The organism is Gelidibacter maritimus (assembly GCF_014062315.1).
GTDB classification, from domain to species: domain Bacteria; phylum Bacteroidota; class Bacteroidia; order Flavobacteriales; family Flavobacteriaceae; genus Gelidibacter; species Gelidibacter maritimus.
In genome coordinates this window covers 346,028-403,698 of sequence record NZ_JACGLT010000002.1, presented here as the reverse complement: position 1 = coordinate 403,698, position 57,671 = coordinate 346,028, and the positions used below count along the sequence as shown (strand labels likewise).

Annotated in this window: 48 protein-coding genes (1 of these 48 cut by a window edge); 27 read left to right on the top strand and 21 right to left on the bottom strand. The window is 38.1% G+C overall.

Annotation, left to right across the window (positions count from 1 at the left end; translation table 11 throughout):
• Nucleotides 1-407, top strand: the 3' portion of a protein-coding gene (locus H3Z82_RS03990) for a lysophospholipid acyltransferase family protein (protein WP_182202715.1). It extends 337 nt beyond the left edge of the window; only the last 407 of its 744 coding nucleotides appear in the window; its start codon lies beyond the left edge, outside the window; the stop codon is at nt 405-407.
• Nucleotides 408-484: 77 nt separating this feature from the next.
• Here H3Z82_RS03990 and H3Z82_RS03985 read toward each other — a convergent pair whose 3' ends face one another.
• The 4 genes from H3Z82_RS03985 to recA form a co-directional block, all read right to left on the bottom strand.
• Complete coding sequence (locus tag H3Z82_RS03985; protein ID WP_182202713.1) at nt 485-2,011, bottom strand: hypothetical protein; 1,527 nt, start codon at nt 2,009-2,011, stop codon at nt 485-487.
• On the bottom strand, nt 2,012-2,554 hold the full coding sequence (locus tag H3Z82_RS03980) for an RNA polymerase sigma factor (RefSeq protein ID WP_182202711.1): 543 nt from the start codon (nt 2,552-2,554) through the stop codon (nt 2,012-2,014). It abuts the gene before it with no gap.
• Between the two features lie 22 nt (nt 2,555-2,576).
• Complete coding sequence (locus H3Z82_RS03975; protein ID WP_182202708.1) at nt 2,577-2,993, bottom strand: hypothetical protein; 417 nt, start codon at nt 2,991-2,993, stop codon at nt 2,577-2,579.
• 140 nt (nt 2,994-3,133) lie between these two features.
• Nucleotides 3,134-4,150 (bottom strand): recombinase RecA, encoded by a 1,017-nt coding sequence (gene recA / locus H3Z82_RS03970; protein ID WP_182202706.1) that lies wholly within the window; start codon nt 4,148-4,150, stop codon nt 3,134-3,136.
• Nucleotides 4,151-4,836: 686 nt separating this feature from the next.
• On the opposite strand from recA, the gene H3Z82_RS03965 reads away from it, so the two are divergent.
• Together H3Z82_RS03965 and feoB are read left to right on the top strand one after the other, a co-directional pair.
• Nucleotides 4,837-5,064, top strand: a complete 228-nt coding sequence (locus H3Z82_RS03965) for a FeoA family protein (protein ID WP_182202704.1) — start codon at nt 4,837-4,839, stop codon at nt 5,062-5,064.
• Entirely contained in the window at nt 5,064-7,163 is a 2,100-nt protein-coding gene (gene feoB, locus H3Z82_RS03960) for a ferrous iron transport protein B (protein WP_182202701.1), read from the top strand. The genes H3Z82_RS03965 and feoB overlap by 1 nt, the downstream gene beginning before the upstream one ends.
• A gap of 329 nt (nt 7,164-7,492) precedes the next feature.
• Here feoB and H3Z82_RS03955 read toward each other — a convergent pair whose 3' ends face one another.
• The 4 genes from H3Z82_RS03955 to H3Z82_RS03940 all read right to left on the bottom strand — a co-directional run bounded on the left by H3Z82_RS03955 (nt 7,493) and on the right by H3Z82_RS03940 (nt 11,004).
• Nucleotides 7,493-7,804, bottom strand: a complete 312-nt coding sequence (locus H3Z82_RS03955; protein WP_182202699.1) for an addiction module antidote protein — start codon at nt 7,802-7,804, stop codon at nt 7,493-7,495.
• Between the two features lie 3 nt (nt 7,805-7,807).
• Nucleotides 7,808-8,107, bottom strand: coding sequence for a type II toxin-antitoxin system RelE/ParE family toxin (locus H3Z82_RS03950; protein ID WP_182202697.1), 300 nt, complete (start codon nt 8,105-8,107; stop codon nt 7,808-7,810).
• Between the two features lie 116 nt (nt 8,108-8,223).
• Nucleotides 8,224-10,248, bottom strand: a complete 2,025-nt coding sequence (locus H3Z82_RS03945; RefSeq protein ID WP_182202695.1) for a S9 family peptidase — start codon at nt 10,246-10,248, stop codon at nt 8,224-8,226.
• A 102-nt stretch (nt 10,249-10,350) separates the two neighbouring features.
• Nucleotides 10,351-11,004 carry a metal-dependent transcriptional regulator gene (locus H3Z82_RS03940; protein ID WP_182202693.1) on the bottom strand — a complete coding sequence of 218 codons (654 nt, stop codon included), beginning with the start codon at nt 11,002-11,004 and terminating at the stop codon, nt 10,351-10,353.
• A 405-nt stretch (nt 11,005-11,409) separates the two neighbouring features.
• On the opposite strand from H3Z82_RS03940, the gene H3Z82_RS03935 reads away from it, so the two are divergent.
• From H3Z82_RS03935 to H3Z82_RS03905, 7 genes are all read left to right on the top strand, one after another.
• A complete protein-coding gene (locus tag H3Z82_RS03935; protein WP_182202690.1) occupies nt 11,410-12,321 on the top strand; it encodes a metal ABC transporter solute-binding protein, Zn/Mn family in 912 nt (303 codons plus the stop codon).
• A gap of 186 nt (nt 12,322-12,507) precedes the next feature.
• The gene (locus H3Z82_RS03930; protein ID WP_235982366.1) at nt 12,508-13,302 is read left to right on the top strand and encodes a metal ABC transporter ATP-binding protein; all 795 of its coding nucleotides are present in this window, start codon (nt 12,508-12,510) and stop codon (nt 13,300-13,302) included.
• 129 nt (nt 13,303-13,431) lie between these two features.
• The gene (locus H3Z82_RS03925; protein WP_182202688.1) at nt 13,432-15,051 is read left to right on the top strand and encodes a DUF3843 family protein; all 1,620 of its coding nucleotides are present in this window, start codon (nt 13,432-13,434) and stop codon (nt 15,049-15,051) included.
• Between the two features lie 47 nt (nt 15,052-15,098).
• Nucleotides 15,099-16,226 (top strand): metal ABC transporter permease, encoded by a 1,128-nt coding sequence (locus H3Z82_RS03920; RefSeq protein WP_182202686.1) that lies wholly within the window; start codon nt 15,099-15,101, stop codon nt 16,224-16,226.
• Nucleotides 16,219-17,379: a metal ABC transporter permease gene (locus H3Z82_RS03915; protein WP_182202683.1), complete on the top strand. Its 1,161-nt coding sequence runs from the start codon at nt 16,219-16,221 to the stop codon at nt 17,377-17,379. The genes H3Z82_RS03920 and H3Z82_RS03915 overlap by 8 nt, the downstream gene beginning before the upstream one ends.
• Before the next feature lie 214 nt (nt 17,380-17,593).
• Entirely contained in the window at nt 17,594-18,274 is a 681-nt protein-coding gene (locus H3Z82_RS03910; protein WP_182202681.1) for an N-acetylmuramoyl-L-alanine amidase, read from the top strand.
• A 38-nt stretch (nt 18,275-18,312) separates the two neighbouring features.
• On the top strand, nt 18,313-19,779 hold the full coding sequence (locus tag H3Z82_RS03905) for a M14 family zinc carboxypeptidase (protein ID WP_182202678.1): 1,467 nt from the start codon (nt 18,313-18,315) through the stop codon (nt 19,777-19,779).
• A gap of 6 nt (nt 19,780-19,785) precedes the next feature.
• Here H3Z82_RS03905 and H3Z82_RS03900 read toward each other — a convergent pair whose 3' ends face one another.
• Nucleotides 19,786-21,099, bottom strand: a complete 1,314-nt coding sequence (locus tag H3Z82_RS03900; RefSeq protein ID WP_220459121.1) for a D-alanyl-D-alanine carboxypeptidase/D-alanyl-D-alanine-endopeptidase — start codon at nt 21,097-21,099, stop codon at nt 19,786-19,788.
• A gap of 198 nt (nt 21,100-21,297) precedes the next feature.
• Between H3Z82_RS03900 and H3Z82_RS03895 the strand changes: the two genes are divergently transcribed.
• Nucleotides 21,298-24,432 carry a SusC/RagA family TonB-linked outer membrane protein gene (locus H3Z82_RS03895; RefSeq protein ID WP_235982339.1) on the top strand — a complete coding sequence of 1,045 codons (3,135 nt, stop codon included), beginning with the start codon at nt 21,298-21,300 and terminating at the stop codon, nt 24,430-24,432.
• A gap of 11 nt (nt 24,433-24,443) precedes the next feature.
• The gene (locus H3Z82_RS03890; protein WP_182202676.1) at nt 24,444-25,928 is read left to right on the top strand and encodes a SusD/RagB family nutrient-binding outer membrane lipoprotein; all 1,485 of its coding nucleotides are present in this window, start codon (nt 24,444-24,446) and stop codon (nt 25,926-25,928) included.
• 58 nt (nt 25,929-25,986) lie between these two features.
• On the opposite strand, the gene H3Z82_RS03885 is transcribed toward H3Z82_RS03890, so the two are convergent.
• The 3 genes from H3Z82_RS03885 to H3Z82_RS03875 form a co-directional block, all read right to left on the bottom strand.
• Nucleotides 25,987-27,012: an aminotransferase class I/II-fold pyridoxal phosphate-dependent enzyme gene (locus H3Z82_RS03885; RefSeq protein ID WP_182202674.1), complete on the bottom strand. Its 1,026-nt coding sequence runs from the start codon at nt 27,010-27,012 to the stop codon at nt 25,987-25,989.
• A gap of 3 nt (nt 27,013-27,015) precedes the next feature.
• On the bottom strand, nt 27,016-28,029 hold the full coding sequence (locus H3Z82_RS03880) for a dipeptide epimerase (RefSeq protein ID WP_182202672.1): 1,014 nt from the start codon (nt 28,027-28,029) through the stop codon (nt 27,016-27,018).
• A gap of 207 nt (nt 28,030-28,236) precedes the next feature.
• Nucleotides 28,237-29,004: a TerB family tellurite resistance protein gene (locus H3Z82_RS03875; protein ID WP_182202670.1), complete on the bottom strand. Its 768-nt coding sequence runs from the start codon at nt 29,002-29,004 to the stop codon at nt 28,237-28,239.
• Nucleotides 29,005-29,204: 200 nt separating this feature from the next.
• Here H3Z82_RS03875 and H3Z82_RS03870 point away from each other — a divergent pair, with 200 nt between their 5' ends.
• The 6 genes from H3Z82_RS03870 to H3Z82_RS03845 all read left to right on the top strand — a co-directional run bounded on the left by H3Z82_RS03870 (nt 29,205) and on the right by H3Z82_RS03845 (nt 33,340).
• On the top strand, nt 29,205-29,615 hold the full coding sequence (locus H3Z82_RS03870) for a BrxA/BrxB family bacilliredoxin (protein ID WP_182202668.1): 411 nt from the start codon (nt 29,205-29,207) through the stop codon (nt 29,613-29,615).
• A gap of 129 nt (nt 29,616-29,744) precedes the next feature.
• The gene (locus H3Z82_RS03865) at nt 29,745-30,146 is read left to right on the top strand and encodes a hypothetical protein (RefSeq protein WP_182202666.1); all 402 of its coding nucleotides are present in this window, start codon (nt 29,745-29,747) and stop codon (nt 30,144-30,146) included.
• A 36-nt stretch (nt 30,147-30,182) separates the two neighbouring features.
• Nucleotides 30,183-30,920: a lysophospholipid acyltransferase family protein gene (locus H3Z82_RS03860; RefSeq protein ID WP_182202664.1), complete on the top strand. Its 738-nt coding sequence runs from the start codon at nt 30,183-30,185 to the stop codon at nt 30,918-30,920.
• Nucleotides 30,921-30,931: 11 nt separating this feature from the next.
• On the top strand, nt 30,932-31,921 hold the full coding sequence (locus H3Z82_RS03855) for an acyl-ACP desaturase (protein WP_182202662.1): 990 nt from the start codon (nt 30,932-30,934) through the stop codon (nt 31,919-31,921).
• Between the two features lie 213 nt (nt 31,922-32,134).
• Entirely contained in the window at nt 32,135-32,512 is a 378-nt protein-coding gene (locus H3Z82_RS03850) for a GxxExxY protein (RefSeq protein ID WP_182202659.1), read from the top strand.
• A gap of 171 nt (nt 32,513-32,683) precedes the next feature.
• Nucleotides 32,684-33,340 carry an HD domain-containing protein gene (locus tag H3Z82_RS03845; protein WP_182203019.1) on the top strand — a complete coding sequence of 219 codons (657 nt, stop codon included), beginning with the start codon at nt 32,684-32,686 and terminating at the stop codon, nt 33,338-33,340.
• 78 nt (nt 33,341-33,418) lie between these two features.
• Here H3Z82_RS03845 and H3Z82_RS03840 read toward each other — a convergent pair whose 3' ends face one another.
• Complete coding sequence (locus H3Z82_RS03840) at nt 33,419-34,285, bottom strand: TraB/GumN family protein (protein WP_182202656.1); 867 nt, start codon at nt 34,283-34,285, stop codon at nt 33,419-33,421.
• 91 nt (nt 34,286-34,376) lie between these two features.
• Nucleotides 34,377-35,450 carry a PA0069 family radical SAM protein gene (locus tag H3Z82_RS03835; protein WP_182202654.1) on the bottom strand — a complete coding sequence of 358 codons (1,074 nt, stop codon included), beginning with the start codon at nt 35,448-35,450 and terminating at the stop codon, nt 34,377-34,379.
• Nucleotides 35,451-35,686: 236 nt separating this feature from the next.
• On the opposite strand from H3Z82_RS03835, the gene H3Z82_RS03830 reads away from it, so the two are divergent.
• From H3Z82_RS03830 to H3Z82_RS03820, 3 genes are all read left to right on the top strand, one after another.
• Nucleotides 35,687-37,849 (top strand): S46 family peptidase, encoded by a 2,163-nt coding sequence (locus tag H3Z82_RS03830; protein ID WP_182202652.1) that lies wholly within the window; start codon nt 35,687-35,689, stop codon nt 37,847-37,849.
• A gap of 581 nt (nt 37,850-38,430) precedes the next feature.
• Nucleotides 38,431-39,756: a hypothetical protein gene (locus tag H3Z82_RS03825; RefSeq protein WP_182202650.1), complete on the top strand. Its 1,326-nt coding sequence runs from the start codon at nt 38,431-38,433 to the stop codon at nt 39,754-39,756.
• Nucleotides 39,747-40,370 carry a nuclear transport factor 2 family protein gene (locus H3Z82_RS03820; protein WP_182202648.1) on the top strand — a complete coding sequence of 208 codons (624 nt, stop codon included), beginning with the start codon at nt 39,747-39,749 and terminating at the stop codon, nt 40,368-40,370. The genes H3Z82_RS03825 and H3Z82_RS03820 overlap by 10 nt, the downstream gene beginning before the upstream one ends.
• Before the next feature lie 538 nt (nt 40,371-40,908).
• Here H3Z82_RS03820 and H3Z82_RS03815 read toward each other — a convergent pair.
• From H3Z82_RS03815 to H3Z82_RS03790, 6 genes are all read right to left on the bottom strand, one after another.
• Nucleotides 40,909-41,691: an enoyl-CoA hydratase/isomerase family protein gene (locus H3Z82_RS03815; RefSeq protein WP_182202646.1), complete on the bottom strand. Its 783-nt coding sequence runs from the start codon at nt 41,689-41,691 to the stop codon at nt 40,909-40,911.
• A gap of 155 nt (nt 41,692-41,846) precedes the next feature.
• Nucleotides 41,847-43,298: a sensor histidine kinase gene (locus H3Z82_RS03810; RefSeq protein ID WP_182202644.1), complete on the bottom strand. Its 1,452-nt coding sequence runs from the start codon at nt 43,296-43,298 to the stop codon at nt 41,847-41,849.
• A 138-nt stretch (nt 43,299-43,436) separates the two neighbouring features.
• Complete coding sequence (locus H3Z82_RS03805) at nt 43,437-43,985, bottom strand: CopD family protein (protein ID WP_182202642.1); 549 nt, start codon at nt 43,983-43,985, stop codon at nt 43,437-43,439.
• Nucleotides 43,986-44,000: 15 nt separating this feature from the next.
• Nucleotides 44,001-45,353, bottom strand: coding sequence for an MATE family efflux transporter (locus H3Z82_RS03800; protein WP_182202640.1), 1,353 nt, complete (start codon nt 45,351-45,353; stop codon nt 44,001-44,003).
• A complete protein-coding gene (gene hemH, locus H3Z82_RS03795) occupies nt 45,353-46,387 on the bottom strand; it encodes a ferrochelatase (RefSeq protein ID WP_182202638.1) in 1,035 nt (344 codons plus the stop codon). The genes H3Z82_RS03800 and hemH overlap by 1 nt, the downstream gene beginning before the upstream one ends.
• A 106-nt stretch (nt 46,388-46,493) precedes the next feature.
• On the bottom strand, nt 46,494-47,396 hold the full coding sequence (locus H3Z82_RS03790) for a helix-turn-helix transcriptional regulator (RefSeq protein WP_182202636.1): 903 nt from the start codon (nt 47,394-47,396) through the stop codon (nt 46,494-46,496).
• 217 nt (nt 47,397-47,613) lie between these two features.
• On the opposite strand from H3Z82_RS03790, the gene hemA reads away from it, so the two are divergent.
• The 6 genes from hemA (at nt 47,614) to hemF (ending at nt 54,802) form a co-directional block, all read left to right on the top strand.
• Nucleotides 47,614-48,861: a glutamyl-tRNA reductase gene (gene hemA / locus H3Z82_RS03785; protein ID WP_182203017.1), complete on the top strand. Its 1,248-nt coding sequence runs from the start codon at nt 47,614-47,616 to the stop codon at nt 48,859-48,861.
• The gene (hemC, locus tag H3Z82_RS03780) at nt 48,854-50,434 is read left to right on the top strand and encodes a hydroxymethylbilane synthase (RefSeq protein ID WP_182202634.1); all 1,581 of its coding nucleotides are present in this window, start codon (nt 48,854-48,856) and stop codon (nt 50,432-50,434) included. The genes hemA and hemC overlap by 8 nt, the downstream gene beginning before the upstream one ends.
• A gap of 157 nt (nt 50,435-50,591) precedes the next feature.
• Nucleotides 50,592-51,623: a uroporphyrinogen decarboxylase gene (hemE, locus tag H3Z82_RS03775; RefSeq protein ID WP_182202632.1), complete on the top strand. Its 1,032-nt coding sequence runs from the start codon at nt 50,592-50,594 to the stop codon at nt 51,621-51,623.
• A gap of 188 nt (nt 51,624-51,811) precedes the next feature.
• Complete coding sequence (locus tag H3Z82_RS03770) at nt 51,812-52,573, top strand: EI24 domain-containing protein (protein ID WP_182202630.1); 762 nt, start codon at nt 51,812-51,814, stop codon at nt 52,571-52,573.
• On the top strand, nt 52,563-53,102 hold the full coding sequence (locus tag H3Z82_RS03765; protein WP_182202628.1) for a GNAT family N-acetyltransferase: 540 nt from the start codon (nt 52,563-52,565) through the stop codon (nt 53,100-53,102). The genes H3Z82_RS03770 and H3Z82_RS03765 overlap by 11 nt, the downstream gene beginning before the upstream one ends.
• A 764-nt stretch (nt 53,103-53,866) precedes the next feature.
• Entirely contained in the window at nt 53,867-54,802 is a 936-nt protein-coding gene (hemF, locus tag H3Z82_RS19585) for an oxygen-dependent coproporphyrinogen oxidase (RefSeq protein WP_235982365.1), read from the top strand.
• Nucleotides 54,803-54,933: 131 nt separating this feature from the next.
• Here the strand turns inward: hemF and H3Z82_RS03755 are convergent, their stop codons facing one another.
• A complete protein-coding gene (locus tag H3Z82_RS03755; protein ID WP_182202623.1) occupies nt 54,934-57,570 on the bottom strand; it encodes a DEAD/DEAH box helicase family protein in 2,637 nt (878 codons plus the stop codon).
• Between the last annotated feature and the right edge of the window lie 101 nt (nt 57,571-57,671).

The following is a 57,671-nucleotide window of genomic DNA, read 5'->3' as shown; positions in this document are numbered from 1 at the left end:
TTTTCGGATTTTTTTATAGACGCACTTGCATTTTGGTGGATCGAAGTTCTGAAAAAAGTCGACGAGCTGTTTTTTTAAGGGCGCAAAAGCGATTGAAACAGGGCTTGAGTATCTGCATTTTTCCTGAAGGGGGTGTGCCTGACGATACATCCATGATATTGGATGCGTTTAAGGACGGTGCCTTCCGATTGGCCATCAATCACCAAATTCCCATTGTACCCATGACTTTTGCAGATAATAAAAAACGTTTTTCGTATGTCTTTTTTAGTGGAGGCCCGGGAAAAATGCGTGCCAAGGTCCATAAGTTTATAAGTACAGAGGGTCTCACCTCGAAAGATTCTAAAGCACTGAATGCCAAAGCACGAACAATTATCCTCACACAATTGTTGGACTATCATAAAAACTAAAAAAGCCACTCCTGGCACAGAGCAGCTTTTTCATCGTTATTGCACTTCTGCAATAACTACCTAACCAACTAAAAAATCTAAAACTTAAAACTAAAACCTGTATAAACACCAATAAAATAAGGTCTAAAATCGCCCGAAGTATTAGTGAATGTGTTAAATTGATACTTAAACATCGGTTCAAGATTTAATTTAAGGGTTTGTGATATATCATAATTCAATCCAAGTCCGAAATTGGCACTATAACTTGTACTATTGATATTATTTGCTTCGCCCAATAGCGATCTTTCGTTATTTAAAACAGAATAAACTTCATTGTCATTAAGGAAAAGCGTACTAAATCCTCCAATAACATTCAGACCAAATTTACGATTGATGAGGCTATATTCCACTTCCAAAGGGACTTCAATATATCCGAACTGCTGTTCTAAGGCCCCATTAACGTTAGCTACCATAAACTGTGGTGCCGAGGAAGAATTGATATTGGTAGTGCTCATATATGAATCCGCTGCTTTTTGGCTCCTGAAATTGATGTTTTGCAAATCGTTGTTTCCTGAGTTGCCATTAAATCCATTTATGGTGTTTAACGCCATGACCCCATCAGTACTATAGCCCAAGGCCACTTTGTTGATGCCAGCTCTAACTTTTATCTTATCGTTGATAGCGTAACTACCATTAATGCCATAACTCATATTAACTTCACCGCTTTTGCTATTGTTTACAAATTGATTGGAAATAGTAGAGCCTTTTCCTAAAGTGTTAAAATAAACAGGTGCCACATTTGGGGAAATGTTCCACCTGTTTGGTTGCTCTTCTTTTTCTTTTTCATTTGTCGAATTGGCTTTGGCAATAGCCTCTTCAATACTTTCTTGCTCTTTATTCAAAGCAATACGATCGTTATTTTCTTTATTGGTCTTTGATTCTTTCAAATGGTTCTGATCAGTGACCTTGGCCATTCGAGTTTGATCTTTCCTAGGGTCCAAGTTGACTTTATCCTTTGGCTGATCTGAATCGGTAGTTTTTTGAATACGATCAGATGACTCTCCAGTGTGGTTCGCTATGGTATTTTCATCGACATTTGATACCTTGCTTGTCTTGTTTTGAGCAGCATAACTGTTGTCTTGAGAATCCGTACGATTGATGTTGTTTGAACGGCTATTGGCTATTTGAGTAGCTGCTTTATCGGTATTGTTAATCCTCTTTTTATGCAAATCCTTCGGAGAATTTTCATCATGAATTTCAGGCTTTTCGGTATTTACTAAATCATTGGTGGTATCATTTTCAATATCTCCTGATTTGATTTCAGTATCATCCTTGACAAACTCTACAGAAGGTTCGCTTGAACTTCGTGTTTGCTCGGAACCAACGGTTTGAGTCTCAGGATTAATAAAATTTTCACCACCATTAAAAATGTCACCAACGGTCAACAAAACGACCAAAATAGCGGCAACCCCTGCGGTAAACCACCATAACGGCACCACGCGTCGTTTGCGCTTATCTTTATGCAGGCTATTGTGGATATTCTCCCATACAGCAGGATCTGGAGTGGCTTCAAAATTTTTGAATTTCTCCTGAAAAATGCGGTCTATATGTTTTTTATCATTCATTTATAAACTTTGCGAATGGTTATGCACTTTGTACTGTTCTATTTTCTCTTTTAAAATCATACGTGCCCTATAAAGGTTTGATTTTGTGGTCCCTGTTGAAATACCCAGCATATCGGCTATTTCCTGATGTGAATAATCGTCTAAAACGTAAAGATTGAAGACCAATCGGTACCTGTCGGGCAACTCTTGGATGATGCTCAATAAGTAATCAAGATCGATGTCCTCATCATCCAATTCAATGGCAACATCTTCAATTTGATCTTCGTTGACAATATCATAAACACCTACAGTCCTATACCGCTGAAGCGCCGTGTTAATCGTTATACGCTTCATCCACCCCTCCAAAGAACCTTTATGGCTAAACTGATCAATCTTGTTAAAAATGGTCACAAAAGAGTCTTGCAGATTATCTTGTGCTTCTGCATAGTTTTTTGAATACTTAAGACAAAGCGAAAACAATTTACCCGAAAAGAGCTTATATATCTGGCTTTGAGCTTTAGCATCGTTTTTTTTACAATTGATAATGAGTTGTTCTAAACCCACATTTATAGGATTAGTGTTCGATTTATGCTTCCGGTTCCACAACTGGTACTTCTACAATATAATATAAATCTGTTCCGGTGTCATCTTTACCTTGCCAAAACTTAAAAATATAAGTGCCATTATTGGTCACCTTAAAATTGAACGTGGCTTCAACTTCAGCATCTTCAGACATACCACAATTTTGATTTGGGAATACGGAATTGACAACCGCAACGGTTCGCTGATTTAAATCGCGTTCATAGTAAAAATCGTAAAAAACATAACAACCGGACGGCCTGATGTACTTAACGGTAATAGGATAAACTTCACCAATAACAAATTCTTCCGGAATTTCAACGCTTTCTATTGGAAGTATTTCGTTATAAAAATCATTGGAATCGTCAATGCTACAGGATGCCAGCGATAATAGAACTACACATAAAAAAACTAATTTTTTCATAAGAATTTTGATTTTAGGATATATTTTCTTTTTCATTAAGTAGATGCATTTTCGTCTTAAAGGTTGCGTCAGAAAATAAAAAAATCCCTCAAAAAAGGGATTTTTTTACTCAAGCTGCATAACAGCTTCAAATGATTTATTTAATCGTCGCCAGAAGTAGCAGCTTTTGCGATGGCTCTAACCTTAGCTTCCAATTCATCCATGAGTTCTGGATTATCTTTGATTAAGGTTTTTACGGCATCTCTACCTTGGCCCAGTTTGGTGTCTCCATAGCTAAACCATGAACCACTTTTCTTAACAACTTCATTATCAACGGCAATGTCCAATATCTCACCAACCTTAGAAATTCCTTCACCATACATAATATCAAACTCAGCCATTTTAAATGGTGGTGCCACTTTGTTTTTTACCACTTTTACACGTGTTTTATTACCAGACACGCCGCCATCAGTTTCTTTAATTTGTGTGGAGCGTCTGATATCCAATCTTACAGAAGCATAAAATTTTAAGGCGTTACCACCAGTGGTGGTTTCAGGATTACCAAACATGACCCCAATCTTTTCACGTAATTGGTTAATAAAGATAACGGTACAATTGGTTTTGCTTATGGATCCCGTCAGTTTTCTTAAAGCTTGCGACATTAATCGGGCATGCAGTCCCATTTTAGAATCACCCATTTCACCTTCAATCTCACTTTTTGGTGTTAATGCTGCAACAGAATCTATCACTACAATATCAATGGCGCCGGAACGGATTAAATTATCGGCAATTTCCAATGCTTGTTCTCCGTTATCAGGTTGGGAAATGATCAGGTTTTCTAAATCTACACCAAGTTTTTCAGCATAAGTTCTGTCAAAAGCGTGCTCAGCATCAATAAATGCTGCAATTCCGCCCGCTTTTTGAGCTTCAGCAATGGCGTGTAAGGTTAAGGTGGTCTTACCTGAAGATTCAGGTCCGTATATTTCAATTACCCGACCACGTGGATAGCCACCAACCCCTAAAGCAATATCCAAACCTAATGAACCTGAAGAAATAGCCTCAACATCCACCACAGCTTGGTCACTCATTTTCATAACAGTTCCTTTGCCATAGGCTTTATCCAACTTATCTAAAGTCAGTTTTAGGGCTTTTAATTTTGCGTCTTTTTCACTACTCATTTGTTGTTCTTTTTCTAGTTTTTTATTGAAGCTAAAATACGACTTTTTTTCATCTTAAGAATCTTTATGACGCAACCTTTTTATAGTTTAAGCATCTACCTTATAGGATTGGAAAATCTTGCTATGAAATGTGTCACTTTCTGTGAGTGGCAATTTTCATCTGACTTTTAATAACTTTTAAAATGTAACAGATGAAGTTTTTTAAGAAAATTATTTTTAACAGCACATTGTGCGTTTCAATTGCCATCTGTTTAATTGGTAATTGTAGAGCCGATGGAGGTTAGCACGTTCTCTATTTTACGAATGAAAATTTAAAAAATAGTATAAACGAGTTAGTCCTCGAAAAAGCACCAAACATAGAATCTTTGGTGCTTTTTTTGTTCTACGAAAACAGATGAGGTTATTAAGTATTGGTAGAGACCAACGCAAATAAATTTCAGGAATACCCGGATTTGCGCAGATGTCAAAATCAAGAATCCATACCGCACCAATCATGAATTTAGTGGGCCAATTACTTACAAACAGCAAGTCTCGGTAAAATTTGGTAATGAAGACAGCTCTTCCTAAAACTAAGCTCTAAGGTGAGCAAAACAGATTATTTTTAAAGCCAAACTTTTATCTTCAATCACCTTACAATAAAATTTTTTCGTTTACTTTTGCTTCTTTAAAATCAATCTAAATAAGCTTTGGAGGCAACGGTCGCACATCTAAAAAAAGGACAACGGGGTATTATCACTGATGTTTCATCCATTTACATCCCACTTAAACTGTTGGAAATGGGTTGTCTTCCTGGCAATTTTGTTGAGCTTGTTCAAGTGGCCTATTTTTCTGACCCGATGTACCTCAACATCAATGGCACTCATTTGGCCATCAGAAAGGAGACGGCAAGCCACATCTTAATCGATATTCTCTAATGAGTAAACAGATCAATGTTGCACTAATAGGAAATCCAAACACAGGTAAAACGTCAGTTTTTAACGCGCTTACCGGCTTGAACCAAAAGGTCGGCAACTATCCCGGTATTACCGTTGAAAAGAAAGAAGGCATCTGCAAGTTGTCCCGAGGCGTGAAAGCGCATATCATTGACTTGCCAGGAACTTATAGCTTGAATGCGTCTTCTTTGGATGAAAACGTGGTCATTGAATTACTTCTCAACAAAAACGATAAGGATTTTCCAGATGTTGCCGTAGTTGTTAGCGATGTTGAGAACCTGAAAAGAAACCTACTCCTTTTTACACAAATCAAAGACTTAGAAATCCCGAGCATTCTGGTCATCAATATGGCGGATAGAATGCGGTATAAAGGTATTTCTCTGGATATTCCCTATTTAGAAAAACAGTTGAACACTAAGATTGCCTTGGTAAGTACCAGAAAAAACTACGGCATTGACGAGTTAAAGGAATTGATTTCCAATTATAGAGAACTGTCAACTGTTCCGTGTATGAATGCTTCGGAAATTGACAAGGACTATTTTGATGGCTTGCGCAAGGCATTTCCTGACCAGTTATTATATAAGCTATGGCTGGTAATTACCCAAGACGTTAATTTTGGTAAGACGGACCGAAATGAAATCGAGGCTGTTGCTGATTTTAAAACCAAATCCAGAGCCGACCTCAAGCGCCTTCAGCAAAAGGAAACCATTAAGCGCTATCAGTTTATTAACGAAACGCTTAAAAAAGGCCAAATCATAGATTTAAGCACGGCCAAAGACCTCCGGATTAAATTGGACCTTATTTTAACCCATAAAGTCTGGGGCTATGTGATTTTCTTTTTCATCTTATTGACTATTTTTCAAGCCATTTATGATTGGTCTAGTGTACCTATGGATTTTATCGATTCCACATTTGCGTCATTGAGCGAATGGACAAAAAACGCACTGCCCGCAGGTACTTTTACTAATTTATTGGCAGAAGGCATCATTCCTGGATTGGGAGGAATTGTCATTTTCATTCCTCAGATTGCCTTTTTATTCCTGTTTATTTCAATACTTGAAGAAACGGGATATATGAGTCGCGTGGTTTTTTTAATGGATCGAGGCATGCGGCGCTTTGGATTGAGTGGAAAAAGTGTAGTCCCTCTAATTTCTGGGACGGCTTGTGCCATTCCCGCAATTATGGCGACCCGAAATATTGAAAGTTGGAAAGAACGACTCATCACCATTTTAGTGACGCCATTCACCACCTGTTCGGCAAGATTGCCAGTATATCTCATTATCATCTCTTTAGTTATTCCCGATAAACGATTCTTTGGATTAGGCTATCAAGCCATGACTTTAATGCTCTTATATCTTATCGGATTTGGTGCTGCCTTGGGATCAGCAATGATCTTAAACAAAATCCTTAAAATTAGAAGCAAGACCTTTTTTGTGGTTGAAATGCCAAATTACAAGTTGCCATTGTTAAAGAACGTTGCACTGACCGTTATTGAAAAAACCAAAGCCTTCGTTTTTGGTGCTGGAAAAATCATCTTGGCCATTTCAATCATTCTTTGGTTTTTGGCCTCTTATGGTCCAGGAGATGAGTTCAATAAGGCTGAAGAAATTGTCACCACGGAATTTGCGAATCAAAACCTTTCCGAGGATGAAATAGAGCAGCATGTGGCCTCCCAAAAACTGGAGCATTCGTTTCTTGGCATTACAGGGCATGCCATTGAACCTGCCATCAGACCTTTGGGATACGATTGGAAAATTGGTATCGCACTGGTGAGCTCGTTTGCCGCCCGCGAGGTTTTTGTAGGCACCTTGGCGACCATATATAGCGTTGGAAGTGATGACGAAGAAACCATCAAAAACAGAATGGCAGGAGAGGTGAATCCGATTTTGGGAGGTCCACTATTTAATTTTGCTTCAGGAATTTCGTTGTTACTGTTTTACGCCTTTGCCATGCAGTGCATGAGCACCTTAGCCATTGTGCAACGAGAAACCAATTCGTGGAAATGGCCAATCTTACAGCTTGTCATTATGAGCGCTTTTGCGTATATTATAGCATTGATTGCATTTCAGGTGTTGAAGTAATTAAAGGACGGGTGACAGAGGACCGATGACCGATGGATGCGACTGAATACTGAATAAAATGAACGATATCATTCAAAACATATTAGCTTTTTTAGCCCTCGGACTTGCACTAAGTTTCTTAGTTAAAAAGTTCTTTTGGAAAAAGTCAAAAAAGAAAAAAGCTTTTGGTGATGCCCATAATTGTAATAGTTGTCATTAATTTGACATCTTAATAAACAATCGGTTTTGTATATTGATTAGCGCCGTGTTTCAAGCACGAAATTTAGCAAATTAACACCAAATAGAAAATCTGCGAGGATTTTCGTAAGTAGGCGAGAACCAGTCATTAATTACGGTGTTGTGGTGTCGTAATTTTCATAAGTTGAGATTGGATTCACTTGTATTTGCCCTCCGATTGCTTTTAATACTTTCATAATTGTTGCAAATTGAGGTTTCGCTCCATCAGATAACGCTTTGTATAAACTTGGTCTGCTCAAACCAGTTTCCTCCGCAATTTTTGTCATTCCGATTGCTTTCGCAATATGTCCAATTGCATTAATCACATCCGCATTATTTCCTTCTTCTAAAACAGTATTAAGATATTCTGCAATCATTTCTTTACTGTCTAAATAATCGGCTATTTCAAATTTTGAAGTTCCCATTTTCTATTTATTTAATTTTTTCCAAATTTCTTTTGCTTTAGCAATGTCCTGTTGTTGAGTTGATTTGTCTCCGCCAACTAACAGAACGATTACTTTTCCGTTTTTTTCTTTAAAGTAAACACGATAGCCTTTGGCAAAATTTATTCGCATTTCCCGAATTCCATTTCCAACTGGTTTACAGTCGCCAAAATGTTCGTCAGTTTCCAATTTTTGAATTCTGAATATGATTTTAGCTTTTGCCTTAAAGTCTTTTAGCTTTCTTAACCATTTATCAAATTCAGATGTTTTCTCAATAAAAAACATAAATATTGTATCTACTTGGATACAAATTTAGGAAAAATAATTGAATAAATTCAGCTCGGATAGGTTTTTCAGTAGAGTGAGTTTTTATGCGCCACACCGTTGTGTAAGTCTACAAATTATTGATATTTCTCAAACCAAGCCAAAATATGTGCTACTTTGCTAATTAAATTGCTCGGACGTTGGGCAATATTATGATAGGTCTCGGGAATTTCGACTAAAACCGTCTCTACTTTTCTGAGTTTTAAAGCATGGTATAGCTGTTTTGATTCACTTGGTGGGGTTCTTAAATCGTTCATCCCGACCATAACCATCGTTGGGGTTTCTATATTACCCACCAATGAAATAGGTGAGAATTTCCAATAAGTTTCAAAATTCTCCCAAGGTTGCCCTTCATAACGCTTTTCGGCATAGCCATAATAATTGTCGGCCACCAAGGTTTTACTGATCCAATTGACCACAGGTTTTATTACTGCGGCAGCTTTAAAGCGATGGTTCTTTCCAATCATCCAAGTGGTCATGATTCCGCCGGCACTGCCACCTGTCACGTATAATTTATCATTATCTACAATACCCTTTTCCACCAGATAATCTACACCATCCATCACATCATTATAATCCTGCCCCGGATAATTATTCTTTAATAAATTCCCAAATTCCTCACCGTAGCTTGTACTGCCTCGTGGGTTTGGATAAAAAACCACATAGCCTGCAGCAGCAAACAATTGGATTTCAGCCGTAAATCGGTCGCCATAATTTAAAATCGGACCGCCGTGATTTTCCACTAACAGTGGATATTTTTTAGAGGCATCATAAAAGGGAGGCTTGACAATCCAACCTTGAATGTCCCTGCCATCAAAAGTTGATTTGTACCAAACTTCCTCTGTTTTGCCTAACTCACGGAATGCAAGCACATCGGCATTTAAATTGGTAATTAACCGCGACTCTTTTTTATTCTGGATGACCGCCAACTCCGCTGGATATTCTGGACGGGTTTGTGTGTATACCAAAGTCCCATTCTGCGATACTGAATAGGATCCAGAGGCATAAGGCCTTCCTATGGTTGTTCCGCCAACATTGTCGGCCAGTTTTGTGATTTTCCCTGAAGTTGTAATATGGCCTATTTTAGAATTGCCCTTTTCGTCATACATAAAATACAGGCCTTTGCCATTTGAACCCCAAGTAATATCAGAAACACTATTATCAAAATTTGAAGAAATGATGCGTTTATTGCTGCCGTCGCTATTCATCAAATGCAATAAGGTGTTTTGATGGTCCTGAACACGATCTTCAAACCCAAGATAAGCAACCGTTTTTCCGTCAGGCGATACCTGCGGCGAATGATCCGGTCCATCTTGAGAGGTCAATGCGGTTATTTGTTGGGTATCAACACTCACTTTATAAACTTCGCTATTCCTAAATCGGTATTCCCAGTCTTCAAACCGGTTCGAAGAAAAATAAATCTCTTTCCCATCTGGAGAAAAAGACAGATTTCCACGGTGATTGTAATTGTCCGAAGTTAATTGTCTAGCGGTGCCACCTTCGGAGGGAATTATAAATACATGGGTAAATCCTGGTTCCATGTAGCCACTGCCATCAGCTTCATGTTTGAGTCGGTCAGTAATTCGTGCCGATTCCGCCCATTTGGCACCTTTTGGTTTTTCTGGTAATTTGGCTACAACAGGTGGTTTTTCAGCAATGAACATCGTAAAAGCAATCCATTTCCCGTCAGGCGACCAGGTTAAGGAACTTGGCGATTTTTCCAATTGCGAAATTTTTGCAATTTGACCTGTTGCTGTCCAATACATATATATTTCTGAGCCTTCATCTGTAGTACTTGAAAACACTATACGATTTCCCGTCGGCGACCAACTTGCTTGTGATTCACTGACTTCCCTTGAGGTCAATTTACGATGCGAGGTGCCGTCAGTATTGAGAATCCATAGATTCCCCTTGGCATTATCCTTCATGATGTCAAACCCATTTCTTTTGTAAACAATCTGCGTACCATCAGGAGAAATCTGAGGATCAGTAGCCCACTCCAATGCGAAGACATCCATGGGCTGAAAAGGTATTTTCTGCGTTTGCGCAAGGGCAAATTGAAGACTAAAAAGGCTTACTAGGAGACTAAAGAAACGGACCATACAAATAGAATTAAATTTGAAAGCCCAAGTTACTGAATTTTAATTTTAATAAAGCGGTGTTTTATACTGGAATAGTTTCGCTAAGAAGAAACACAACGATGGCTAAACAGCGGTTAAGAATAAGTTGTTGGCGACGTTTTCTGACACGACCAATTCAATATCATTAAATTTGATTTTTACCGAATTGTCAAAAGGTTCTTTATGGACGATTTCGATGGTGGTGCCAAGACTGATTTGATTAGCATCCAAATATTTTAGAAAATCGTTGGAACTGTCATCAACACCGACACATAGGTAGGTTGAGCCTTCTTCAGCATCTGCAAGACTTGTTTTATCAATTTTTTCAAAATGACCATCTTTATCAGGAATCGGATCGCCGTGCGGATCTACTTTAGGAAACCCTAAAAACTCATCGAGCTTGTCCGTTAGTTTTTCTGACTTAATATGCTCCAATTGTTCGGCAATGTCATGCACTTCATCCCATGAAAAGTTTAATTTTTCTAATAAAAATACTTCCCAAAGCCGATGTTTTCTGACCACCTTAACCGCATAGGCACGACCTGTCTTAGAAAGGGTAACACCCTGATACGGAATATAGGAAACCATACCTTTCTCGGCCAATTTTTTGATCATGTCAGTAACCGAAGAGGCCTTGGTTTGCATCTCTTCGGCTAAGGCATTGGTAGATACATCATTTGAGGACTGATTTTCTAAATGATAAATGGCTTTGAGGTAATTTTCTTCAGCGAGTGTCATACAAAATTATATTATCTACAAATATAAATTTTTTTTAGACAAAAAGATTATTTAGTTTTATCTAAACTTTTAATTAGATTTGTGCTAACATTAATCGAATCGCCTTTGGATAATAGGATTTCTTGAGACTGCAGTCATTCTAAAACACAAAGAGATAGTTTAAACAAGCATAATACTAATGCGACAATTTGCCATCCTAAAGTCGTTAATAATTAGAATTTTTAAGTGAGTATTTATTCAGCAACAGGTTGGGTCTTATTGATGTTTTGTAAGTCCAACCTGTTGTATACTTATTTTATACCGCCAATAATTATTAGATATCCGCTTCGGTTTCCATGAGAAAACCTTAATAATCAACACAGCATCCTCATTAATTTAGTACCTTCGCAACATATATTTAGGCTCATGAAAAAAATAGTTTTCGTTTTATTAACTTTAATAAGCATGTCTGCTTGCAAAGAATCTGGACCAAATAATGGCAAGCTCAATATTGTGACTACAACAACAATAATCACAGATTTGTTGAATCATATTGGCGGTGACCAACTTAACATTCAAGGACTGATGGGAAGTGGTGTGGATCCACACTTATATAAAGCCAGTGCAGGCGATGTCACCAAATTAGCCAATGCCGATTTGATTTTTTATGGAGGTTTACATTTGGAAGGCAAGCTCGTGGATGTTTTTGAGAAAATGGAAAGCCAAAACATCACAACCATTGCGGTATCAGATGCTTTGGAAAAAAGTACGTTGATTGGTTCAGAATATTTTGCTTCTAATTATGACCCTCATATTTGGTTTGATGTCCATAATTGGGAACTCATCACTTCTTTTGTGGTGCAAAAACTTTCTGAAGCCGATCCGGAAAACGCGGAATTTTATAAGGAAAACGGTACCACCTATCTCGAGGAGTTAAAAGTCTTGGATGCGGAGATTAAAGGTATTATCAATACACTTCCGAAGGAAAAAAGGATCTTGGTTACCGCCCATGATGCCTTCAATTATTTTGGCCAAGCCTATGGTTTTGAAGTCGTTGGTTTACAAGGCTTGTCCACCGCCACCGAAGCCGGTGTTCAGGATGTTCAAAATTTGTCTAACTTTATTATTGAGAAGCAGATAAAAGCCATATTTGTGGAGAGTTCTGTGCCAAGACGTACTATTGAAGCACTTCAGGCCGCGGTAAACTCCAAAAACCACCAGGTTGAAATTGGAGGCACGTTGTACTCTGACGCGCTCGGAAATGCGGGCACTGCTGAAGGGACTTATATTGGAATGTTTAAATATAATGTGAATACGATTGTGAATGCTTTGCGTTAATTCCTTCGAAGGCAAACCGTTTGGTTCAACATAGTTGATCTTGAGAAAATCAGAACAAATATGATGGAATCTCTATATTCAAAGAAACCCAGAATGTTCAATTTCTAATTTTGACTTCAATAGCATAGAGAGCACTAATTCTTTAAAACAATAAAGAGTTTAAATGAAATTTCAGAAATGGATAACATGAAAAATACGCATTCCAATAAAGAGACCCCTGCCTCCCTGTCTGCTGACGAGGCAGGCGCAGGGGTTGTGGCTGTAAAGGTAGACGACTTAACCGTAGCCTACAATTACAAACCAGTACTTTGGGATATCGATCTTGAGATTCCCGAAGGCGTTCTCATGGCCATTGTTGGCCCTAATGGAGCAGGAAAATCCACTTTGATCAAAGCTATTTTAGGTATTTTAAAACCTATTGCTGGCAGTGTGACCATTTTTGGCAAACCTTATCACAAACAACGCTCACACGTGGCCTATGTGCCACAAAAAGGAAGTGTAGATTGGGATTTTCCTACCGTTGCACTAGATGTGGTCATGATGGGCACCTACGGTAGCCTAGGATGGATCAAACGTCCGGGAGCTAAAGAAAAAAAAGCAGCTTTGGAAGCTTTGGAAAAAGTGGGCATGCTTCCTTTTAAAAACCGACAGATTAGTCAGCTATCAGGAGGTCAGCAGCAGCGCATCTTTTTGGCAAGGGCCTTGGTTCAGGATGCCTCCATTTATTTTATGGACGAGCCCTTTCAAGGCGTAGATGCTACCACAGAAATTGCCATCATCAATATTTTAAAAGAATTGCGAAAAGCAGGAAAAACAGTGGTGGTTGTGCATCACGATTTGCAAACCGTTCCAGAATATTTTGATTGGGTTACGTTTTTGAACGTTAAAAAAATAGCTACAGGTCCTGTAAAAGATATTTTTAATGATGATAATTTGACCAAGACTTATGGCATTAATTATAAGGTGAGTGTGCAGAAATAGGCATAAGGAATTAGGGGCCTGCCCCAACGTGCCTTTTCGGTACGGACAGGTTAGGGATTAGGAAAATATGTTTTTGACGGAAGACCGACGACTGGAAACTAATTGAGCATTAAATTTCAAAAAAAACAGATGAAGAAATTTTATATAAAGCATTGGTTACAATTAAAACCGCAACATTATAGTGGAAGAACAGATATACACTATCTGAACATTGCCAACGATATCTATTCTTCCATAAATGACCAACAAAAATTAAAATTATTTGAAATCATAGAGGAAGATGATCTTATAGAACTCTGTTGTTTTATCACATGTTATTACGAAGATGTGATTTCTCAAACTAACATCTGGAAGACCTTTAAAAAACTCCATGCTGAAGCCTATGACAAGCCCCTACCATTTTATACCCTTGACGAAAACTATATTGATGAAGAAATCAATCTGGAGGATGTCGCTTTTCTATTATGGTATTATCTAAACACAGTACAAGGCGAGAAACTTATTAATCCATTCAATGAGTTTATATTCGAGATTGCTGTGCAAATCATGGATATATTGGATGAAGACTATGAATTTGCTCCAGAAAATCAAATGCTTAAGAAATTCTACGACTTCAATTCAAAGTCAGTTGCAGATGCCGATAGATTTTATAAAACGAGAGATTATCTTCAGAAATTCTTTTTTGAGTCTTATTTGTTCTATCCCGACATTAAGTCTCGCTTAGATCAAGAAATTCTTAGCTTCGTCGATGAGTTTACTGATGAAGAGCCTGATGTCATAATGGGTTATATAAGGGAAGTAACCGAAGAATATACCTTCAACAAGGTCAGCTCACTTTTAGCGCTTACCGCTCAAGAATGGGCCAAGGCAGCTTTAGGACCATCACATGCAGATTACGAGGCTATTTCCAATATTTCACCAAAAATAAAAGGCTTTTTTCAATACAAATCGCAGTCTGAGACCGATGTTAGCTTAGAGCATATTGCCTCAGGAATGTTGTTTAAAATGACTAAAAAATCATTTGACCCTGTAGAGGATTTGCACGAAGATAATATCATTTATATTGGATTGGTCAAGTATAAAGAGGAGTGGTGGTTTTCTGGTAACTTCACAGCCCAGCCCTTTGATGCAGATCTTATTTTAGATCAAAAAAATTCGACAGAAGCAAGATCAGAAGTCAGTTTTTTAGAGGATGAGCAAGAAATTAAATCCATCCTATCTCTACAAAAACAAGCCTTTTTGGATTATAATGAGGGTTCATTAATTGCATTTTTAAGAAGCCAGGATTTGAATCCTTTCTTAGATGGTTTTTTTACGTATTACAATAACTCCCTAGAACTTACCGATCAAGAAAAAAAGGAAGCCCTCAAACGAGCACGATTAGAAGGCTATTTTGGTGATGAGAATGGTTTCAAGGAATGGGATGATACCGAAGATCTATTCGTCGTCTTTTTTAATCCCAATTCTGGAGTTGAGTTCTATGATGACATCGTTAATGCTTTTCCTGATAAACAAAATCCGTTCTTCGTCAGGGAGAGCCTTGAAGATATTCAACATATATTGATGTCCCAAGTTTGCTCTACGGAGTTTACCAACTATTTTATAGAGCATTACAAAGACCGGTTGGACTATTTCAAAATCGAACCCTTTAAATCCTATTTGAACGATTTGGACTTCCTTCTAAAATTTTGGAAGAAAGAATATTATAAAACCATGAGTACGGTTGTACTAACCGGGAAAACCGCATAAAATTTGAACTAATAATAAAAGGATTCCTGCCTGCGCAGGAATAGGTTATGAATTTACAAGACTATTTTTCTTTAGTTTTTACAGATTACACGCTTCGTACCATTACCTTGGGCACTGCTATCTTGGGAGCTGTCACAGGAATGCTGGGAAGCTTTGCCGTTTTGAGAAAACAGAGTTTGCTTGGTGACGCCATTTCGCACGCGGCCCTTCCTGGGATTGCCTTAGCTTTTCTCATTACCGGCGCAAAAGACACCAATACACTTCTGCTTGGCGCCTTGGTCAGCGGACTCATAGGCACTTTTTGGATCAGAGGTATCGTGACCAAAACCCATCTCAAATCGGATACCGCTTTAGGGCTCATTCTTTCACTTTTCTTCGGATTTGGGATGCTTTTACTGACATTCATCCAGAAGCAACCTAATGCCAATCAAGCGGGATTGGATAAGTATTTATTTGGCCAAGCCGCCACTTTGGTGGAGAGTGATGTGTGGTTAATGGCCATTATCACCAGCATCTGCTTAATCGTTATGCTGTTGTTTTGGAAGGAATTTAAACTTCTACTTTTTGACGCAGATTATACTAAAACTTTGGGTTTCAATACTAAATTCATAGATGTTTTAATCACTACTTTTATTGTGTTGGCTATTGTCTTGGGCTTACAGACGGTTGGCGTTGTGCTTATGAGCGCTATGTTATTGGCACCAGCAGCAGCAGCACGTCAATGGACCAATAGTTTGGGGAAAATGGTGTTTTTGGCTGCTATTTTCGGTGCCTTCTCAGGCGTTTTCGGAACCGCTATCAGTGCCAGTCAAGACAACCTTTCCACTGGACCGGTCATCGTTATCGTTGCCTCTGTATTTGTGGTTTTCTCTTTTATTTTCTCCCCGGGTAGGGGTTTGTTGTTCCGTCAAATCCGATTTATAAAAAACAGAAGAGATTTGGAATTGCAAAAAACACTCGCTTTTATGTATCATATTGCAGAAACCCACGAGGATATTTCGCACCCGCATACCATTAAAATTCTAAATAATTTTCAAGGGTTTACACGAAAGACACTGCAAAAATTGGTCGATAAAAATTATGTAACCTTAGATGGTGCCATGTGGAGTTTAACGGAAGAAGGTTTTGAAACCGCAGCCAATTTATACAACCAAAATTTCAAGAAACATGAGTAACGCCCAATTTGAAATACAGCTCATTGCAAGTTTGGTTGCCATCGCCTGTGCCATTCCAGGAACGTTTTTAGTGCTGCGTAAAATGGCGATGATCAGTGACGCCATTAGTCACTCTATCTTACCAGGCCTTGTTGTTGGTTTTTTTATTACACAGGATCTCAACTCGCCTCTGCTCATTTTATTGGCTGCACTTTCAGGGGTGATTACCGTTATTTTAGTTGAACGCATCCAAAAAACAGGTTTGGTAAAAGAGGATACCGCTATTGGATTGGTGTTTCCTGCCTTATTTAGTATTGGTGTGATCATGATTGCAAAAAACGCCAATGATGTCCATTTGGATGTGGATGCGGTATTGTTGGGCGAATTGGCATTTGCTCCTTTTGATAGAATTACGATTGGTGGTACCGATATAGGACCAAAATCATTATGGGTTATTGGAATTATTTTGCTGATAACCATCGGACTTTTAATCGCTTTTTTTAAGGAATTAAAGGTGAGTACATTTGATGCCGGCTTAGCGGCCTCTTTAGGATTCTCACCGGTAGTCATCCATTACGGACTCATGACCATGGCATCCATAACGACGGTTGGTGCTTTTGATGCTGTTGGTGCCATTTTGGTTGTGGCACTGATGATTGCACCCGCTGCTTGTGCTTATTTACTGACCACAGATCTTAAAAAAATGCTCGGACTCGCCATATTTTTCGGCGTTTTTGGAGCTATTACTGGATACTGGGTGGCCCATTGGCTCGATGCGTCCATTGCAGGTTCCATAGCCACCATGCTTGGGATTGTGTTTTTTCTTGTCTATTTATTCGCTCCGAGCAAAGGTTTGATTGCCGTGATGTACCGAGAAAGACGACAACGTACTGAAGTCTTATTGCTGACCTTTTTACTCCATTTAAAAAATCATAATGAAGTGGAAGAGCGCCATGTCAACCACCTCAACGAACATATCAATTGGCAAAAAGTGAAAAGTAAGACCGTGTTGGATTTAGCGCTTAAAAACAACATGATTCTTATTAATGATAAAATCGTATCGCTTACTGAAAAAGGTGATGAATTCACCTCCCAGGCCATTGATTATATCATTACTAATGAAGACGCACAGATTGAAGACATGAAGAAGCATTTTTTTCTGTTCAGAGGGTAATTTTTTTAAACACCTGTATAAATGTTTTAATCGGCCTTAGACCTCGTGATTTATGACAGCAAGGCGAATTGGTTAGTAGATGTAAAACTTCCCAAAATTATAAGTTCGGCTCGACATTAAAGTTTAATCTAACACTTGTTTATGGCTTGCATGGGTCATTTAGCTTAGGTAACAAATAATTTCGCTAAATTTGAAATTCATCTAACTTATAAAAATGAAATACGCCGTCTTTTGTATCAGTTTATTTTTGTTCTATGCCTGTGGCACTTCAAAAGACATAGTTGACAAACCAATTGTTTTTAATGACGAGCGCATTCAGCTTACCAAAGAATACTTAGCTAAGCGTTATGGTTTAGAGCAAGACACTCCTCAAATTGAACCCAAAATGATTGTTCTGCATTATACAGTTATTCCAACCATGGAAAAAACTTTTGACGCATTCAATCAGCCACAACTTCCAAGCAGACCTGATATTGCCACCGCAAGCGCACTGAATGTGTCCTCACAATTTTTGGTGGATCTCGACGGAACTATATACCGACTAATGCCGGAAACCTATATGGCAAGACACGTCATCGGTCTAAACCACGTAGCTATTGGCGTGGAAAATGTGGGAGGAACAAAAGATGTGCCGCTGACCAAAGCCCAAATAAGAGCGAATGCTTGGTTGGTGAAATATTTGACTGAAAAGTATCCCATTGAATATCTTATTGGCCATTCTGAATACACTCAATTTGAAGATCATGAGTTCTGGTTAGAAACAGACGATGGCTATAGAACAAAAAAATCAGATCCCGGAGATCATTTTATGGAAGCAGTCAGAAAACGGACAAAAAAACTCAATCTAAAACCAGCTCCCGACAAATCCTTAAATGGTCATGCGTCACTGAATTAACCAACGTACATTGATTTAACAAACACAAAAGATAAACCATGAGATCTATATTCTTTTTAATAGCCACCATTATATCATTTTCCGGTATGGGGCAAGTAGGCGATATGACCACAAGTTTATATGACAGCTATTCAAAATATAAAGAGCCGAGCTTGGACAAACGCCGGATCAAGCATAAAGACATCCAGCCCTTAATTTTCAAACTCAAAAGTAATCCAGCTTATACCGTTCAAAAAGTAGGAAAGAGTATTAAAGGTAAAAATATCAGTTTGATCAGCATTGGAACCGGAGACATCAACGTCTTTTTATGGTCTCAAATGCATGGTGATGAGCCTACCGCAACGCAAGCGATTTTTGACATTTTCAACTTTTTGAACAGTGACGATTTTAAAGCAGAAAAAAAAGAGCTGTTAAGCAAATTGACGCTCCACTTTATGCCGATGCTCAATCCGGATGGCGCAGAAGTATTTTCAAGACGTAACGCATTGGGAATCGATATCAATAGAGATGCGCTTATGCTACAATCGCCAGAAGGTCAGACATTAAAACGCATACGCGATAGTTTGGATGCCGATTTCGGCTTCAATCTTCACGATCAAAGCACCTATTATAATGCGGAACGTACATCTAAACCAGCCACTATTTCTTATTTGGCACCAGCCTATAATTATGAAAAGGACATCAATGACGTGCGTGGTAACGCGATGAAGGTTATTGTTTTTATGAACCGCATCATCCAAAAATATGCCCCAGGACAAGTCGGGCTCTACAACGACGATTTTGAGCCACGTGCCTTTGGAGATAACATTCAAAAATGGGGAACCAGTGCTATTCTAATCGAGTCGGGTGGGTTTAAGAATGACGTCGAAAAACAGGAAATCAGGAAACTCAATTTTGTATCTATTCTATCGGCATGTTATACAATTGCCAATGGCGATTATAAAAATATTCCAATTGAAGATTACGAGAAAATCCCGCAAAACGATCGGAAACTATTTGATTTGAAAATAGAACGTTTCACTCATAACCTTTTGGGAAAGGATTATATTTTAGACATCGGCATCAACCATTTGGAAGTTGAAGATGAAAATCACGAAACCTTTTATAATGTGGGCAGAATCGTTGAAAAAGGCGATCTCTCTACCTTTTATGGCTACGATACTGTAGATGCTACTGGTTATAGGCTGATTGAAGGAAAAGTGTATCCAGAAATCATTGAAACCCGAAAAGATCTGGAAGCCATGGATATCTACGGGCTTTTAAAATCGGGATACACTTATGTGAGATTGGCGGAGTTTTCGGCAACAGACAAAGACGTTTCGGTCCCAATAAATATCTTGGGCAAAGATCAAAAGGTACCAGGTTTTTATGTGAATATTGGGAACACTCCCAATTTTATCCTTCAAAAAGATGGCAGCGTAGATTATGCTGTGGTTAACGGATTCCTGATCAACTTAAATACTAAAGAGACTAATTTTAAGAATGCCATTTATTATGGTAAATAATAGCCTCTAATAATTATCTCTTAAATATTCAAGAATAGCCTGCATATGTTCTTTGACCTTATTGGTAGATGTATTGTAATTATTGTTCATAAAACTAAATATCAAAACTTCTCCAGAATTGGTCAACAAATAGCCGCTTAAGGTACTCGCGCTAGATAATGTGCCTGTTTTGGCAAACACGTATGGGCCATTTTCTCCGGCGTACCAATTTTTCAGAGTTCCGCTAACTCCACCGGCAGGAAAGAAATTGAACAGACGCTCTCTTGGAATTTCGGCGTAAAGCTTTTCCAAAACCTGAACAAAAGATAATGGTGTAAAAAGATTGTAATTGCTCAAACCTGAGCCATCTCGCCATTTTGGTTTTTGTTTTAAATCGTTAAGCTGATTATCGAGAATGGATTTACGAATGGTATCGGCATCCAAGGTGTCAGAAACTGTTGAGGAAGCTAAAATCAAAATCTGTTCAGCCAAAAAATTATCACTGACATGCATCATACGTTTATATAAGCTATCTGACGGAATACTATAGAGTATCTGATCGGTCTTGGCTGTTGTAGAAGGAATTAATTCTACTTTACCGGGTAGCAGATCATTCCAAAGTGCTTTCACCATAGTTGTATCTAAAACAAACGGCACTTCAGTTGGACTCTTTCTGGTCAGCTTAAGATAGAAATTATTCGCATTAAAATCACGGCGTTTACCCATCAATGTATATGTGGTTTGCGATTTTAAAAACTCCGGATACGTTTTTAGATCATCCGTATTTGAAATAGATACCACATTACCGTACAATGGAAATGCACTTCGTTCAGGACTGAAATAGGTGTCGTAATCTTCCCAAGCCCAACCTGGACCAAATTTCTCATTACTGTAATTATCCGTCACCAATTTTATAGCCTTATAATTTTTCATAAACTCCAAAGCCGTGCTGTCCTTAAAATAGGGGTGTAAAAAGCTGGGATCTCCAGTACCTTGGACAATCAGGGTGTCTTGCTGCACCGTGTATTTAAAGGCTGGGATCTTTTCAGGTAGATATTGTAAAGCTGTAAATAAAGTAAAGATTTTGGTATTGCTTGCCGGTGTGAAATAACGTTCGGCATTATAATTAAAAACGGTGTCCTTGGTTCTTGGATTGTAAACCATCAGGCCGGTAAACTGAGGCTCGTAGAACCTTGCGCTCAACGATTTTTCCAAATGTTTGGGAATTTTAGCCGATTTACAATTGGTAAGTAGTAATGTAAACAACATAATAAAACCTAAACGTACCACGGGATTGGATTTTACGTTTCTGAAACTCTTAAAAATAAAGGACTTTCTCATTTTAAAATAAACTTAAACATAAAGATTCCGAAAGTTACTTGATAAATATGGAAAAAAATGAAATCCATAAAAAAAATCAATATAAACCCTTCTCTATTGCTCATTTATTTATAATCTCTCTAAATAATTGAACAATACGCCAAATGCTATTTAATTCATTAAATTCACCGAGCTATTTTAATAAAAATGATTCAAATTATGCAAAAAAAGACTACCCTCACCTTACTTGGTTTTGTTACTTCTGCGTTTTTGATGTTATACGCTCAAACTATTACCGTTACTGGTGTAGTTACTGATGCGAATAATGTCCCAATGCCTGGTGTAAATATTCAAGTAAAAGGCACCACTAAAGGTGCAACAACAAATTTTGATGGTGATTATTCCATCACGGCGTCCACAGGAGATGTTTTAATTTTCTCCTACGTCGGATTTAAAAAATTAGAACGAACTGTTTCAACATCCGTAATCAATGTTACCCTTGAGGAAGACGCGAGTGCTTTAGATGAGGTTGTGGTGACGGCTTTTGGTATTAAAAGAGAAACACGAGAATTGGGTTACTCTGTTACCCAAGTCAAAACGGAAGATGTAGATCTCACCGGTCAGACCAATGCGTTAGCGTCATTACAAGGGCGTGTTGCTGGGGTTCAAGTCAGCCAAACATCAGGATCATCTGGTGGTGGCGTTGACATTTTAATTAGAGGGATTACCTCTGTAAATCCAAACCGAAGCAACCAACCTTTAATAATCATTGACGGATTAGCTTTGGATAATGATACGTTTTCAGGTAATGTATTGCCAAGTGCGGGATCAAACTCTCCCAGCAGTTCAGAACAATTTTCCTTTACCAATAGAGCTGCAGATATAAATCCAGAAGATATTGAAAGTTATAACGTCTTAAAAGGCGCAGCGGCCACAGCACTATACGGTGTAAGAGCAGCAAACGGTGCTATTATTATCACTACGAAGCGAGGAAAAATAGGGAAGGCCAAAGTTAATGTCTCGGCCTCTACCACGTTTAGAAATATAAATACCACACCAGAATTGCAAACCAAATATAGAGAAGGACTTAATGGTTTGCCAAGAGCTTTATACACTCCAGAAACAGATTCAGGTTTTACTAGAACCGGAACCAGTACGCCATTCCAATCGTGGGGACCGGAATACAGTGCAGATAGCGCTATTGTAGATGGAAATACCATCGATTTAACAGGAGATCGTTTTTATGATCCTTACGAACTCTTTCGCACAGGAATTAATACGCAAGTTGACTTTAACATCAGTGGTGCTTCTGAAAAACTAGATTATTATTTTTCTGTAGGAAATGATAATGAAAGGGGAGTGCTTCCAAATACAGACTATGATAAAACAACTTTAAGATTTAAATCTGGCTATCAGGTTAGTGATAAATTTAATATTAACACTTCTATAGGATACACTAAAGCTGGTGGTAAACGAGGTAGTGGTGGTGATAAATCAGTATTCAGTTCCTTGTCTTATTATTCTGGAACTTTCCCGATTAACGATTATCTCAATGAAGATGGTACCCAAAGAAATTACTCAAATGGCATTATTGATAATCCACGGTATTTATTAGAAACGAGTCCTTTGACGGATGATGTGAACAGATGGATTGGAAATATAACGCTTAATTGGGCTCCAAAAGATTGGATCAATATTACCTACGCTGCTCAAGTGGACAATTATTCAGACATGAGAAATCGTTTTGTGGCTCCAGACCTTGATGCAGGTGCAGCGGTGGGTGGATTTATAGTCAACCAGAACATCAATTTTACAGGTTTAGAATCCAACTTATTGGTTACTCTCAACAAAAGATGGTCAGACGATTTTGGTACTTCTCTAACCTTGGGAAATCAGATCTCAGATTCGAAAAGAGATTACTCAATGATCAGAGGTGAAACCTTAAACGTTCCTGGCATTAACGATATCGCCAATACAATCAATATTTTTGCTGATAAAACCGTTACCCAGATTAGAAATGTAGGGGTGTTTGGAGAACTTAAAGCCGACTATAAAAATCAGTTATTTCTAACCGTAACAGGACGTAATGACTGGTCATCAACCTTAGATAAAAATAATCGATCTTTTTTCTATCCATCCGTGAGTTTAGCCTATGATATGCATGAGCTTTTTGTTAAGGACAGTGATGTTTTTACTTTTGGAAAGATAAGAGGTTCTTGGGCTGAAGTTGGTAAGGGGCCAGGATTTGGAGAAACTGGAACTTATTTTGTAAAAGATGGTAATTTTCCGTTCAACGGTGCAGGTGGCTATAGAGCCAATACCGTTATTGGAGATGAGTTTATCGTTCCTGAAAAAAACAGATCTATTGAAGTGGGGGCTGACTTCCGTTTCTTTAATAACAGATTGCGTTTTGATTATGCCTATTACAAAACACGTGTAAAAAACCAAATTTTTACCGTAGGTACTGCTTATTCTTCAGGGCTCTCAGGAATTGTTAGAAACGCAGGAGATTTTGAGACTTCGGGCCACGAACTATTAATTTCTTACGATATCATAAAAACAGACGATTTTAAGTGGGAAGCCATTTTCAATTGGAGCACAAACGAAGGGAAAGTTTTATCTCTTCCAGAAGATATTAGTGAACTGATTTTTGCTGACTCTGGTTTTGCAGGGGTGACCTCTGAAATTAGAGATGGCGATAAAATGGGAGAATTATATGGCTATAAATGGCGATATGAAAACGGTAAGAGATACATTGGAGCAGATGGTCTACCAAGAGTAAACACCGATGAACGTGTGAAAATTGGTAATGCATTTCCTGATTTTATAACCTCTATCAATAATATGTTTAAATATAAGAGTCTCAGCTTTAACTTTCTTTTAGAGTGGAAAAAAGGCGGCGACCTATACGATGCCGGAAGACGTAATGCCATCAGAAATGGAATACTTCAAACCACAATTGTTAGAGATGAATCTATAGTGATGGACGGGGTTATGGATGATGGCAGCGGTGGTTATGTAACAAACACCACGCCTGGTCTTGTTGATCAGAATTACTATCGTGATTCTGGCCGCTACAACCGAGCCTCAGAAATATTGGTGCAGGATGCATCATGGGTTAAATTACGAAATATTGGATTGTCCTATAATTTTGGGGCAAATGTATTGAAGGCTTTGAATGTAGATAATTTAAGCGTGTCTGCAAGCGCACACAACATTTTACTATGGACACCTTATGATGGGTATGATCCTGAAGGGAATCAGTACAGTGCCGGTAGTAATGTTTATGGGTTTACAGGCTTAGGCACCCCGTTGAGCGAGAGCTATTCTTTAGGAATTAAATTAGGATTTTAAAAAAAATGAAGATGAAAAATATACTAAAAACAACATTTATAGCATTGCTTCTATTGGGCACAGGCTCATGTAGCGATGATTATTTTGACGTGAACACGCCTTCCGGTGCAGCCCAAGAAGAACAACTCCGAATGAAAGACTTGATGGCACCGGTTATTTATAGAACCATCCAGGGCCAATATTCCGCGGAGACCTCTTTTGGGAATTATACCCAATATTTCGTGTTTCAAGCAGGAAACGCCACCGGAGAAACCTCAGTAAACGGTTTATGGACTAATTTTTACCTGTATGCCTTGCCTAATATTCGGACTATAAAGGAAAAGGCAGCCGCATTAGGCGCAAACAGATATACGGCAGTTGCAGATATTTTAACAGCCATCAATTTAGGAATCGCTACAGATACTTGGGACAATATTCCTTATTCTGAAGCCGCGACTGGGGTGAACAATACGACACCGAGTTTTGACGACCAACAAGCCATTTACGCGAGTATCTTTGAACTTTTGGATAATGCCATTACTTTACTGGAAGCACCAGACAACTCAATCTATACGTTGTCTAATGACGATCTTATCTATCAAGGTGATATGGACAAGTGGCTAAGAGCTGCATATACTATTAAAGCACGCTATCAATTGCATTTGGTCAGTGCTGGTACCGTTTCGGCAAATGATGTATTGGCTACAATAAGTAAAGGCTTTACATCTAATGCGGATGATTTTCAAATGAATTATACTGACAGGGATATCAATCCTGTTTATGCCCAAGAGGTTATTGCAAGAGGTCAAGGAAATCCTCATAATAACTTGGCGAGTCAGTTGATAAGCTCCATGAACGGAGATTATTATCCATTTCAGTCCTCAGCATTGGATATTGATCCGAGGCTAATGGTTTACGGAGAATTGGACCAAAATAGTACGGAATGGAAAGGTTTTGTCAGCGGTGGTGGCGGTAAAAGCCCTGATGGGACTCCTGCCAATGCCAGATTCCGAACGGACGGTTATTATACCTCCATTGATTCTCCAATTGCAGTTATTACTTACGGAGAAGCCTTGTTTATTAAAGCGGAAGCTGCATTTTTGGCAAATGGAGGTACAACCACTTCTACTGGCTCTGATGCGCTTGCCTATAATGCCTATCTTGAAGGTATTGCCGCCAGTATGGAGAAATATGATGTTGACGGTAGTGATTATTTAGCAGATCCTGCAATTGCTGTAGGAGAGGCTGGATTGCAACTGAATCACATCATGAAAGAAAAATACATTCACAACTTCCTGAATCCGGAAACCTTTGTGGATTTCAGACGATATGATTTTTCAGACGATGTTTTTGTTGGTCTAACCATACGTGAAGAAATCGACTCTAGCGGAGACTATCCAGGGGAATGGTTTAGACGTGCAAACTACCCTTCAACAGAGGAGACACGAAACAGAGCAGCCGTTGAGGCTAACAAGAAAACCCCAGTGACACCAGTCTGGTGGGATGCACAAAATTAAAAATCTATTACAATATTTAAAAACCCTTCATTAATCTTAGTGAAGGGTTTTATTTTGTTTAAAATGCCGCCAAAGCAGATTTCAGTTGCTCTAAATCCTGTTGGGTATGGTTGGCCGTAATCACAATCCGGTTCATCAAAGCATCATAATTGGGATATTTAAAATTAGTGATAATGATCCCCTTAGATTTTAAATAGTCAAAAATAACGTTGCTATGGCAATAGATTACGGGGTAATCGTGAGCATAGTAAAATTGTTGAGGCAAACGCTCATCACCATATACAAACGTTAGGTTTTCACGTAATTTTTTAAGCTGATTCTGTATGACCTCCTGTCCTTTTACAAAGGTTTGTAAGAAGATTGGGTTCATTCCTGCTGCCGAGATGAACACCACGACATTTCTAATACTGTCAATAAGGTTTTTGTTCCCAACAATAACACCTCCAGAACATCCATAAGCTTTGGTTAAAGAGCTGATCATTATTTTTTGCGAAATACTCGGATGGTTAATTGTTTTAAAAACACCTGTTCCATCCTTACCAACAATACCCAAACTATGGGATTCATCGATTAATAAAGTGATGGTTTTACTGGAAGAAATATCGTCCAAGAAATCAAAGTCTGTGGGTTGGACCGCTAAGGATAAGAGCGCATCTGCAGTAATTACCACGGATTCTTTCACCTCATCTGTCAATCTTGGATGCAAGGCTCCATCAACAAATAATGGTTTGCTTGAATGTTCAAGAATGGCGGGATGAGTTTTTGGGTAATGATAAAAATGTTGGTGTGTTTTTGCCAAATAATCCAACACGAGCCTTCCTGCCAAAGTGCCTGAGGAAACGGTAAGTGCCGCCTCAGCTTCACAGTTTTTGGAAAACAAGTCCTCTGCTTCTTGGTAAATTTTTAATTGAATATTTGAGTTCCGTGAACTTCCATAAGATGTACCCCATATTTTGATACTTTCAAAAAGTAGGTTTTGAAACTCAGCATTGGTAGCCATCCCTAGATAAGAAGTGCCGCCGAAATAAAGATAGGTCTCACCATCAACACAAATGGTTCGATCCGGAAATTGGTCAACAGTCATTGATTATGAGGTTAAGGTCACGCCAGTCCCATTTAAATCACTGTAAAAAACCTCACCATTTTCTATACGTACTCCAGTAGCAATATCGCTGGCTAGTAATAGAGCGCCATCCATATCTACATAATCCAAAAGTGGCAATAAATGTGCAATTGCTGAAATACCAACTGTAGATTCGGTCATACAGCCCACCATAGTTTTCATCCCCAATTGTCTTGCTTTTACTAACATCCGTCGTGCTGGAGTTAGCCCGCCACATTTAGTCAACTTGACATTAACCCCGTGAAAATGTTGGTAGCACTTATCAACATCAGCTTCTACTTGACAGCTTTCGTCGGCTATAATAGGCAATACCGACTGTTCAAAAACCTTTTTATGACCTTCCCAATCGTCTGCAGGCAAAGGTTGTTCTATAAATTCAACCCCCAATTCTTTTAAGGCTTTTGCATTGACAATAGTTTCATCAGCGGTCCAACCACAGTTGGCATCTACTCTGAAAACTGCGTCGGTATGCTTACGTAATTCAGTAATGATTTCAATATCCCGATCTGATCCAAGTTTAATTTTATAAATTGGCCATGGCAATTCTTTCATTTTAGAGACCATTTTTTCAATGGTATCAATCCCGATGGTATAATTGGTTAACGGGTTATGACTGATATCATAATCCCAAAGTTCATATAATTTTTTATCTTCTAGTCTTGCATAAAGATCATTATAGGCCAAATCCAAAGCACAGAGAGCAAACATATTATGCGATAATTGCGATTTCATTTTCTCCCAAAACTCTTCAGGGGCCATGTCAGATGAATCTGCGATGAGCGGTTCCAATTGCTTCAAATCATTCATCATTCCTTTGATGCTTACGTTGTAATATGGATTTGAAGTAGCTTCCCCAAATCCAGATTTACCATCTTTTTTTAATTCAACAATCAATGAAGGCTGCTCGTCTCGAGACTCTCTTGAAATAGTAAAGGTGTGTTTCAGTTTTAACGTTTGAGGTCTTAATATCAATTGCATCGTATAAAATTTAATTCGTTAGTATGAGTGATTAAAATATCCTTAAATTAGATGTAAACAATCAACTAAATTAATGAATTTATAATGGATTGCATCGGTATAAAAGAATAATTCCCTTGAAATAAGTACTGAGGACTTTTATAGGTAAAACCACAGATGATGACAGATTATTTAATTGAATTTAGAAGCAATTAAGCTATAGACCACTCAAAATCGGCGCTCCTTTTGTAACTTCTCATAAGCTTCCTGTACTTGTCTAAATTTGTCCACTGCACCTTTTTGGTGCGCTTCACCTAAATGGGCCACACGATCAGGATGGTATTTTTTTGCCATTTTTCTGTAAGCAGCCTTAATTTCATCCACCGTGGCTTCTTTTGTGATTTCAAGTATTTTATAGGCATTGTCACTACTATCATAAAACATAGCCTTGATACTTTCAAAGTCTCGGGAACTGATGCCTAAGTATCCTGAAATGGTATGTATTTGATTCACCTCCGGATCCGTCACCATTCCATCTGCTTTAGCAATCCCAAACAGGAAATGCAGTAATTGTAAGCGTGAGGCATGATCCATCATTTGTTGGATTTGCATGCATACTTGACGTACCGGAATTTGTTGTTGATTGATCCCTTTAAATAGTCTAAAAGCTTTATTGGCCCGCTCCTGTCCGTACATATTGACAAATTGCTGACGCACATAATCCAATTCACGTTGGTCTTGATGTCCGTCTGCCTTAATCACCACAGAGGCCAAGATCAACAGGCTTACTTCAAAGTCGCCCGGCTGCGTTTGAGGCCGCGCCTGTCTTCTATAGGTTGGCTGATTTTTCTGTTTGGTCTGCCAGTCGCCCAAAAGTGGTGTGCCACTATCTGACACAGAATCTATAATACTACCCAATACCAATCCAATAATAGCTCCAATTGGCCCGCCAAAAGACCAACCTAATCCTGCACCTATCCATTTTGAAAAACTCATCTATTTATATATTTTAATAAGATCAAAGATACTATAGTTCGTCTTTTTAAGCCCTAAAATTACTATTTAAATTTCCATTGATAACAGAAATGCCAGCATTCAAAGTAGCAACTTACAACCAATGTAATCAGGCTATTTTTTAGTATCTTTGCAGTCCCGAACTTCGGGATAAATTATTAATTTTTTAAATATTAAAATATATGTATCCAGCAGAATTAGTAAAACCAATGCGAGAAGACTTGACCAAAGTTGGTTTTGAAGAATTGCATAGCGCTCAAGATGTTGACAACGCCTTAGCTAAAAAGGGCACAACCCTAGTAGTTGTTAATTCAGTTTGTGGCTGTGCGGCAGCAAATGCACGTCCGGGCGCGCGAATGAGCTTACAGAACGAAAAACATCCAGACCATACCGTTACTGTGTTTGCAGGCGTAGATAAAGAAGCAGTAGACAAAGCAAGAGAGCATATGGTGCCATTTCCTCCAAGCTCACCATCCATCGCCCTGTTTAAAGATGGCGAATTGGTGCACATGTTAGAGCGTCATCATATTGAAGGAAGACCTGCAGAGTTGATTGCAGAAAACCTTGTAGATGCCTACAATCAGCATTGCTAAAAAGCTTGAAGCACGAAGCTTCAAGTTTTTGGATTGAACATTTGAAAAACCACGGTAACTTATCGTGGTTTTTTTTGTTGGTACGCAACCAATGAGAATAAAATGTATCTATCTTAAAAGTACTTTGTTATGAAAGCATCAACATTCATTATAAAACTGGTTTTCCTATTTTTATTATTGACCGCCTTTAAATGTGATGACCAGGATTCTAATTCTCGATCTTGTGACGATTACATTTCAAAATTAGAGCAAATGAAAGCGGAGATTAAAGACCTTGGAGAAGCGTCTGTTTGCGATAAAAACTTTGAATGCCGTTCAATTGCGCTTGGTAGTAAGCCTTGCGGCGGACCATGGAGTTACTTGGTCTATTCTACGTCTATTGACACGTTGACGCTCCACAATCTGGTTGAGGCGCATAATAAATTAGAACGCGAATACAACACTGCATGTCAACAATATTCAGATTGCATGATGGTAAAACCGCCGCTTCGGATAGAATGTGAGGACAATAAATGCATTGCCATTTATTAATAGGTTTTTAGGTCGAGTTTTTCTTAATTTTGTAGCATGAGAAAAATATTGGCATACCCTTTAACTGTGTTGTATTTCGTTTGTTTCGGAATTACACTTGTTGTATTTCATCCCATTCAATGGATTTGCTTCAATGTATTTGGTTATCAAGCGCATAAAATCAGTGTCGATTGGCTTCAGTTTTTTTTGATGCGTTCCCTTAATGTTTTGGGCACCCGATTCACTTTTACCAATCCTTATGATATTGATACAGACCAGCCGCTGATTATTGTGGCCAACCATCAGAGTATGTACGATATTTCACCTATTATGTGGTATATGCGTAAACACCATCCAAAATTTATCTCAAAAAAAGAGTTGGGCAGAGGTATTCCGAGTGTGTCTTACAACTTACGCCATGGCGGTTCTGTATTGATCGATCGTAAAAATCCGAGACAGGCGCTTCCTGCTATTATGAAGTTTGGCGAATATATCGAAAAGAACAAACGGGCGGCCGTTATTTTTCCTGAAGGCACGAGAAGCAAAACTGGTGTTCCGAAGCCTTTTCAAACAAAAGGATTGGAAATGATGATCAGAAAAGTGCCATCAGCTACCATTGTACCTATCAGTATCAACAACTCTTGGAAAATGTTGCGCTATGGGAAATTTCCTATGGGAATAGGAAATCATTTGAAATTCACCGTACATCAACCTATCAAAATTGCTACCTTTGTAGATAAGCAAGAATTAATCCGATCTGTTGAAGAGACGATTTCTTCAAATATTCATCCTTAAATTATAAGATTATGTCTTTAAAAAATGTGCGATTGGAAGTGATGGAACACTTGGAAAAAGACGTCGAATCACTAATAGAAAAATATTTAATTCCGATAGATAAAATTTGGCAACCTACTGATTTCTTACCGGACTCAGAAAGCGAGTCGTTTTATGATGAGGTTCGGGAGATACGAGAATTATCCAAAGACTTACCCTATGATTTTTGGGTGGTTTTAGTTGGCGATATGATCACGGAAGAAGCCTTGCCAACTTACGAATCCTGGCTGATGGATGTAGAAGGCGTGGATCAGGTAGGACGGAATTCATGGGGAAAATGGGTACGCCATTGGACTGCCGAAGAAAACAGGCATGGTGATGTGCTCAATAAATACCTCTATCTGTCTGGTCGCGTCAATATGAGAGAAATCGAAAAAACGACCCAACATTTAATTGCCGACGGATTTGACATAGGTACGGATAGAGATCCTTATAAGAATTTTGTTTATACCAGCTTTCAAGAACTGGCCACTTATGTTTCCCATAATCGTGTTGGGAAAATTGCCAAAGAAAAAGGCAACAGGTCACTTGCGAAAATGTGTAATATTATTGCTGGTGATGAGATGCGTCATCACCATGCTTATTCTGAATTTGTGGAGCGTATTTTTGCGGTAGATCCTAACCAAATGATGATTGCGTTTCAAACCATGATGAAGCAAAAAATTACCATGCCTGCGCATTTCCTAAGAGAATCCGGAGATCAGATTGGTACTGCATTTGAAGAATTTTCAAATACGGCACAGCGGATTGGCGTCTATACATCGGCTGATTATGTGGACATTCTAGAAAAACTGATCAACCGTTGGGAAATAGGAAATATCAAGAATCTTTCTGACGATGCTGAAAAGGCAAGAGACTATCTCATGAAACTTCCCGACCGAATGAAACGTTTGGCTGATCGAATGAAAATTCCAGAAAACTCTTATCAGTTTAAATGGGTTGAGCCGGCGAGGTTAAAATAGATAGAACACGGATAATGCTGATTGAGCTGATATTCACTGATTTCTATGTGTTTTAAATGGCACGTTTGATTTATGGAAAACCATCAGCATTTTGAAGCCACAGACTTAATTATCAACTCTTATCATTTTGAGTAGATGGAATCCTCGAGCTTGAAATAAGTTGGAACACTGATAACGCTGATTTTTATTTATTTTACTTAGCACGTTTGATTCATGGAAAACTATAAGAATTCAGAAACCACAGACTTAATTATTAAGTGCTTTTACAATGTCTATAATCAATTAGGCTACGGTTTTTTGGAAAAAGTATATGAAAAATCTATGTTCATCGAACTGAAAAATTCAGGTCTTTTTGTAGAACATCAAAAACCAATTAGTGTTTACTACAAGGAACAACAAGTTGGCAAATACTACGCCGACCTCATAGTATCTGAATCTGTGATTATAGAAATAAAAGCAGCTGAAACACTTTGTGAAGAGCACGAATTTCAACTCATCAATTACCACAAAGCAACCGATATTGGAGTAGGTCACTTACTTAACTTCGGAAAAAAACCTCAAATAAAAAGAAAGATTTATTCTAATCAATAAGACTTTAGATTTTTAAATTAGAACGCAGTTGTCACTGATAAAAGCAGATTTACACTGATTTTAACAAGAGGTTCATTTAAATTTTAGACGATAAATATATAATCCTATTATTATATCAAACTTTCATCAATGAAAATCATAAAAAATCCGCGTCATCAGCGTTCTATTATTATGAGCATCAAAGAAAATCAAATCTCACAAACCATCACTTTCGTAAAAGAACAATTAAAGAGTGCCGAAGGTGGCCACGACTGGTTCCATATTGAGCGTGTTTATAAAAATGCGCAATTGATTGCTCAAAATGAAGACGTTGATCTTTTTGTGGTTCAGCTCGGAGCGCTGCTTCATGATATTGCCGATAGTAAATTCCATGATGGCGATGAAACCATAGGTCCGAAAGTGGCAGGTGAGCTTTTATCGAATATTGGTGTGGATGCTGCAGTTATCAAACACGTTATCAATATCATTAAAAACATCTCCTTTGGTGGTGGCAATGAACTTCAAAAATTCCATTCTCCAGAACTTGATGTCGTCCAAGATGCCGACCGATTGGATGCCTTAGGTGCCATCGGGATTGCACGAACGTTCAATTATGGTGGCTTTAAAAACAGAACCCTTTACGATCCGTCAATACTTCCAAACTTAAACATGTCCAAAGAAGAATATAAAGCTTCCAGTACACCAACGCTCAATCATTTTTATGAAAAGTTATTGTTGTTAAAAGACATGATGAACACCAAAACAGGGCGTGAAATTGCCTTAGAGCGGCACCAATTTATGGTGCAATTTCTTGAGCAATTTTATGCGGAGTGGGATGGCGAAAAATAAAAGACCTAACAGTCCCGATAGCTATCGGGACTGTTAGGTCTGATAAATAACTAATTTATAAGTTGTTATTATTTAATCTTAATCCATCACTGGCGTCACTGTGTAACCCGCTTTTCTCAACAACTTGATGAGGCCCTGATCGCCTGCCAGATGCGCGGCTCCAACGCCATAAAATGTAGAGGCCTCTTTAGATAATTTTGTAATTTCCGGAATCCAATTGTTATTTCTGTCATCTAAAAAGCGCGCCATCATTTCCATATCGCCATTCATATAGTCATCCATATAATCGTATAAGGCGTCTATATCCTCGGAAATGTAGAGTTGAGCCATGGTGTTGAATAATGCTGTGCTCTCATCTAAGTTTTTAATCATGTCAAGCAGATCGTCCAATTGCCTTTCATAAGGAGTTGCATCAAAAACACCAACTTGAGTTGCTATCGTTTCTAAACCCTTAATTTGTTTATCCGACTCCTTTGCCATTTGCATCAAGGTCACTTCAAAACTTGCCAAAGGCTCATCCACTGATCCCATTAAAATAACAGACATGAGCATGAAAGGTTTCATGGTATTATACATCTGCATACCAATTCCGGTTTTGTCCTTTAAGAAATTATCCAATAACTCATACTCATTGTCATCCATAAACGATTTCAATTCCGTTCCTTCTTCTAAATATGCATGAGCCATCATATCTTGCATAAAACCAGGATCCGACATATCTAATTCCAGTACCACGAGCGCAGAAGAATCAAAAGCTCTTTTTACTTTGTCCTTCAACACAAAGTCTTTTTGCGGAATAAGGTGCATGGTGCCAAAAAGATAAGAAGTTTTGATCTCATCACCTTCAATTTTCCAAAGGTTTGTATTATCGTTTTCTTGAGAAATCATTGTTACCGACAAGAAACTCAAAAGGGTGGTTAGGATACTTTTTACAAGTCTGTTCATAATTGGCATGGAAGCGTTCTAAAATTCAAAAACTAAATAAGCGGATAATAATAATCCTCATAAATCTGATAAGTGTCGCCAAATATAAGGATTAAAATAACTTGAGCTGTCCATCTTTATACTGTTCGTGGAGCGACGTATTCAGTTTTGGCATTGATTTATTCTTAAAATATTTGAGCTTGGCCAGTTTGACCATGTCGTTGATTTGCTTGGCAATCTCACCTTCACCACGCATACGAGTTCCAATTCTGGAATCATTTAAACTCCCACCGTGGCAACTTTCAATTTGGTTGAGCACTTTATCGGCGCGATCGGGCATGGTTTTTTTAATCCAATCTGTGAAAATTTCACCAATAGCACCGTTCAATCTCACAATGGTATGACCCATACTCAAAGCACCCAATTCTGAGACTTTCTTTGCCAGTGCCAAGACCTCGTGACTGTTAATAGAAGGGATTATGGGTGCCATCATGACGTTGACGGGAATACCATGTTCTGATAAGACCTTTACCGTTTCCAATCGTTTTTTGATGGTCGCCGTCCTGGGTTCCAAAACGCGTCGCGTGTCTTCAGAAAGCGAGGTGACGGATATATTTACGGTTATCAAATTATCTTTGGCCAGTTCTTTTAGTAGATCCAAATCGCGAAGGATCAAGGCATTTTTAGTAATAATACCAACCGGATGTTTGTATTTTAAGAAGACTTCCAAACATCTCCGAGTGATTTCATATTGCTTTTCCGCAGGCTGATAACAATCGGTGTTTCCAGACATGACGATAGGATGGGCCTCCCAACTTTTTCTTTTGATGAATTTTTCCAACAATAGTGGCGCTTCTTTTTTCACCAAAATCCGCCGTTCAAAATCCAAGCCAGCGCTATAGCCCCAAAATTCGTGGGTGTTTCGCGCATAACAGTAGATGCATCCGTGCTCACAACCTTGATACATGTTCATGGAATAGCCCATGCCCACATCAGGGCTTTTAACTTTATTGACAATTGTTTTTGGGAAAACATCGAGGAAGAGTGTCTTGTTTTTATCGGCGCTTTCACCTTCCTTGGCGCAATACTCAAGAAAATCATCACGTATGTCGTGACTCAATTCAAAGAATCGATTGGGCACGTTAATTTGTGCACCTCGACCTTTTAAGGTAGGATTTGGGTCCATTTTTAATAATTTATTGATGGTTGCTGTCGAATTGGACGAGCGTATAAAGTTACAATCAAAACCAGCTATTTGATGGCTACAGAATGTAGAAATTTATCTTAATTGCTCATTATTAAAGGTATATATTTTTGACAGCCTCTTTCTTATCATAAAAAATAACAAGGTTTTAACAGTTTTTAAATCATTAAACCATGTAAAAATTCAATATTTTTGGCACTCACAAATAATTTAAGAACATGAAAAAAATATTGCTCTCCCTCACCATTTTTATGATGACCTTTTCATCCGCCCTGAAAGCAGATGAAGGCATGTGGTTTTTAATGCATATTGAACGTCTCAACCAAAGAGATATGCAAAAAATGGGGCTTCAATTGACTGCTGAAGAAATATACAGCATCAACAATAGAAGTTTAAAAGACGCCATCGTACAATTTAATGGTGGGTGTACTGCCAGTATTGTTTCAGATAGCGGTTTGGTGTTGACCAACCATCACTGTGGTTACAATGCGATTGCAGAGTTATCCTCTGCAGACCGAAATCATCTTAAGGATGGCTATTGGGCAAAATCACTTGACGCTGAATTAAAGCCAGAAAGCTTATACGTTAGATTCTTTGTTAGAATGGATGATGTTTCAAAGCGTATCTTATCGCAAGTCAATGAGACGATGTCTGAAAAAGAACGCGAAGCTGCCATCAATAAAGAGGTTGCTAAAATTGAAAAAGAAAATAACGAGGGCGGTAAGTACACCGTTTCTGTTCGCTCCTTCTACCAAGGTAACGAGTTCTACTATTTTGTTTATGAAGATTACACTGATGTACGTTTGGTAGGAACACCTCCAGAAAGTGTTGGAAAATACGGTGGTGATACTGACAACTGGGAATGGCCAAGACATACCGGCGATTTTGCATTGTTCAGAGTCTATGCTGATCAAGACGGAAATCCGGCAGAATATTCTACTGCTAACGTGCCTTTAAAATCTAAATACCATCTTCCGGTAAGTATTGATGGCGTTAAGGAGGACGATTTTGCTATGATCTTGGGCTATCCAGGAAGAACCAACCGTTGGATGCCAGCACAAGGAGTTGAACAAAATGTAAAATTTGCTTATCCTGCTTGGGTTGAAGGCTCAAAAACAAGCATGGATGTCATGAAAAAATATATGGATAATGATGAAGCTATCAACTTGATGTATGCCTCTTCTTATGCAAGTATTGCCAACTATTGGAAAAACCGTGGTGGTATGATTGAAGCTTTAACTGATCATAATACAGTAGCTACAAAAACGAAAGTTGAGGACGCTTTTGATAAATGGGCCAACAAAAAGAACAATAAGGCTCAATATGGCAATGTGATTTCAGATATCAACGCCTATTACAAATTGACCAATCAAAAAGCACAGCACGACAACTACTTAACCGGAATTTTACGTGGTAGCAAGTTTGCTGTGTTACCATACAGAATTGGTGGCGCTTTAGAACAATATGCTTCGGCAAATGAAGCTGCGCGTGAGAACATGCTTCCAAGACTTCAGTCGTTTATAGAAAGCTCTTATAAAGATTATCATTTGCCTTTGGAAAAAGAGCTTCTTGCCAAGCAATTAGGTTTATATGCGTCTAAAGCGAATTACCCACTTCCTGAATTGGTCAAAGAAGTTGGTGATAAAAACAACAACAACTTTACCGCTTTTGTAGATGCTGCTTTTGATGCAAGTATTTTTAATTCAAAAGAAAGCGTGGAGGCATTTTTACAAAACCCTGATGTTTCAAAGTTAGAAAACGATCAATTGTATAAATTATCTGGTCAGTTATTGACAAAATACAGAGAACAACCTGAGCACTTAGTGCAGCCAGAAAACGATTTTCAAGCGGCTTTTAGAAAGTTAGTGGCTGGATTACGTGAATCTGGATTGAGCAACATTCAATATCCTGATGCCAACTCAACCTTGCGTTTAAGTTACGGAAAAGTGAGAGCCTTACCTCGAAAGGAAGGTGAGCAGAATGATGCTGAGTTTAACAACTACACGACCTTAAAAGGGATGGTTGCTAAATATGTTCCAAATGATGATGAATTTGACTTGCAACAACCCATGTTGGATGCTTATGCCAAAAAAGATTATGGACGTTATGCTAATGAGAAAGGTGAACTTTCAGTTAACTTTTTATCAGACAATGATATTACCGGTGGAAACTCAGGATCTCCTGTAATCAATGGAAAAGGTGAATTGATTGGTTTGGCTTTTGATGGAAACATTGAAGCAATGGCAGGTGATGTGATTTTTGATGCGGATTTACAACGAACGATTAATGTCGATATCAGATATGTTCTTTGGTTGATCGACAAATATTCAAATGCCAAACATATTGTTGATGAATTGACGATTGTTGGTGGGAAGTCGTAGTTAGTGGTGAGAGCGCTTCGCTTTTAGAGGGGAGTGGTGAAACTTCTCTGACGGATGACGGGTGACCGAACAAATCAGATAGAATTAAAAATGCGAACTAAATATTTGGTTCGCATTTTTTTTATGGGATGAAAGGATAGGTAATGACTTAGGATATGGGGATTACGCCTTCCATTCCAATCAGGATCAGAATAAAAAAGCGACTTCCCTCCATTTTTATCAAGAAATTGAGGATAATGGTTTGAGCAAACTACTTAGATCAAATCAAACACATTTTCACACGTTGTTTCATCATCACACAACCTTTCTTAACATTGGATTTTACGGTAAAACCGTAATAAATACAGCTACAAACACTGGTTTTTTAACATATCATTAACATTTATCCACAAATCTTTAAATTAACTTAACCCATTGACAGTAAGCAAAGTAATGAGATTTGATATGAAAAAAACTATTTATTTATCGTTCTTTTTATTCTCTTGATCAATTGTGAAAAGAAAGACCTTTAGAAGACTTAAAACAGACCTCCCTTGAAACCGTCGGTGTCAATGAGGCCATCGATTTTTTAAGTTCCAAAAATGTGTTTTCCAGAGGGACATCCCCAGGTTATGTGGTTTTCGATGGAGGGCATTCTCCATGAGGAAATTACTAACAGCAACGAGCTGCTCACGGTTGCCCCGGCCACCACAGTTTACCAAGCACACTATAGCCGGATCCTGCTGTTAAAGGTAGATGGCGCGATACAGAGTGCGGTCTTTAGCTTGTATCCTTCAAAAGATGCTACCAATGAAGTTTTTTCTGGAGAGATCATGGTCACAGATATGGAGGGTCATTTTTTGAAAGGGTATCGGGTAAGTAGCGGTGTATCTGTGGCACAGTTTACGGCAAGACTTGTCGAAACCAGTGATGGCGCAGCCAATAGGATGGCTAAACTTACCTGCCCCACCCATGGGGAATGTACACCAAATACAGATTGTGTTATATGCATCCAGGAGCTTGACGAGATTCTTATTGTTTCGAACGATCGGGACACCAACACCGGAGGTGGTAACGCGAACTATTTCCCCATAATGGACATCTATTATGGCGGCAGCAACGGGCCTCTTAGTGCCATTCAAAATACCGGATTGGAATGGGACTATGGCAGTCGCGGGGGCGGCAACAGCGGTTACAATGATGGCAATGAAAAAGAGGTATGGGATTGCGGAGGGAGCAAAGTCTATAACCCCAGAACCAAAGCGTGGGAGTGTCCTGCTGGTATGGTGGATAATGGCTATGAATGTGTCGTGGAGGAGGTTGTAATTATAAATAACTTAACAGGGAAAGCTAAATGTGTATATGAAAAATTAGAAAAATCTAATAGTAAATTATTTCAAGAAACAATAGGAAAATTTATTGATGATCCAAGATATAATTTAATCTTCAAAAATGGAAAATGTAATCTTGGTGGCGCTGCAGGTTGTACAAATTCTCAAGAAATAAGTCTTACGGGTAATGTTGTTATTACCATAGAACAATTATCTGGAAGTGTCTTAGAAAACGCAGCAATGATTTTACATGAGGGTATTCATGCTGAGATCGCTCGATATGTTCAAAGACATACGACAGGAGAGGACTCTAACAACAGAGCGAGAATGTTTCAATTATATAAGTTTTATCAAGAATCAGGCGTTCCGTCACACCATTTAGATCATCCCTATATGACCTTGAATTATATAAATCCAATTGCATCTGCGTTGAGACAATTAGACGGAAATAAGTACCCACTGGATTATTATAAATCTTTCGCTTGGGATGGATTACGAAACTGGGATGTTCCTTCTTTATTAGGAATTGAGCAGTCGGCCGAATTTGAAAAATATAGAAAAATAGTTGAATCTAATACTAGTTTGTCATGCGATTAATTATAATAACACTTTGTATTCTCACCATTGGTTGTTCTTCGAAACAAACTTCCAGTTATGAGCAACTGGACGTCATTGCTACTGTTTATGAAAGCATCCCTAAAGCAATACCACCACCCAATAGTGAGGATGAAGAAGAAAATGATATCGACTATTTAAATCTTGAACCACTTAACTTTAATTATGTTATTAATGAGAATTTTGTTGATTTTGACTTTGATTATATTTACGACATTCCCAATAGGTTTCAGGTTTATAAGTCAAAAGACCTTTTTGAGGAGAAAGTCTTAGATTTTTCCTACATGAAGTTAATTGCAGGATTGTCAGAATTTGAAAAAAATGAAAAAATAAACACATCCAAACTAGAGGCCTTACTCGGAGAAAATTTGGTTTTTTGGGACAAAGAAATGATAACCATTGAAGAAAAAAATGAGCATGACATTTCAGGAGTTATCAGTTTTTCAAAGGTTTCGTTTAATGAGGATTTGACAAGAGCTGCAGTAGTGGTGGGTGATTATTTTGAACGCATTGGTAATGGGATTAGTTTGTATATCTTAGAAAAGATTGATGGGAAGTGGGTAATAAAATATACACAAGCACTTATAACGTCCTGATTTGATGATATTTTGAAATTGAATGATCATATAACATTCTGCAGGTTTCCCTATTATCAAAATGGAAAAGTAAAACCCAAATATTTTACGATTAAAAATAAAAATGGAAGTGTTACGACATCGCGCAAAAAGAAGATTAAATATGATTCGAACAAAATGAAACCTCCAAAGGGAAAAGTGTGGCTAATTCAGTGAACTTCACTTTATTTTTGATTTGTTCTGCCAATTTATATGCTGAAAATGCTTTTAATAGTACTTTTTGTATTGCATATGATCTAAGCGTTTTTTCATCATAGATCATAGACCGATTCTTTCTTTGACTCTAAAGCAATACCAGAATTTGAAAAAAAATGCGAACTGGATGAACTGGTTCGCATTTTTTTATTCAAGTTTATTTATGTTTCAGTGATATCAACTTCAAAATATAGAATACAGATAACGCTGATTTTTTATGATTTGCACTGATCTTGTCTACAATCGTTATTTAATATTCACAATCAAATCAGTGAAAATCCGCTCAATCCGTGTTATCCGCGTTCTATTTCCCCGGAAACTCCGCCTTCCGCTTTTCCAAAAACGCTGTCGTGCCTTCGGTAAAATCGTCAGTGCCAAAGCATTTTCCAAACTGCTTGATTTCTTCTTTATACCCATCAACACCGTCTTTATAATTGGCGTTAATGGCTTTTATAGCGCCTTTAATGGCTACTGTAGAATTACGCATGATTTTCCCTGCTATTTTTTCACATAATTGAATCAGCTCATCTTGTGTGGTCACGTGATTGACCAATCCATAAGCTTTTGCTGTTTCGGCATCAATCATACCTGCGGTCATGACCATTTCCATAGCGCGGCCTTTTCCAACTAACTGTGGTAAACGTTGGGTGCCACCATATCCTGGGATTACTCCCAATGAGGTTTCTGGCAAACCCATTTTGGCATTGTCACTCGCAATCCTAAAATGACAGGCCATGGCCAATTCTAACCCGCCACCAAGGGCAAATCCGTTGACCGCCGCAATCACTGGTGTGGAAAGGTTTTCAATATAATCAAACAACAACTCTTGACCTTTAGCCGCCAATTTCCCACCTTCCTTGACGTCGAAATGTGCAAATTCGCTAATATCCGCACCGGCAACAAAGGCTTTTTCGCCACTTCCGGTAATAATGATCACCTTGGTGTGTTTATCTCGGTCCGCCACCTTAAAAGCCTGATTAAGCTCATTAATTGTCGCCTTGTTTAAGGCGTTTAATTTATTAGGACGGTTGATGGTAATGGTTGTAATCCCGTCGATTCTTTCTGATAGGATGTTTTCGTAAGACATAGACATACATTTTTTATCTCCATGACTGTCTATTGCAAGACAGTAATACGGAAATCTTATATTATTTAAATAAATTTATTTTCTCTATTCAATTTGAAGAGAGTGAAGCTGAAAATTAAGCAATATTTTATGAGATTCCTGCTTTTGACGTGATTTTATTCCTTAGGAAATGTCACGGTAAAGGTCGTTCCTTTTCCATTTTGAGAAGTAAAACTAATCGTTCCGTTGTAGGTTTCCACAATGTTTTTAACCATGGCCAGACCAAGACCCATTCCGCTGGACTTAGTGGTGAATTTAGGCTCAAATATTCTTACAATATTTTCTTCAGTAATACCTTTTCCATTATCAGAAACCGAAATTTTTACCATATCATTTTCAGACAGCACACTAACTACCACTTTTGGATCTTTATCATCGGCTACAGCTTGGGTGGCATTTTTGACCAAATTGGTAATCACGCGTATCAATTGTGTCCGATCCAATTGCGAAATAATTTCCTTTTCATCGGCTACGAAAACAATATAATCTTCACTGAAAATATCCAAGGCCAATTTCACAATTTGTACCACATTAAGCGTTTCATTTTGTTGCGCAGGCATTTTGGCGAAATTTGAAAAGGCAGAGGCAATGGAACTCATGGTATCAATTTGCTGAATCAGTGTTTTACTGTATTCCTCCACTTTTTGATGAATATCAGGATCTTTGGGATCAAATTTGCGCTGAAAGCTTTGCACACTTAGACGCATAGGTGTTAGTGGATTCTTAATTTCGTGCGCTACCTGCTTTGCCATCTCCCGCCAGGCTTGTTCTCTTTCTGAAGTAGCCAACTTAACGGCGCTTTCCTGCAATTGGTCAATCATGCTATTGTAGGAGTTTACCAAAGTGCCAATCTCCTCACTGGAGGATTCAATTTCAATACGTTGGTTTTGTTTGCCCAGTCGAGTTGAATTGATTTTATCACTGATGGTCTTAAGCGATTTCGTAATGTATTTTGAAAGGAAATATGCCAACAAAATAGCCAAGATCAGCATCACAAAATATGCATAACCCAAACGCTCCAAGAACTCCTTCAATTCCTTATTTAAAATATCATCATTTTGAATATAGTGGAGGTTTAAAATTGCTATTGGTTTAAACTTTTTATCGGTGATATAAGTGAACGATGATTGAAACGTCTGATCATTGAGTACCATTTTTTCAACATAGCGATGTCTGGAGGTGTTGGAAAGTGCATTTAAAATATCGGCGCTCAAACAGCTTGAAAGTGTATCACCTTCAATACTGGACTTTGATGATTTTAGTAAGGAGCCTTCAAGATCAAACAGATTAACCTGTAATTGATGGATATCCGCAATTTTATAAATTTCTTCCCTAAATATTAATGGTACTTTTTCAGTAGTAATTTCCCAAGACGTTTCACGGATTACAAAATCGATATGACGTTTTATATTGTCCTCCTTGCGCTCTAACCGATTTCTATGGTAATCTTGTGCCTCCTCGTTGTATTGATAAATAGAGACTGCGGCAATTAAAATGGAGGCAATGAGCACCAACAGAATCATAGCAAAAAAGATGCGTACGCGTAAGGAAAGTCGTCTTGTTTTCATTTAATTAATAGTGGCTCGATAAATATAGCAATAATCACTCCAAAAACGGCTGCGATGAAAAATTAGAGAGAAGAGCGTCTGCTGATTGATGATGTGTGTAGCAATCACCCTGAGCCTTGAAGCTTAGGGCCTGGGCTCTTAAGCATTGGGATTTCGGTTTCTGATGTTTTTATATAATTTAAAACCCAACATCAATAAAACGCCTAAAACCACGATGCCCACCACACCAAAAATCCAGTTGAATGAATTTTTGAGGATGACCAAAAATACGACTGAAAATAGGATAAATGTGGCGCCTTCATTCCATAAACGCATAAAATTAGAGGTCTTTCTGACCTCATCGCGCTGCAACTGTTTGTAATACTGATGGGTTTTTAAATGATAGAAGATGAGTAAGATAACGAATGCCAATTTTACGTGCATCCATCCTTGCTGAAGCCAAGACGGCATTAAAATAAGCAACCAAACGGCAAAGAGAGTCGCTAAAATTGCCGAAGGCCAAGTGATGATATGCCACAAGCGCTTGGCCATCAATTTGAGTTGCTTTCCTAAAATCTCCTTGTCTGGCGATGGTTTATGAAATGCCTCAATTTGATAGACAAACAATCTCGGAATATAGAATAAGCCTGCAAACCAAGTGATGACGAAGATAAGGTGTAAAGCTTTTATATAGTGGTAGTATTCCATGGCTGGATAATTAAATTAAACATTTTTAGGAGTCAAATTCTTCCGTACCTCGCGTTTCAAAAAGAAAGCGGTTACGATAGTTGCCAATACATCTGAAATTGGAAATGAAATCCAAACTCCAAATTCACCATAAAACTCTGGTAGAATCAAGATTAACGGAATAAAAAAGAGTCCTTGCCTGGATAGGGTCAATAATAATGCGGGCACTGCTTTCCCGATGGCCTGAAAGTAAGCGGCACCAATAAGTTGCCATGCAATAATTGGAGTTGCGGCAAACACCCACCGCATATTATTTGGTCCTTGATGGACCACATCAACATCGGTGGTGAACATCTTGATGATGCTTTCTGGAAAGATCATCAATACAATAAAGACTATAGACGCCAGTAATGCAGCATATTTGATAGCTGTACTTAGCGTTTCTTTCACGCGTTGGTAATTTTCAGCCCCGTAATTAAAGCCGGCAATGGGTAAAAACCCTTGGGTAACCCCAAGAACAGGAAACATGGCAAACATCAACATTCTTCCGGCAATAGCATAGGAAGTTACCGAAGTTTCTCCCCCCAGATCAAACAGAATATTGTTCATAAATAAATAGGTAACGCTCACTACCGCTTGACGCGATAATGTAACAAAACCTAAAGAGGTGATTTCTTTAACAATTGGAAAATTCAATCCCAAATGTGCAAAATCAATTTTCAATTCTGATCGTTTTGACCAAAAAAACCACATAATAAAGAGTAGGCAGATCAAGTATGAAAGCGTAGTGGCCCATGCAGCACCGGCCATGCCGAAATCCATAACATAGATAAAAATATAATCCATGATAAGATTACTTACCGACGGAATCATCATGGCATACATGGCAAACTTAGGTTTTCCTTCTGCTCGGATAACCGTATTTGCCATCATACAAAGTGCCAAAAGCGGCACCCCATAAAGCACGATTTCATAATAGATTTTAGCGGGTTCAAAAATGGAACCTTTTCCACCAAACGACTCAATGATACTATCTGCAAAAAGCAGACCCACAGTAATCATGGACAGTGTCAGCACTAAGGTTAAGGTAATTTGGTTGCCAAAAGTTTTTAGTGCCTTTTTATAGTTATTGGCACCAAGGGCTCTTGAAATAATAGACGATCCTCCAATACCGATGGCCATCCCTAAAGCAGCAATAAAAAACGATACCGGCAAAACAACATTTATGGCAGCTATGGCTGTAGGACCGATCCAATTGCCAACAAAAATAGTATCCACCAAGATGTTTAGCGACATCACCAAAATGCCTATGGACGCAGGTACAGCTTGCTTAATCAAGAGCTTGCTGATGGGTTGTGTGCCTAAATCTTGAGCGGAGACTTTAGCCATTAGACGGGAACGGCTTGCAAAGTTGCCCAATCATTGATCCAATTGGAAAGTATCTCTACAAACTCATCATCGTCATTTAAACAAGGAACGGTTGTAAATTCCTTTCCACCCACTTCATGGAAAATCTCTTGGCCTTCCATTGCAATTTCTTCTAAGGTCTCTAAACAATCACTCACAAATGCAGGGGTTACAACAGCCAAATTCTGAACGCCATTTTTGCCCATACGCTCTATGGTCAAATCTGTTGGTGGTTGCAACCAAGGATCAATACCTAATCGTGATTGAAACGAAGAAGAATAAGTACCTTCTTTCAAATTCAGTTTTTCGGCCACCAAGCGGGTAACTTCCAAGCATTGATGACGGTAGCAATATTCGTGCGCTGGAGATGGTGTTACGCAACAGCTTTTGTCGATTTTGCAATGCGATTTTGTGATATCTCGCTTTCTAATGTGTCGCTCCGGAACCCCATGATAGGAAAACAACAAATGATCATAAGGCTTACCTTTCAAATGTCGCGCTATAGAATTGGATAGCACATCAATATAATCTTCACGATTATAAAATGCTTTCAAATCTGATATTTTGAGATGTGGGAAATGTTCTTTTCGTATGTCTTCGGCCAATACCAAAATGGTCTCTGTAGTTGCCATGGCAAATTGCGGATAAAGTGGCATTAAAAAGACCTCTTCAACTCCTTTGTCCACCAACTCCTGAAGCCCTTTTTGTATGGTCATACTTCCGTAACGCATGGCCAAAGCCACTGGAAGATCAGTGTTTTGCTGTATTTTTTTCTGAAGGCGCTCAGAAATTACGATTAACGGCGAGCCTTCCTCCCACCATATTTTCTGGTAGGCTTCTGCAGAGGCTTTTGGGCGTGTATTTAAAATGATCCCTTTGACGATAAAAGTCCTTAACCAAAGCGGAACGTCAATGACACGTTCGTCCATTAAAAATTCACTTAAATATGGTTTGACATCTTCTGGGGTTGGGCTGTCGGGCGAACCGAGATTAACTAGTAAAACTCCTTTTTTCATAATTTACCCCTGCGAAAGCAGGAATCTCTTTTTTTAATTATATTTCAATTAATATTGATCTTCAAATCTCGGAAGTTTCCGGAATGATCATCTTTAAATAATCAATTTACGAAGATAACGACATTAAATATTTTTTTGGGGTCGTGCCATATTTCTTTTTAAATGCCACTATAAAGTGACTCGATGTGCTATAGCCAACCTTCAAACCTACCTCATTCACATTATAGTCATTAGACTCCAATAGCTTTCTGGCTACTTCCATCTTGTAATCGAATAGAAAGCTATAAACCGTATCTCCATAAATTTGCTTAAAACCTTCTTTAAGCTTCTTGATGTTCAATCCGATCTCTTCCGAAAGCTCTTGCAAAGTTGGAGGCTCAGCCATTCTTGAAATTACAATATCCTTGGCTTTTCTGATTTTCATGACATTGCTATCATCAACCAAAAAAGGACATTGCTCTATATTGGCATCCTCACTTCTGTTAAAATACAGACTTAAAATTTCATAGGCTTTACCTTTAAAATAAAGATTTTTGATGGATGAATTCAAATTATAATGTATCAATTGTGTCAAACCAATGGCCATGGATGGTGATATTTTCCCATCCTTATAATATTTCTTATCCTTATTGTCATTGCTCAAAAATGTAATATATCCTGCTTCTTGAGAAAACAATCCGTGAAATTTTTTGATAGAAATAACAATAGAAACCAACCACGAATTAGGCTGCATTTCCAAATGCATCGGTAAATCACGTTGTGGATTGTACAGTAAAAGTGAGTTGTCCTCTAATATATCCAAAGTATAACGTCCGTCATTGAAAATGAACTTACTAAGACCTTTCAAACAAAAGTGAAATTGGATAAAACTACTGTCTATGGCGCGTTCAATCCGCTCAATATTATTGCTTTCATTTTGATAGGTTATAACCAAGAACCCCTCATCGATCTCTGTTTCATCTATGGAACCTTTAACGACATTTTTTAACCCCATTGTTTTAATATCCATTCTTTCTTATTTAGACTCATTCTAAACTAAACCTTTCTTAGGCGTTGATACTGCTGCAAAAGTATGGTATTTAAAACACTTATATAAAATAAAAGAGTAAAAAACATCGAACGACATTTATAGTCCTTTGAGCGTTGTTTATATTCCAATCACATATCTACTTTTGTCTTTAATCTTCGGCTATCGAATTTCTAACGCCAGTATTGAGATCTATCTTATGTTGAAAACTACTTATTTTTATGCAATCGGATTGAGCTATAAAAAAGCCGATGCAGATATTAGAGGTCGTTTTAGTTTGGACGATACGTCTAAACAAAACTTACTGCGTCAATCGAAGGAAATAGGTATTGAGAGCTTAATTGTCAATTCTACTTGCAACAGAACCGAACTTTATGGTTTTGCAGAGCACCCTTACCAACTCATCAAATTACTTTGTGAAAATTCCAAAGGTACGCTTGAGGAGTTCCAACACGTGGCCTATATTCATAAGAATCAAGAAGCCATTGCACACATGTTCCGTGTGGGTTCGGGCCTGGATAGTCAAATTTTAGGTGATTTTGAAATCATAAGCCAGCTTAAAACATCGGCAAGAGCCTCAAAGAAAATGGGATTGCTCAACGCATTTACTGAGCGGTTGTTAAACGCTGTTATCCGAGCAAGTAAACGCATTAAAAACGAAACGGAAATTTCCTCAGGGGCAACATCTGTATCTTTCGCTTCGGTTCAATATATCTTAAAAACGATTGAAAACGTTTCGGATAAAAATATTTTGCTTTTTGGTACCGGGAAAATCGGTAGAAACACCTGTGAGAATTTGGTGAAACATACCAAAAACGAACATATCACCTTAATCAACAGAACAAAGACCAAGGCGCAAGAAGTGGCGGGGAAATTCAATCTCATTGTTAAGGATTTTACCAATCTTCAAGAAGAAATTAATGTCTCTGACATCTTAATTGTTGCTACGGGCGCTCTTAATCCTACGGTTGATAAACCCCACATCCAATCTAAAAAACCGTTATTGATTTTAGACTTGTCCATTCCACGGAATGTGAATCCAGATGTGACCGAATTGCCTAATGTGTCCTTGATCCATCTCGACGATTTATCGCAAATGACAGACGATACCTTGGAACGTAGAAAAACATTTATTCCATTGGCGGAAAATATCTTAGAAGAAGTCAAACAGGATTTTAACAGTTGGATGGAAACTCGTAAATTTGCACCTACCATTAACGCATTGAAGCATAAATTGCTCGATTTAAAAAATGCGGAATTGGACACCCAACGTAAAAAGCATGCTGATTTTAATGAGGCGCAAGCTGAATTGATCAGTAATAATATCATTCAAAAAATAACCAATCATTTTGCGTATCATCTTAAAACTGATGATGCTAGCTCAACTGATGAAAGTATTGAGCTTATCAGAAGAGTGTTCCAGTTAGAATCCACTACAAATGTCTAAAATAATAAGAATTGGTACTCGCGATAGCGAATTAGCGTTATGGCAAGCCAAAACTGTACAACAACAACTTGAGGGTTTAGGGTATAGTACGCAATTAATTCCGGTAAAGTCTACGGGCGATATGGTGCTTGATAAACCCATTTATGAAATGGGTATTGTGGGCGTATTTACTCGAATTTTAGATGCAGCAATGCTCAACAACGAGATTGATATTGCCGTACACTCCCTTAAAGATGTCCCGACACTTTTACCTCAAGGCATTGTTCAAGCAGCCGTGTTAAAGCGTGGCAATGTCAGGGACACTTTGGTCTTTAAAAAAAACGAGGAATTCTTATCGCAAAGAGAGGCGGTGATAGCCACTGGAAGTTTAAGGCGTAAAGCCCAATGGCTCAATCGCTATCCAACGCATACCATAGTTGGTTTGCGAGGCAATGTTAACACGAGACTTCAAAAACTGAAGGACAATGAGGATTGGAATGCGGCCATTTTTGCAGCTGCTGGAATTGGCAGAATTGGTGTACGCCCACAAGATGCCATCAATTTAGATTGGATGGTCCCTGCTCCGGCACAAGGCGCCATTATGATTACTGCACGAGAAGAAGACGAAGACATCTTAGCTGTTTGCAAAGAAATCAATCACGAAGAAACTGAAATCTGTACCACGATTGAGCGTCGCTTTTTAAATCTTTTGGAAGGCGGTTGTTCTGCTCCAATTGGGGCTTTGGCATTTATCAAAGATGAAGAAGTTAACTTTCATGGTGTTTTGTTGAGCTTGGATGGCACCAAAAAAATTGAAGTTACACGAACGGAAAAACTCGGAAACCACCATAATATTGCTCAGTTTGCAGCAGATTATATATTGGAGCGTGGTGGAAATCGTGTGATGAATGAGCTCAATGAGACCGATAGGGCCATACAGGTATTCTCTACTCGGAATTTATCCGAATTGCAGCGCCAGCGATTTAAAAATGTTGCTGTAGAAAGTACCGATTTCTTGAAAATAAGCTTTAATAGGATTGCAAAACCCATTTTAAAGTCGCCCATTGAAAACGTTGTTATCACGAGTCAAAATGCTGTAGAAGCAATTGTGGCCAGTGTTCCGAAGGAGGAATTGCAATTTAAAAATATTTATTGTGTTGGAAGACGCACTAAAAGGTTAATAGAAAAGAAGATTGGCAAGGTCAAGCACTCTGAAAACTATGCCAAAGCTCTTGCTGCCTATTTGGTGGATTTTATCGATGGCACAGAAGTCACCCATTTTTGTAGCAATATAAGGTTGGATGAATTGTCTCAGACTTTAGAAAAAAACCATATCAAGGTCAATGAGGTTGAGGCATACAAAACGATTTTGGATTCGGAAAAAATAGATCCCAATATTGAAGGTATTATGTTTTATAGTCCATCAACCGTTGAGAGTTATATGATTAATAACCATGCCGAAGGTAAAATTGCCTACTGCATAGGCGATACGACGGCGGCCGAAGCCAATAAGCATTTTGACGATGTGCGGGTTGCCCGAATTCCAACAGTTGAGAGCGTAATTGATTTGGTGAATGAGAATTACTCCTCATAAAACAGATGTAACCTTCAAGATTTCAAGCTGACCGCCGAATGAGCAAAACCATTAAGGTTTTGAGATCTGAACTAGTATTAGAGAAACGAAAATTTAACTTAAAAAATGAGATTCCTGATTTCTTGTCTGCTGACAGATAATTTCAGGTATTGGTAAGATGATAAAAAACGATTTATACTTAAGAGCATTAAAAGGTGAGACTGTAGACCGTCCACCAGTTTGGATGATGCGTCAAGCTGGGCGGTATTTGCCGGAATTTCAAGAAATAAAAGCAAAATACGATTTCTTTACCCGTTGTAGAACTCCAGAATTGGCGAGTGAAATTACCGTGCAGCCTATCCGTCGATACGGAATGGATGCCGCTATTTTATTCAGTGACATCTTGGTCATTCCGCAAGCCATGAATATTGAGGTACAAATGAAACCTGATTTTGGGCCCTACTTACCAAACCCGATTCGTACGTCTCAAGATGTGGACAATGCCATTGTTCCGGATGTAGGGGTAGAGCTGGACTATGTTATGCAGGCCATTAAAATGACCAAAGAGATGCTAGATGACGAGGTGCCTTTAATAGGCTTTGCAGGATCTCCCTGGACCATTTTATGCTATTGCGTACAAGGTCAAGGCAGTAAGAATTTTGATAAAGCCAAGCAGTTTTGCTTTACAAATCCAGTTGCTGCACATCAATTGTTACAAAAAATAACAGATACCACCATTACCTATTTGCAGGCAAAAGTTGCAGCGGGATGTAATGCTGTACAGATTTTTGATTCGTGGGGCGGTATGTTGGCGCCATCCGATTATCATGAATTTTCCTGGCAATATATCAATCAGATTATTGAGGCTTTAAAAGATCATGCGCCAGTCATCGCTTTTGGAAAAGGTTGTTGGTTCGCCCTTGGCGATATGGCGAGATCAAATGCTACAGCTTTAGGTGTTGATTGGACCTGTTCGCCAAGAAATGCTCGTTATTTAACTGGAGGAAATATCACCTTACAAGGTAATTTTGATCCTTCAAGACTGTTTTCGCCACCGGCAGAAATCAAGAAAATGGTAAAACAAATGATTGACGAGTTTGGGAAAGATAAATATATCGTGAATTTAGGTCACGGGATTTTACCAAATATCCCTTTGGATAATGCCAAAGCCTTTATTGATGCGGTAAAGGAGTATGAAGTTTCATCCTAAGCGTACCGACGGTAAGGACCGGTTGTGAAATTGCTTAAAACAATTAAGTTTTACCTGAGATCCTACATGGATTTACAATTCTTGGAGGTGTCTAAATTCTTAAAAAAGAGCGTATTCATAATTCTAAAAACGAATCTCGAATACGTTCATAATTAAATTCCTTTTCCTTTGGAAAGGGTAGGAGTAGGATGATTGGCAGCATTTTAAAAGGCATTAAAGCCTACACAGGAACTTTCAAATTAATTTCCAAACTCAAACTTTGGAAGTTTTTTGGTATTCCTATGCTGATCAGTTTTTTAGTGGCATCGGCAATTATAGTTTCTGCTTATAGTTTTTCGGATAATTTCGCTTTTTATATATCTAAACTTTGGGTTTGGGAATGGGGAAGTGAAACCTTTTTCGTGGTCAGTGAAATTCTTAGCGGAATTTTAATTCTTGTGCTGGGCTTTATACTTTATAAGCATATTGTCATGGCATTGTCGGCGCCTTTTATGAGTCCGGTATCGGAAAAAATCGAAGCCTATTTATTGGGCGTGGAAAGACACCAACATAGAGATACCTCGTTTTCTGAGCAATTGTGGCGTGGCATAAAGATAAATATCAGAAACTTAATGATGGAGTTGTTATTGACCATCCCAATAATACTTATCGGCTTTGTGCCCATAATCGGTATTTTCTCCAGCATTGTATTGTTCTTGGTACAAGCCTATTATGCCGGCTTTGGAAATATGGATTATACCTTGGAAAGGCATTTTAAATACGCCGAAAGCATTAAATTTGTAAAACAGCATCGTGGATTGGCCATCGGGAACGGTATTGTTTTTATGTTATTCTTACTGATTCCCGTTATCGGAATTATTTTTGTGCTGCCATTGTCGGTAACTGCGGCATCAACAGAAACTGTAGCTTTGCTTAAATCACAAAACAGATTAAAATCTAATGATTTATAGTTCGGAACATTTCAGTATATCACATTTAAAGCCCAAAGATGCCTTGCAGCTTAATAAATTACTGGTTTCGAATACCGATCGATTTATACGATTCTTACCTAAAACACTGGCGGAAAATAGGACTTTGGAGAGTACGCGAAACTATATCCAACGAAAAGTTACTTCGGCTGAGAAAAGGAAAGAGTTTGTTTTTATCATTCATGACAATCATAGTAAAGATATCATTGGAATGATCATTTTAAAGAATTTAGATTGGGATGCAAAACAAGGTGAATTTGCCTACTGCATTGGAAATCGCTTTAAGGGTAAAGGTTTTATGAGCGATGCTATAAGGGCAACTTCCAACTATGTTATTAAAAACTTAGGCTTAGAAACCCTTCAAATCCTTTCGCATAAAACTAATTTTCCAAGTGTTAATACAGCTATAAAGGCGGGTTTTAAATGGCAGTGCACATTAAAAGATGAGTTTAAACCCTTAAACGGAACTCCTTTGGATATGGAGCTTTTTGAGTTTTCGAGCTCGAGCTGACCTGCATGATTTATAAAACCTTATAGGTCTAATGCAAAACGATTTATAAAACATGAAAATTAGAAAAGGCCACTGTTATTATATTTACAATCGCGGTATTGATAGCGGCCTAATCTATAAGTTAAATGTATTAAGATTGTTGTTTTTGAATTTACGAGACCTGACAGGTTTCTAAAACCTGTCAGGTCTGAAAAGATCTAAAAATTAAAATGGAGACATTAAAAAAAGAACATTATTATCACATTTTTAATCGAGGTATAAACAGTGAACTTCTTTTTAAAAATGAAGATAATATGCAATATTTCCTCAAGTTAGTTGACAAACATTTGGCGTCAAAGGTGGAGATTCTATGCTATTGCTTATTGGATAATCATTTTCATATGGTGGTCCAAATAATTTCCGATGAAAAGGAAGCTTCCCAAGCTTTTTCAAATTTATTTAACGCCTATTCAAAAGCATTTAACAAACAGAATTCAAGAACGGGGACTTTATTCGAAAGACCCTTCAAAAGAGTTGCATTAACAGATGAAGCTTATCTAAAAAACCTCATCCTATATATTCATAAGAACCCACAAAATCACGGCGTAGTTCAAAATTTTTCGGATTATCAATTTTCTTCTTTTAATCACTTCATGCATAGTGAAAAGAGCCTAATTTCAAACCAAAAAAACTACGTTATAAACTTATTCTCAGATTTGGAAAATTTCACATTTGTTCATAAACAATCAAAAATCGATAATTCAGACCTGTCAGGTTTTAAAAACCTGACAGGTTCTTCCACCAAAGATAAATTCTACAATTACATCTTAACCCTCCAAGATACCATCACTTCAAAACTTGAAGCCATAGATGGCAAAGCCAAGTTTCAGGAAGACCTTTGGAAACGTCCTGAAGGTGGCGGCGGCCGCACAAGAGTTATAGAAAATGGTAAGGTCTTTGAAAAAGGTGGCGTCAATATCTCCGCAGTTCATGGTGAATTGCCAGAAAGCATGCAGCAGTATTTTGGTGTAAAAGATGCCGATTTTTTCGCCTGTGGTTTGAGTTTGGTACTCCATCCTAAGAACCCGATGGTGCCTACCGTACATGCCAATTGGCGTTATTTCGAAATGTACGATCAAGAGGGGAATATTGTAGATTCATGGTTTGGTGGTGGACAAGATTTAACGCCTTACTACTTATTTGATGAAGATGCAATTCATTTCCACCAAGTCTGTAAAACGGTGTGCGATAAACATCATCCAGATTTTTATGAGCTTTACAAAAAAAGATGTGATGATTATTTCTGGAACTCACATCGGAATGAAGCACGTGGTGTTGGTGGTTTGTTTTTTGATTATTGCAAGTCAAAAGATGACATGTCCATGACTGATTGGTACAATTTTGTTACCGAAGTTGGCGATAGCTTTTTAGACGGTTATGTGCCTATTGTTGAAAGACGAAAAGAAACTCCCTATACAGATGAACAACGAACCTGGCAGGAAATCCGTCGTGGCCGTTATGTCGAATTCAACCTGGTACACGACAAAGGCACTTTATTTGGATTGAAAACCAATGGTCGTATTGAAAGCATCCTAATGAGTTTGCCACCTCATGTACAGTGGGCGTACGATCATCATCCTGAAAAAAATAGTGAAGAAGACCGATTGTTAAAAGTATTAAAACATCCAGTAAATTGGATAGCACGATCAAATGGAAGTTAAAAATAAAGTCAGCAGATTCAGTTTTGTACATTAAAAGGCAAACATTGGCTTACGTTCCAAAGTGCCAAGATATCATCAATTTAAAATTGTAGATAGCAAGTTCAAATTTCAATGCTCTTTTTTGGGCTTAATTATTTCCATACCATCACCTCTCTGCTCACTTCTCTAAATTTATTAGAAATGTGAAGCAGGCGTGCTTTCAGCAGGAGTTTTCTACCCTCCAAATGTCTTGTATAAATCAATTTTGATTTACCAAGATGATGGTTCCAATGCTTTTGAAAAGTCAAAGCTCTTTTTTTATGATTACCAAATATTTCAGGAACTGCATAAAAATTTTCAATAGCCAGACGGCGTTTAAAAAAGCTGGTTCTTATGATCAAATAGCGCGGGGTTTCAATAGGCGCCAACAGTTGGCTTAAAGCACGCGCAAATAAGGCATCTTCTAATCTGGACGCATTATTTAGGCAACAAATCAGTTGTCCTTGAACAGAAAACTCTGAAATCAATGAAATATGATCTCTTTTGGTGGTCATGTGACCTAACTCATAAAGGGTGTCCAAAATAGCATGTCCCATTTTTTCAATCCGCAAGAACAAAAAGCCATGTTGCGAATAAAGTTGAAACGCCTTGTAAAACCGATATCCAAACGAGAGCATTAAAGCAATAATCAAGGAGTTTAAAAAATAATAGATACCTCTACTCAATATAACCTGGATGCTCTTGACGAAATATTCAATAAAAAATAGACCCAATCCCAGTAGCAATTCTAAAATAAAATAGAGTACCATATCTTTATAATAGATACTTTTTTGTTGTTTATATGGAATTTCATCCAGATCCATAAGTTTAACTTCTCTTGTCAAATGACTACCCGAATTAATCGCCACCTGCCAACTATTAGTAGTGTTTTTTCGATTCTTGGAGTTTTGTAGTGTGATTTTATTTAAAGCTTCAACATCTTCTGTGCCGATTTCTTTTGGAATTTTTAATCGATCCATTCCATTTTCAATAACAGGGAAGGTATCATTGGAAACCCCCATAAAGGCTTGAAATCGGCGTTGTAGTGTTTCTATATCTTTACCGCCATTGGACGCGGTTGGATCAATACAGGCGAGATGCCAAATATTTCCCACTTTATGCGGATTTAACGGGTTTTTTCGAATAGCACGACCACGCATTTGATTGCTCGACACAAAGGCGCCTACAAATGAAGCCAAAATCAAACTATTTATAGATGGTGCATCCCATCCTTCCCCCAATAACGATTTTGTGCCAACTAAAATTTTGATGTCTCCTTGTTCAAAAAGCATAGTCAGTATCTCAACCGTAGATTTTAACGTGCCGCTTTTAGGGCTAAGCATTAAAAACTCAACATCTGATGGAAATTCAGAAAATAAAAAAGTTTCTGCCCCAGTAATATGCTCCACTGTGGCTTTAAGAGATTGATGAACAACCACAATACTACCAGAAAGCACTGCCAAATGCTGATTATCGGCAAAATGATATCGTAAATATTGAAAAATGGGAATCACACCTATTTTATCAATGGTTGGTATTTGATCGTTTGGGATGCTACAAAATTCCTTCCTGATATAATCGGTAAGAATGACACATCTTAAATCGCCATTAAGTTGTTCATATTCTGATCTCACCACAGCTGCAATACTTTTGAGCTTACTGGGGCTTTTGGTCAAGGATTTATACAGCAAAGTATCACCTATAAAATCGATTTTACCGTTCTTAAACCCATTTATCCGCTTCAATTCATTTTCCAATGATTTTAAGTAAGATTCTTGATATTCAAACGTTAAGCGGTCGTTTACAAGGATGTTTTGCAACAAACTTTGGACCCACTCCAAAGTCAAATCAGGAAATGTGATAGTCTCATTCTTCGCAAAACCTAAAATTTTCAACGTTTCATTCGGAATTCTTACTCCACATTTATTAAGAAAAATCAGGATGGACGAAAAGTACGCCACATTATCATATAAGTCCTCCAGATTTTCAGAGGTATGGCAATAAAATCGGTGTTGTACCAATAACGCTTTAAACGTTTCATCAACTAAAAGTGCATCAACAAAATCAGCAATTCGTTGTCGGTAAGCTACAATGAAATTGATTTCTAAATCGTCGGGCTTTGACAAATAAACAAAATCCTGATGTGGGGATAAATCAGTCGCTTTTACAAGGTCTGGCACCGCTATTTCATCATCAATTGGGCCGCAGAGAGTAAAGTATTTAGAAATTTCGGTTCGGTCACTGTCATAAGGAGGCGTTGCTGTAAGTGCCACAACATAAGGATTGATGGTGTTTTTCAAATCCATGAGCGTTTGCCACCAACTGTTTTTTAAATGGTGTGCTTCATCTAAAACCAGAACTTCAATTTGATGCTTTTCAAAAAACATGGTGAAGTCCTCTAAACTTTCAAAAGATTTATGCCATGCGTGCAACGATTGATAGGTGACAAAGGTAATGTCAGATGGTTCCTTAATGTTGAATGAAAAGTTCTTAAAATCTTGATATTTCGTAAAAAATTCCTGCAGTCTCTTTTCCCATTGGTTTCTGATAGTTAGGGTAGGTGCAAGAACCAATGTTTTCTTGCCAATTTTTCTGATAATCTCAATGCCAAGAATCGTTTTACCAGATCCTGGTGGTGCTACCACATGAAAATGACGGTCTGAAAGATGTCGTTCAAAATTTTCTAAAAGAATCTGTTGATAATTTCTCCAAGTGAACACAAATTGCAAATCTCTGAAGCGGTTATTCAAGTTTAAGTGGGTTTAAATTTTTAAATTTGCAAAAGCTAAAAATAAGAAATAAACGGTTAAAGCAATGAGCGTTCTCCATCCCATTTTAGAGAGACATTCAA

What these genes read in the sequence shown, in the direction of transcription:
- H3Z82_RS03985 (WP_182202713.1), bottom strand. Translation starts at nt 2,011, where the DNA reads ATGAATGATAAAAAACATATAGACCGCATTTTTCAGGAGAAATTCAAA.
- H3Z82_RS03975 (WP_182202708.1), bottom strand. Translation starts at nt 2,993, where the DNA reads ATGAAAAAATTAGTTTTTTTATGTGTAGTTCTATTATCGCTGGCATCC.
- recA (WP_182202706.1), bottom strand. Translation starts at nt 4,150, where the DNA reads ATGAGTAGTGAAAAAGACGCAAAATTAAAAGCCCTAAAACTGACTTTA.
- feoB (WP_182202701.1), top strand. Translation starts at nt 5,064, where the DNA reads ATGAGTAAACAGATCAATGTTGCACTAATAGGAAATCCAAACACAGGT.
- H3Z82_RS03955 (WP_182202699.1), bottom strand. Translation starts at nt 7,804, where the DNA reads ATGGGAACTTCAAAATTTGAAATAGCCGATTATTTAGACAGTAAAGAA.
- H3Z82_RS03950 (WP_182202697.1), bottom strand. Translation starts at nt 8,107, where the DNA reads ATGTTTTTTATTGAGAAAACATCTGAATTTGATAAATGGTTAAGAAAG.
- H3Z82_RS03945 (WP_182202695.1), bottom strand. Translation starts at nt 10,248, where the DNA reads ATGGTCCGTTTCTTTAGTCTCCTAGTAAGCCTTTTTAGTCTTCAATTT.
- H3Z82_RS03940 (WP_182202693.1), bottom strand. Translation starts at nt 11,004, where the DNA reads ATGACACTCGCTGAAGAAAATTACCTCAAAGCCATTTATCATTTAGAA.
- H3Z82_RS03935 (WP_182202690.1), top strand. Translation starts at nt 11,410, where the DNA reads ATGAAAAAAATAGTTTTCGTTTTATTAACTTTAATAAGCATGTCTGCT.
- H3Z82_RS03930 (WP_235982366.1), top strand. Translation starts at nt 12,508, where the DNA reads ATGAAAAATACGCATTCCAATAAAGAGACCCCTGCCTCCCTGTCTGCT.
- H3Z82_RS03925 (WP_182202688.1), top strand. Translation starts at nt 13,432, where the DNA reads ATGAAGAAATTTTATATAAAGCATTGGTTACAATTAAAACCGCAACAT.
- H3Z82_RS03920 (WP_182202686.1), top strand. Translation starts at nt 15,099, where the DNA reads ATGAATTTACAAGACTATTTTTCTTTAGTTTTTACAGATTACACGCTT.
- H3Z82_RS03915 (WP_182202683.1), top strand. Translation starts at nt 16,219, where the DNA reads ATGAGTAACGCCCAATTTGAAATACAGCTCATTGCAAGTTTGGTTGCC.
- H3Z82_RS03910 (WP_182202681.1), top strand. Translation starts at nt 17,594, where the DNA reads ATGAAATACGCCGTCTTTTGTATCAGTTTATTTTTGTTCTATGCCTGT.
- H3Z82_RS03905 (WP_182202678.1), top strand. Translation starts at nt 18,313, where the DNA reads ATGAGATCTATATTCTTTTTAATAGCCACCATTATATCATTTTCCGGT.
- H3Z82_RS03900 (WP_220459121.1), bottom strand. Translation starts at nt 21,099, where the DNA reads ATGAGAAAGTCCTTTATTTTTAAGAGTTTCAGAAACGTAAAATCCAAT.
- H3Z82_RS03895 (WP_235982339.1), top strand. Translation starts at nt 21,298, where the DNA reads ATGCAAAAAAAGACTACCCTCACCTTACTTGGTTTTGTTACTTCTGCG.
- H3Z82_RS03890 (WP_182202676.1), top strand. Translation starts at nt 24,444, where the DNA reads ATGAAAAATATACTAAAAACAACATTTATAGCATTGCTTCTATTGGGC.
- H3Z82_RS03885 (WP_182202674.1), bottom strand. Translation starts at nt 27,012, where the DNA reads ATGACTGTTGACCAATTTCCGGATCGAACCATTTGTGTTGATGGTGAG.
- H3Z82_RS03880 (WP_182202672.1), bottom strand. Translation starts at nt 28,029, where the DNA reads ATGCAATTGATATTAAGACCTCAAACGTTAAAACTGAAACACACCTTT.
- H3Z82_RS03875 (WP_182202670.1), bottom strand. Translation starts at nt 29,004, where the DNA reads ATGAGTTTTTCAAAATGGATAGGTGCAGGATTAGGTTGGTCTTTTGGC.
- H3Z82_RS03870 (WP_182202668.1), top strand. Translation starts at nt 29,205, where the DNA reads ATGTATCCAGCAGAATTAGTAAAACCAATGCGAGAAGACTTGACCAAA.
- H3Z82_RS03865 (WP_182202666.1), top strand. Translation starts at nt 29,745, where the DNA reads ATGAAAGCATCAACATTCATTATAAAACTGGTTTTCCTATTTTTATTA.
- H3Z82_RS03860 (WP_182202664.1), top strand. Translation starts at nt 30,183, where the DNA reads ATGAGAAAAATATTGGCATACCCTTTAACTGTGTTGTATTTCGTTTGT.
- H3Z82_RS03855 (WP_182202662.1), top strand. Translation starts at nt 30,932, where the DNA reads ATGTCTTTAAAAAATGTGCGATTGGAAGTGATGGAACACTTGGAAAAA.
- H3Z82_RS03850 (WP_182202659.1), top strand. Translation starts at nt 32,135, where the DNA reads ATGGAAAACTATAAGAATTCAGAAACCACAGACTTAATTATTAAGTGC.
- H3Z82_RS03845 (WP_182203019.1), top strand. Translation starts at nt 32,684, where the DNA reads ATGAGCATCAAAGAAAATCAAATCTCACAAACCATCACTTTCGTAAAA.
- H3Z82_RS03840 (WP_182202656.1), bottom strand. Translation starts at nt 34,285, where the DNA reads ATGAACAGACTTGTAAAAAGTATCCTAACCACCCTTTTGAGTTTCTTG.
- H3Z82_RS03835 (WP_182202654.1), bottom strand. Translation starts at nt 35,450, where the DNA reads ATGGACCCAAATCCTACCTTAAAAGGTCGAGGTGCACAAATTAACGTG.
- H3Z82_RS03830 (WP_182202652.1), top strand. Translation starts at nt 35,687, where the DNA reads ATGAAAAAAATATTGCTCTCCCTCACCATTTTTATGATGACCTTTTCA.
- H3Z82_RS03825 (WP_182202650.1), top strand. Translation starts at nt 38,431, where the DNA reads ATGTGTTTTCCAGAGGGACATCCCCAGGTTATGTGGTTTTCGATGGAG.
- H3Z82_RS03820 (WP_182202648.1), top strand. Translation starts at nt 39,747, where the DNA reads ATGCGATTAATTATAATAACACTTTGTATTCTCACCATTGGTTGTTCT.
- H3Z82_RS03815 (WP_182202646.1), bottom strand. Translation starts at nt 41,691, where the DNA reads ATGTCTTACGAAAACATCCTATCAGAAAGAATCGACGGGATTACAACC.
- H3Z82_RS03810 (WP_182202644.1), bottom strand. Translation starts at nt 43,298, where the DNA reads ATGAAAACAAGACGACTTTCCTTACGCGTACGCATCTTTTTTGCTATG.
- H3Z82_RS03805 (WP_182202642.1), bottom strand. Translation starts at nt 43,985, where the DNA reads ATGGAATACTACCACTATATAAAAGCTTTACACCTTATCTTCGTCATC.
- H3Z82_RS03800 (WP_182202640.1), bottom strand. Translation starts at nt 45,353, where the DNA reads ATGGCTAAAGTCTCCGCTCAAGATTTAGGCACACAACCCATCAGCAAG.
- hemH (WP_182202638.1), bottom strand. Translation starts at nt 46,387, where the DNA reads ATGAAAAAAGGAGTTTTACTAGTTAATCTCGGTTCGCCCGACAGCCCA.
- H3Z82_RS03790 (WP_182202636.1), bottom strand. Translation starts at nt 47,396, where the DNA reads ATGGATATTAAAACAATGGGGTTAAAAAATGTCGTTAAAGGTTCCATA.
- hemA (WP_182203017.1), top strand. Translation starts at nt 47,614, where the DNA reads ATGTTGAAAACTACTTATTTTTATGCAATCGGATTGAGCTATAAAAAA.
- hemC (WP_182202634.1), top strand. Translation starts at nt 48,854, where the DNA reads ATGTCTAAAATAATAAGAATTGGTACTCGCGATAGCGAATTAGCGTTA.
- hemE (WP_182202632.1), top strand. Translation starts at nt 50,592, where the DNA reads ATGATAAAAAACGATTTATACTTAAGAGCATTAAAAGGTGAGACTGTA.
- H3Z82_RS03770 (WP_182202630.1), top strand. Translation starts at nt 51,812, where the DNA reads ATGATTGGCAGCATTTTAAAAGGCATTAAAGCCTACACAGGAACTTTC.
- H3Z82_RS03765 (WP_182202628.1), top strand. Translation starts at nt 52,563, where the DNA reads ATGATTTATAGTTCGGAACATTTCAGTATATCACATTTAAAGCCCAAA.